Annotated in this window: 45 protein-coding genes (2 of these 45 only partly in view); 22 read left to right on the top strand and 23 right to left on the bottom strand. The window is 71.7% G+C overall.

The window, feature by feature from the left end; all coding sequences use genetic code 11:
• The 3 genes in view from ACF06X_RS28130 to ACF06X_RS28140 are tightly spaced (at most 2 nt apart) and all read right to left on the bottom strand, a layout consistent with a single transcriptional unit that may run on beyond the window.
• Window positions 1-781 carry the 5' portion of a carbohydrate ABC transporter permease gene (locus tag ACF06X_RS28130; RefSeq protein WP_392290083.1) on the bottom strand. The gene continues 167 nt to the left of window position 1, outside the view, so the window shows 781 of its 948 coding nt (coding positions 1-781); the start codon lies at window positions 779-781; its stop codon lies beyond the left edge, outside the window.
• Window positions 778-1,797 (bottom strand): ABC transporter permease, encoded by a 1,020-nt coding sequence (locus tag ACF06X_RS28135; protein WP_392290084.1) that lies wholly within the window; start codon window positions 1,795-1,797, stop codon window positions 778-780. The genes ACF06X_RS28130 and ACF06X_RS28135 overlap by 4 nt, the downstream gene beginning before the upstream one ends.
• Window positions 1,798-1,799: 2 nt before the next feature.
• A complete protein-coding gene (locus ACF06X_RS28140) occupies window positions 1,800-3,509 on the bottom strand; it encodes a Tat pathway signal sequence domain protein (RefSeq protein WP_392290085.1) in 1,710 nt (569 codons plus the stop codon).
• A 368-nt stretch (window positions 3,510-3,877) separates the two neighbouring features.
• On the opposite strand from ACF06X_RS28140, the gene ACF06X_RS28145 reads away from it, so the two are divergent.
• Window positions 3,878-6,811 (top strand): glycoside hydrolase family 3 C-terminal domain-containing protein, encoded by a 2,934-nt coding sequence (locus tag ACF06X_RS28145; RefSeq protein ID WP_392290086.1) that lies wholly within the window; start codon window positions 3,878-3,880, stop codon window positions 6,809-6,811.
• Here the strand turns inward: ACF06X_RS28145 and ACF06X_RS28150 are convergent.
• The 3 genes from ACF06X_RS28150 to xylB form a co-directional block, all read right to left on the bottom strand.
• Window positions 6,801-6,935, bottom strand: coding sequence for a hypothetical protein (locus ACF06X_RS28150; protein WP_392290087.1), 135 nt, complete (start codon window positions 6,933-6,935; stop codon window positions 6,801-6,803). The two genes, ACF06X_RS28145 and ACF06X_RS28150, sit on opposite strands and share 11 nt — an antisense overlap.
• Before the next feature lie 62 nt (window positions 6,936-6,997).
• Window positions 6,998-9,346, bottom strand: coding sequence for an alpha-xylosidase (gene yicI / locus ACF06X_RS28155; protein ID WP_392290088.1), 2,349 nt, complete (start codon window positions 9,344-9,346; stop codon window positions 6,998-7,000).
• A 47-nt stretch (window positions 9,347-9,393) separates the two neighbouring features.
• Entirely contained in the window at window positions 9,394-10,896 is a 1,503-nt protein-coding gene (gene xylB, locus ACF06X_RS28160; protein ID WP_392290089.1) for a xylulokinase, read from the bottom strand.
• A 216-nt stretch (window positions 10,897-11,112) separates the two neighbouring features.
• Here xylB and xylA point away from each other — a divergent pair, with 216 nt between their 5' ends.
• The 13 genes from xylA (at window position 11,113) to ACF06X_RS28225 (ending at window position 26,556) form a co-directional block, all read left to right on the top strand.
• Window positions 11,113-12,282, top strand: coding sequence for a xylose isomerase (xylA, locus tag ACF06X_RS28165; protein ID WP_392290090.1), 1,170 nt, complete (start codon window positions 11,113-11,115; stop codon window positions 12,280-12,282).
• 203 nt (window positions 12,283-12,485) lie between these two features.
• On the top strand, window positions 12,486-13,127 hold the full coding sequence (locus tag ACF06X_RS28170) for a GntR family transcriptional regulator (protein WP_392290091.1): 642 nt from the start codon (window positions 12,486-12,488) through the stop codon (window positions 13,125-13,127).
• 4 nt (window positions 13,128-13,131) lie between these two features.
• Window positions 13,132-14,040 carry a dihydrodipicolinate synthase family protein gene (locus tag ACF06X_RS28175; RefSeq protein WP_392290092.1) on the top strand — a complete coding sequence of 303 codons (909 nt, stop codon included), beginning with the start codon at window positions 13,132-13,134 and terminating at the stop codon, window positions 14,038-14,040.
• On the top strand, window positions 14,037-15,938 hold the full coding sequence (gene araD / locus ACF06X_RS28180) for an L-arabinonate dehydratase (protein WP_392290093.1): 1,902 nt from the start codon (window positions 14,037-14,039) through the stop codon (window positions 15,936-15,938). Before ACF06X_RS28175 ends, araD begins: the two co-directional genes overlap by 4 nt.
• 92 nt (window positions 15,939-16,030) lie before the next feature.
• A complete protein-coding gene (locus ACF06X_RS28185; RefSeq protein WP_392290094.1) occupies window positions 16,031-16,990 on the top strand; it encodes a carbohydrate ABC transporter permease in 960 nt (319 codons plus the stop codon).
• Window positions 16,987-17,913: a carbohydrate ABC transporter permease gene (locus ACF06X_RS28190; RefSeq protein WP_392290095.1), complete on the top strand. Its 927-nt coding sequence runs from the start codon at window positions 16,987-16,989 to the stop codon at window positions 17,911-17,913. Before ACF06X_RS28185 ends, ACF06X_RS28190 begins: the two co-directional genes overlap by 4 nt.
• Window positions 17,910-19,172 (top strand): Gfo/Idh/MocA family protein, encoded by a 1,263-nt coding sequence (locus tag ACF06X_RS28195; protein ID WP_392290096.1) that lies wholly within the window; start codon window positions 17,910-17,912, stop codon window positions 19,170-19,172. Before ACF06X_RS28190 ends, ACF06X_RS28195 begins: the two co-directional genes overlap by 4 nt.
• On the top strand, window positions 19,169-20,008 hold the full coding sequence (locus ACF06X_RS28200; protein WP_392290097.1) for a PmoA family protein: 840 nt from the start codon (window positions 19,169-19,171) through the stop codon (window positions 20,006-20,008). The genes ACF06X_RS28195 and ACF06X_RS28200 overlap by 4 nt, the downstream gene beginning before the upstream one ends.
• 206 nt (window positions 20,009-20,214) lie before the next feature.
• On the top strand, window positions 20,215-21,831 hold the full coding sequence (locus ACF06X_RS28205) for a family 43 glycosylhydrolase (protein WP_392290198.1): 1,617 nt from the start codon (window positions 20,215-20,217) through the stop codon (window positions 21,829-21,831).
• Window positions 21,828-23,168, top strand: a complete 1,341-nt coding sequence (locus ACF06X_RS28210) for an ABC transporter substrate-binding protein (protein WP_392290098.1) — start codon at window positions 21,828-21,830, stop codon at window positions 23,166-23,168. The genes ACF06X_RS28205 and ACF06X_RS28210 overlap by 4 nt, the downstream gene beginning before the upstream one ends.
• A 113-nt stretch (window positions 23,169-23,281) precedes the next feature.
• On the top strand, window positions 23,282-23,998 hold the full coding sequence (locus ACF06X_RS28215; protein WP_392290099.1) for a rhamnogalacturonan acetylesterase: 717 nt from the start codon (window positions 23,282-23,284) through the stop codon (window positions 23,996-23,998).
• Window positions 23,995-25,287, top strand: coding sequence for a polysaccharide lyase family 1 protein (locus tag ACF06X_RS28220; protein WP_392290100.1), 1,293 nt, complete (start codon window positions 23,995-23,997; stop codon window positions 25,285-25,287). The genes ACF06X_RS28215 and ACF06X_RS28220 overlap by 4 nt, the downstream gene beginning before the upstream one ends.
• A gap of 129 nt (window positions 25,288-25,416) precedes the next feature.
• Window positions 25,417-26,556, top strand: a complete 1,140-nt coding sequence (locus ACF06X_RS28225; RefSeq protein ID WP_392290101.1) for a pectinesterase family protein — start codon at window positions 25,417-25,419, stop codon at window positions 26,554-26,556.
• 28 nt (window positions 26,557-26,584) lie between these two features.
• Here the strand turns inward: ACF06X_RS28225 and ACF06X_RS28230 are convergent, their stop codons facing one another.
• The 5 genes from ACF06X_RS28230 to ACF06X_RS28250 form a co-directional block, all read right to left on the bottom strand.
• A complete protein-coding gene (locus tag ACF06X_RS28230; RefSeq protein WP_392290102.1) occupies window positions 26,585-27,247 on the bottom strand; it encodes a hypothetical protein in 663 nt (220 codons plus the stop codon).
• Entirely contained in the window at window positions 27,247-27,777 is a 531-nt protein-coding gene (locus ACF06X_RS28235) for a SigE family RNA polymerase sigma factor (protein ID WP_392290103.1), read from the bottom strand. The genes ACF06X_RS28230 and ACF06X_RS28235 overlap by 1 nt, the downstream gene beginning before the upstream one ends.
• Entirely contained in the window at window positions 27,761-28,831 is a 1,071-nt protein-coding gene (locus ACF06X_RS28240) for a LacI family DNA-binding transcriptional regulator (protein WP_392290104.1), read from the bottom strand. Before ACF06X_RS28240 ends, ACF06X_RS28235 begins: the two co-directional genes overlap by 17 nt.
• Window positions 28,832-29,003: 172 nt before the next feature.
• Entirely contained in the window at window positions 29,004-29,858 is an 855-nt protein-coding gene (locus ACF06X_RS28245) for an SMP-30/gluconolactonase/LRE family protein (protein ID WP_392290105.1), read from the bottom strand.
• Complete coding sequence (locus tag ACF06X_RS28250; RefSeq protein ID WP_392290106.1) at window positions 29,855-30,625, bottom strand: IclR family transcriptional regulator; 771 nt, start codon at window positions 30,623-30,625, stop codon at window positions 29,855-29,857. The genes ACF06X_RS28245 and ACF06X_RS28250 overlap by 4 nt, the downstream gene beginning before the upstream one ends.
• A gap of 238 nt (window positions 30,626-30,863) precedes the next feature.
• On the opposite strand from ACF06X_RS28250, the gene ACF06X_RS28255 reads away from it, so the two are divergent.
• The 6 genes from ACF06X_RS28255 to mmsB all read left to right on the top strand — a co-directional run bounded on the left by ACF06X_RS28255 (window position 30,864) and on the right by mmsB (window position 38,081).
• Window positions 30,864-32,018 carry a mandelate racemase/muconate lactonizing enzyme family protein gene (locus ACF06X_RS28255; RefSeq protein WP_392290107.1) on the top strand — a complete coding sequence of 385 codons (1,155 nt, stop codon included), beginning with the start codon at window positions 30,864-30,866 and terminating at the stop codon, window positions 32,016-32,018.
• Window positions 32,015-33,046 carry a zinc-binding dehydrogenase gene (locus ACF06X_RS28260; RefSeq protein ID WP_392290108.1) on the top strand — a complete coding sequence of 344 codons (1,032 nt, stop codon included), beginning with the start codon at window positions 32,015-32,017 and terminating at the stop codon, window positions 33,044-33,046. The genes ACF06X_RS28255 and ACF06X_RS28260 overlap by 4 nt, the downstream gene beginning before the upstream one ends.
• Before the next feature lie 113 nt (window positions 33,047-33,159).
• Window positions 33,160-34,134 carry a hypothetical protein gene (locus tag ACF06X_RS28265; RefSeq protein ID WP_392290199.1) on the top strand — a complete coding sequence of 325 codons (975 nt, stop codon included), beginning with the start codon at window positions 33,160-33,162 and terminating at the stop codon, window positions 34,132-34,134.
• Window position 34,135: 1 nt separating this feature from the next.
• Window positions 34,136-35,260, top strand: coding sequence for a multiple monosaccharide ABC transporter substrate-binding protein (gene chvE / locus ACF06X_RS28270; RefSeq protein WP_392290109.1), 1,125 nt, complete (start codon window positions 34,136-34,138; stop codon window positions 35,258-35,260).
• Window positions 35,257-36,843, top strand: a complete 1,587-nt coding sequence (gene mmsA / locus ACF06X_RS28275; protein WP_392290110.1) for a multiple monosaccharide ABC transporter ATP-binding protein — start codon at window positions 35,257-35,259, stop codon at window positions 36,841-36,843. The genes chvE and mmsA overlap by 4 nt, the downstream gene beginning before the upstream one ends.
• Window positions 36,844-36,851: 8 nt before the next feature.
• Window positions 36,852-38,081: a multiple monosaccharide ABC transporter permease gene (gene mmsB / locus ACF06X_RS28280; RefSeq protein ID WP_392290111.1), complete on the top strand. Its 1,230-nt coding sequence runs from the start codon at window positions 36,852-36,854 to the stop codon at window positions 38,079-38,081.
• A gap of 54 nt (window positions 38,082-38,135) precedes the next feature.
• On the opposite strand, the gene ACF06X_RS28285 is transcribed toward mmsB, so the two are convergent.
• The 8 genes from ACF06X_RS28285 to ACF06X_RS28320 all read right to left on the bottom strand — a co-directional run bounded on the left by ACF06X_RS28285 (window position 38,136) and on the right by ACF06X_RS28320 (window position 50,616).
• A complete protein-coding gene (locus ACF06X_RS28285; RefSeq protein ID WP_392290112.1) occupies window positions 38,136-39,185 on the bottom strand; it encodes a rhamnogalacturonan acetylesterase in 1,050 nt (349 codons plus the stop codon).
• Window positions 39,186-39,197: 12 nt separating this feature from the next.
• Window positions 39,198-41,930 carry a Tat pathway signal sequence domain protein gene (locus ACF06X_RS28290; RefSeq protein ID WP_392290113.1) on the bottom strand — a complete coding sequence of 911 codons (2,733 nt, stop codon included), beginning with the start codon at window positions 41,928-41,930 and terminating at the stop codon, window positions 39,198-39,200.
• Window positions 41,931-42,093: 163 nt separating this feature from the next.
• Window positions 42,094-42,675 (bottom strand): hypothetical protein, encoded by a 582-nt coding sequence (locus ACF06X_RS28295; protein ID WP_392290114.1) that lies wholly within the window; start codon window positions 42,673-42,675, stop codon window positions 42,094-42,096.
• Window positions 42,676-42,688: 13 nt separating this feature from the next.
• A complete protein-coding gene (locus ACF06X_RS28300; protein ID WP_392290115.1) occupies window positions 42,689-43,579 on the bottom strand; it encodes a carbohydrate ABC transporter permease in 891 nt (296 codons plus the stop codon).
• Complete coding sequence (locus tag ACF06X_RS28305) at window positions 43,576-44,580, bottom strand: carbohydrate ABC transporter permease (RefSeq protein ID WP_392290116.1); 1,005 nt, start codon at window positions 44,578-44,580, stop codon at window positions 43,576-43,578. The genes ACF06X_RS28300 and ACF06X_RS28305 overlap by 4 nt, the downstream gene beginning before the upstream one ends.
• The gene (locus tag ACF06X_RS28310) at window positions 44,580-45,830 is read right to left on the bottom strand and encodes an ABC transporter substrate-binding protein (protein ID WP_392290200.1); all 1,251 of its coding nucleotides are present in this window, start codon (window positions 45,828-45,830) and stop codon (window positions 44,580-44,582) included. Before ACF06X_RS28310 ends, ACF06X_RS28305 begins: the two co-directional genes overlap by 1 nt.
• Window positions 45,831-45,992: 162 nt before the next feature.
• A complete protein-coding gene (locus ACF06X_RS28315; protein ID WP_392290117.1) occupies window positions 45,993-47,501 on the bottom strand; it encodes an alpha-N-arabinofuranosidase in 1,509 nt (502 codons plus the stop codon).
• 205 nt (window positions 47,502-47,706) lie between these two features.
• Window positions 47,707-50,616: a glycoside hydrolase family 48 protein gene (locus tag ACF06X_RS28320; RefSeq protein WP_392290118.1), complete on the bottom strand. Its 2,910-nt coding sequence runs from the start codon at window positions 50,614-50,616 to the stop codon at window positions 47,707-47,709.
• Window positions 50,617-50,887: 271 nt separating this feature from the next.
• On the opposite strand from ACF06X_RS28320, the gene ACF06X_RS28325 reads away from it, so the two are divergent.
• Complete coding sequence (locus ACF06X_RS28325) at window positions 50,888-52,444, top strand: cellulase family glycosylhydrolase (RefSeq protein WP_392290119.1); 1,557 nt, start codon at window positions 50,888-50,890, stop codon at window positions 52,442-52,444.
• Between the two features lie 15 nt (window positions 52,445-52,459).
• The gene (locus ACF06X_RS28330) at window positions 52,460-54,259 is read left to right on the top strand and encodes a glycoside hydrolase family 6 protein (protein ID WP_392290120.1); all 1,800 of its coding nucleotides are present in this window, start codon (window positions 52,460-52,462) and stop codon (window positions 54,257-54,259) included.
• A gap of 62 nt (window positions 54,260-54,321) precedes the next feature.
• On the opposite strand, the gene ACF06X_RS28335 is transcribed toward ACF06X_RS28330, so the two are convergent.
• The 4 genes from ACF06X_RS28335 to ACF06X_RS28350 all read right to left on the bottom strand — a co-directional run.
• Entirely contained in the window at window positions 54,322-55,362 is a 1,041-nt protein-coding gene (locus ACF06X_RS28335) for a LacI family DNA-binding transcriptional regulator (RefSeq protein ID WP_392290121.1), read from the bottom strand.
• A 112-nt stretch (window positions 55,363-55,474) separates the two neighbouring features.
• On the bottom strand, window positions 55,475-55,741 hold the full coding sequence (locus tag ACF06X_RS28340; protein ID WP_158993015.1) for a hypothetical protein: 267 nt from the start codon (window positions 55,739-55,741) through the stop codon (window positions 55,475-55,477).
• A gap of 52 nt (window positions 55,742-55,793) precedes the next feature.
• Window positions 55,794-57,203, bottom strand: coding sequence for an FAD-binding oxidoreductase (locus ACF06X_RS28345; protein WP_392290122.1), 1,410 nt, complete (start codon window positions 57,201-57,203; stop codon window positions 55,794-55,796).
• Window positions 57,204-57,287: 84 nt separating this feature from the next.
• Window positions 57,288-57,671: the 3' portion of a DinB family protein gene (locus ACF06X_RS28350; protein WP_392290123.1), read on the bottom strand. 126 nt of this gene lie beyond the right edge of the window; only the last 384 of its 510 coding nucleotides appear in the window; its start codon lies beyond the right edge, outside the window; its stop codon occupies window positions 57,288-57,290.

The raw sequence follows: 57,671 nt of genomic DNA on the forward strand, positions 1-57,671 counted from the left end.
GCTTCTGCACGAGCTGGATGAGGACGTTCTGGAGCGGCATCATCTTCTGGTCGCTGAGGTAGATGGATGCGTTGAACCAGGCGCTCCAGTACCCGACCGCGTAGAAGAGGGTGATGACGGCGACCACCGCGCGGGAGAGCGGCATCACGATCTGCCAGAGGATGCGCAGGTCGCCGGCGCCGTCGATGCGGGCGCTGTCGATGAGTTCGGGCGACACGCCCATGAAGAAGCCGCGCAGGACCAGGATGTTGAAGACGCTCACGGCGCTCGGCAGGATCAGCGCGAGATAGGTGTCGGTCAGGCCGAGCGTCTGCACGAGCAGGTAGGTCGGGATCAGTCCGGCGCCGAAGAACATGGTGGCCATCAGCGTCAGCAGGATGGCGCGGTGCCCGAGGGAGCCCGGCCGGGAGAGACCGTAGGCGCACAGGATCGAGACGGTCATCGAGAAGAGGGTGCCGGTCACCGTCACTCCGACGCTGACGAGCGCCGCCCGGGTCACCTGACCGCCGCTGAGAAGCTCCTGGTAGGCGATGAAGGTGATGTCCTTCGGGACGACGACCAGTCCACCGGCCTCCGTGATCGTCCGCTTGGAGGAGAGGCTGGTGACGACCACGATCCAGAGCGGGACGAGGACGGCGAGGCAGGCCAGGGCCAGGACGGCGCCCTTGGCGGTGAGGCCGGCGCGGGTGGGGGGTTCCTCCCAGACGGGTCGGGCGGGGGCGGTCCAGCGGCCGCGCGCCGCCGTCCGCGACCGGTCCGGTCCGGTCGTCGTCGCGGTCATTTCCGGTACACCCCCTGCTCGCCCATGAGATGGGCCGCCTTGTTCGCCGAGAGCACGAGCACGAGGCCGACGACTCCCTTGATCAGTCCGGCGGCGGCCGCGTAGCTGAAGTCCTGGCTGCGCAGACCCGTCCACCAGACGAAGGTGTCGAGGACCTCCGCCGCGCCGGGACCGACGGCATCGCGCTGCAGCAGCAGCTGTTCGAAGCCGACGGTGAGCGCGTCCCCGACGCGCAGGACGAGGAGCAGCGCGATGATCGGGCGCAGCGCGGGCAGCGTGATGTGCCACATCCGGCGCCACCGGTCGGCGCCGTCCATCGCCGCGGCCTCGTACAGGTCCTGGTTGACGGCGGCGAGGGCCGCGAGGAAGACGATGATGCCCCAGCCCGCGTCCTTCCAGATGCCCTCGGCCGTGACCAGGTATTTGAAGATCTCCGGGTCGGTCATGAGGTCGAAGCCCTCGTGGCCGTGCTGCCGCAGGGTCTGCGCGATGATGCCGGCGCCGCCGAGGATCTGCTGGAAGACGGTGACGACCAGGACCCAGGAGAAGAAGTGCGGCAGGTAGAGCACGGCCTGGACGATCGCCCGCACCTTGGGCCGCAGCACGCTGTTGATGAGGAGCGCGAGGGCGATCGGCACGGGGAAGTAGAGGACGAGCTGGAGGAGGAAGAGGACGAAGGTGTTCTCCACGGCGTGCCAGAACGAGGGGTCGGAGAAGACCCGCTCGAACTGGGCGAGACCGACCCAGGGGCTCTCCAGCATGGCGGTGACGCCGTTGGTGGAGACATACGGGTCGTAGTCCTGGAAGGCGATCACATTGCCGAGGATCGGTATGTAGTTGAAGACCAGGACCAGCAGGAGCGCGGGGACCGTCATGAGGAGCAGGGTCCGGTCCCGCTTGAGCCGGCGGCGGAGCGGGACCTTCGCCGACGGCCGGGGCACGGGCGCGGCGGCGCCCGGCGCGGGGCGGCCCTGCCGCGGCCCCCGGGCCGGCCGGTGGGGGTTGAGCGTGGCCACGGTCAGCTCGCCGCAGGCCCGTTGGAGTCGAGCAGCTTCTTGTACCAGTCGCGCAGCTGGTCGCCGCCCTTGCTCTTCCACTCCGAGACGGCCTGCTGCATGTCGGAGACCTTCTTGCGGCCGCGGACGATGTCCTTCTCCAGCTGCTCGAAGTCGTTCATGAGGCCGGTCCACTGCGAGGGTTCGGTGACGGTCATCCCGTAGAAGGAGGACTTCGCGGTGAAGGCGCCCATGCGCTGCTGCCATTCGACCATGGCCCGGGTGACCTCGGGGGCGTCGGGGTGGGCGACGTAGGGGGCGGGGTTGCCGAGGAAGAGCCAGGAGCTGTTGACTTCGTTGTTGCCCTGGTCGGTCTTGATCGGGAGGCCGTTCTTGACGGTGTGGTCGACGCCCTCGACGCCGTAGTCGGTGAGCATCCGCTCCTTGGTGCCGTACGGCGCGGCGGTGAAGTCGGCGATGGCGAGGACGTCCTCGACGACCGCCCGGGGGCTGCCCTTCTTGACGAAGGCCCAGATGTTGGCGGGCTGGGTGGCCCAGAGCTTCGGGTCGCCGCCCGCGTGGCCGGGGATGTCCATGGCGGCGATGGCGAATTTCGGGTTCTGGGCGGCCTGTTCGACGGTCTTGGCGTACCAATGGGAGAGGTCGTTGTTGTAGACGAGGACCTGACCGGAGGTGAACCGGTTGCCGGCGTCGCCCTGGTTCTGTGCCCGGGCGTCGGGGTGGACGACGCCCGCGTCGAAGAGCTTGCGGGTCCATTCGAGCGCTTCCAGGTACTCCTGGGTCTCGATCCGGTTGATCAGCTTGCCGCCGGTCAGGTGCCAGCCGAGCGCCTTGTCGCTGCCGGAGAGGACGCCGAACATGTTGAACGCGGTCCACGTCATGTCGTCGCAGGCCCACACCTTGGCCTTGGCGCTGGTCATCTCCTTGGCCAGGGCGAGGAATTCGTCCGCGCTCGTGGGGAGCCGCCAGCCCTTCTGCTCGAAGACGTCCTTGCGGTAGAAGGGGGCGATGTTGGTGACGTACGAGGCGGGCATCGGGATGCCGCGCAGCCTGCCGCCGAAGATGGAGCGCTGCCAGGCGTCGGTGGGGATGGCGGCGAGGTTCGGGTACGCCTTGACCTTGTCGCCGGAGAGGTAGGGGCCGAGGTCCTCGAACTTGGCGCTGATGGCGCTCGGGATCTTGCCGCCGAGGTTCCAGCCGGGCACGACGACCAGTTCGGGGATGTCGCTGGAGGCGAGGACGGCGCCGAGTTTCTGGTCGTAGACGTTGCCGTCCTGGTTCTGCCAGAGAGTCTTGACGCCGATGGCCTCGTTCATGGCCGTGTAGTACGGGTTGTCGTTGGCCGGCGGGGTGCCCCAGAGCGGTGCCATGACGCGGATGGTGCTGCCCTTGCCGCGCTTGGCGGCCACGGAGGCGACCAGCTTGTCCTTGGCGATGGGCCGGTAGAAGCCGGCCGCGGAGCCGTTCTTGGGAGCGATGTCCGGGGCGACGACGTTACGCGCCACATAGGCGGGGAGGATCTTCCGCGCGTCCTTGCCGCTGGTGGTGCCGTCCTTCTTCGTGGCCTCCCCGCCGCCGCAGGCAGCGAGCAGCGGCATTCCGCCGGCCACGGCGACCGCGGCGACGGCGGTGGACCCCAGAAAGCCTCTCCGGCTCGGGGAGGAGCTCGCGGAGGAGCTCGGGGAACCCGTGGTGACGGCGTTCGGCGTCATTGCGTCAACCCTTCGTGGCGCGCCAGGACATCCGGCGGAAGCGGGCCGCCGGTCGGCTGCGATGTGTGAGGCGGAGCGGGCCGGAAGGCACGGCGGCCCGCGGCGCTGTCGACGCAATCCCTTGTCGAAGCGCTTCGATGTTGCTGCGAGGTTAAGTGAACGTCACCGGCCCGGCAAGAGTCGCCGCCAAGTTTCCTCGGCCAACACGACGCCTTGCGGGGGCCTTTGAATACGGGCGATGAGGCGAGGAGATCTCGCCGCACTCCTTGACACTCTCTCTGTCGAGGCAGAGCATCGAAGCGCTTCGAATAAGTGGTCCGGCCACACAAGGCACGACCATTCGCCCTCCTCTGCCTAGGGATTCGCACGTGACCGCAGAACGGCCACCCTTCCGTGACCCGGCGTTGCCCGTCGGCCGGCGCGTCGACGACCTGCTCGAGCGGCTGACGCCCGACGAGCGGATCGCGATGCTGCACCAGTTCGCCCCTGCGGTGCCCCGCCTCGGCCTCGCGGCCTTCCGCACGGGTCAGGAGGCGCTGCACGGCGTCGCGTGGATGGGCCCGGCCACCGTGTTCCCGCAAGCCGTCGGCTTCGGCGCCACCTGGAACCCGGACCTGGTGCGCCGGGTCGGCGAGGCCGTCTCCCGCGAGGCCCGCGCGATGCGCGCCAAGGACGACCGGGTCGGTCTCAACGTCTGGGCGCCGACGGTGAACCTGCTGCGCCACCCGCTGTGGGGCCGGGGCGAGGAGGGCTACTCGGAGGACCCGGGCCTGACCTCCGCCCTCGCCGTCGCGTACACCCGCGGGCTGCGCGGCGACCACCCGACGTACTGGCGGACGGCGCCCGTCCTCAAGCACTGGCTCGCCCACAACAACGAGACGGACCGGGACACCTCGTCCGCATCGGTCCGCCCGCGCGTCCTGCACGAGTACGACCTGCGGGCCTTCCGCGGCGCCGTCGAGGCCGGCGCGGTGGCCGGGGTGATGCCCGCCTACAACCTGGTCAACGGCCGCCCCAACCATCTCTCCCCGTATCTGCGTGAGCACCTGCGCGGCTGGACGGAGCAGGAGCTGCTGGTCTGCTCCGACGCGGGGGCGCCCTCCAACCTCGTCGACTCCGAGAAGTACTTCGACACCCACGAGGAGGCGACGGCCGCCGCGCTGCGCGCCGGCGTGGACTCGTTCACGGACCACGGCACCGACAGCACGGCGATCGTGGCGCGGCTGCGCGGCGCCCTGGAGCGCGGGCTGATCGGACAGGGCGACATCGACACCGCCGTCCGCCGCCAACTGGCGGTGCGCTTCGCCCTGGGCGAGTTCGATCCCGGCCTCGACCCGCACGCCGACGAACGGGACTTCGACACGCCCGCCCACCGGGCGCTGGCCCAAGACGTCGCGGAACAGGCCGTCGTCCTGCTCAAGAACGGTCCGGCCGAGGACGGGGAGCCGCCGCTGCTGCCGCTGCGCCCGGGCCGCCGCGTCGCGGTGGTCGGGCTGCTCGGCGACGCGTGCAAGCTCGACTGGTACAGCGGGAGCCTGCTCCACCGCTCGACCCCGCTGGACGGGCTGCGCGAACGGTTCGGCGCCGACCAGGTCGTCTTCGCGGAGGGCGTGGACCGGGTGCGGCTGAGGACCGCCTCCGGGGCCTGGCTGCGCGTGCCGGAGAACCACGCCCGGGACGAGAGGCCCGGCGACGAGACGGCCGGTCCCGAGACGCGCGGCGCCGAAGAGCTGGAAGGGCTGGAAGAGCCGGGCGGCGAGGGGTCGTTGGACCCGGCTCTCATCGCCGGGCGCACCGACCTTCCGCCGCTGACCGTGGACGCCGAGGGCTCGGAGTTCGCGCTGATCGACTGGGGCGGCGGTGTGCTGACGCTGCGCGCGCCGGACGGCCGGTATCTCTCGGTCGCCGACGACCTCCGCGTACGGGCCTCGGCCGACCAGCCGGGGGGCTGGGTCGTCCAGGAGGCCTTCCGGTTCGAGGCGCGGGAGACGGGCCATGACGCGGGGCACCTCCTCGTGCACATCGGGACCGGTGGGTACGTCTGTGTCGCCGCCGACGGCGTGAAGGTTGCCGCGGACCGCGAATCGGCCGAGATCTTCACGGTCGAGACCGTCGAGCGGGGCGAGAGCGCGGTCGCCCGGGCCGCCGCCGAGGCGGACGTGGTCGTGGTGGTGGCCGGCAACGACCCCCACCTGTGCGGGCGTGAGACCGAGGACCGGACGACGCTCGCGCTCCCCGCCCACCAGGAGCGGCTGTGGCGGGCGGCCCACGCCGCCAACCCCCGTACCGCTCTCGTGCTCGTCTCTGCCTACCCGTACGCCGTTCCCGAAGCCGCCGCCGCGCTGCCGGCCCTGCTCTGGACGACGCACGGCGGCCAGGCCGCGGGCACGGCGCTGGCCAGGGTCCTGGCCGGTGACGTCTCCCCCGCCGGTCGGCTGCCGCAGACCTGGTACGCCTCCGACGCCGACCTGCCGGACATCCTCGACTACGACATCGTCGGCAGCCGCCAGACGTATCTGTACTTCGACGGAACCCCGCTGTTCCCGTTCGGGCACGGCCTGTCCTACACCTCGTTCGGGTACGAGGACCTGCACGCCACGGTCGACGCGGAGACGATACGAGTGGCGTGCACCGTCACCAACACGGGCGCCGTCGCCTCGGACGAGGTGGCGCAGCTGTACGGGCGGGCGCTCGCTCCGTCCGTCCCGCGCCCGCACCGGGAGCTGCTCGCCCACCGGCGGCTGCACCTGGCGGCGGGTGCCTCCGAGACGCTGGCGTTCGAGGTCCCGCGCGCGGCGCTCGGCTTCTGGGACGTGGCGCACGGGCGGTGGACGGTGGAGCCGGGGGCATACGAGATCCAGGTCGGGGCGTCCAGCGCGGACCTGCGGCGGTCGGTCACGGTCGAGCTCGACGGCGTACGGCCCGGGCCGCGCGCCGTCCTGGAGGACGGTCTCGCCGCCGTCGACTACGACGAGCAGACAGGCACGGAGATCGTCGACCGGACGAAGGTGTCGGGCGACTCGGTGACGCCCGCCGGGGCGGGAACCGAGGGTCAACTCGTATTCAGGCGGTGCGACTTCGTGGACGGAGCGACCGAAGTGGCGGTGGAGGTCGCGGGAGCTGGCCGTGTCGAGCTGTCGCTCGACGGGCGCACCGTGCTCGCCGGGATCGACGTCCCGCCGACCGGCGGCCGGTACGACTACACCACGCTCGGTGCCGGGATCCTGGCGCGGGGCGTCGGGGATCTGCACATCAGGCTGCGCGGGCGGGTTCGCCTCGCGCGGGTCGACTTCACCGGCTGAGGGTCCGGCCGAAGTCGACCAGCGGGGCCCGGCACCGACGCCTTCCGGTGCCGGGCCCCGTCATGTCTTCGAACACTTCCTCGGCCAGTTCCCCGGCCAGTTCCTCGTCCAGCTCCTCATCCATCTCCTCGGACGGCACGAAGACCCTGCCGCCCCCAGGGCGGGCAGGGTCGTGGCCGGCCGGTGTCAGGCGGTGGGCCGGGGCGTGCCGCCGCCCAGGACGCGGAGTTCGAAGGGGCGGGTGGTGTCGGCCGTGGTGGCCCGGACGGTGTCGTCCGGGGAGCGGGTGACGCGGTAGGTGGCTGCCGGGGCGCCGTGGTGGTCCGGGATCGTGACCCGGCGGTCGTCCGCGCCGCCCGGGGCCACGAGCAGGGTGAGGCCGTCGAGCCAGTCCCCGTCGGGGCGTCGGTCGTCCGAGCCCAACGGGAGGACGGCGCCGGGGCGGACGTACAGGGGCAGACTGTCGAAGCCGTGGACCTCGCGGCGCCAGGCCGGGCCGTGGACGGTCTCGCCGGTGAGCAGGTGCGTCCACTCCCCCGCCGGGAGGTACACCTCCACCTCGCCGTCGGCGGTGAAGACGGGGGCGACGAGCAGGTCGGGGCCGAGCATGTACTGCCGGTCGAGGGTCCGGCAGGCCGGGTCGCCGGGGAACTCCAGCAGCATGGGGCGCATGGCGGGAACGCCCGTACGGTGGGCCTCGACGGCGACGCCGTACAGGTAGGGCATCAGCCGGTTCTTGAGCTCGGTGAAGCGTCGCGCCACGTCGACCGCCTCAGCGCCGAACTCCCACGGGACGCGATAGGACTCGTTGCCGTGCAGCCGGCTGTGCGAGGAGAGCAGGCCGAAGGCCAGCCAGCGCTTGAAGACGGCCGGGTCGGGGGTGCCCTCGAAGCCTCCGATGTCGTGGCTCCAGAAGCCGAAGCCGCTCAAGGACAGCGAGAGCCCGCCGCGCAGCGACTCCGCCATGGCCTCGAACGAGGCCCAGCAGTCGCCGCCCCAGTGCACCGGGAACTGCTGTCCGCCCGCCGTCGCCGAGCGGGCGAAGAGGACGGCCTCTCCCGTGCCCCGCTCCTTCTCCAGGAGCTCGAAGACGGTCTGGTTGTAGAGGTGGGTGTAGTAGTTGTGCATCCGCTCCGGGTCGGAGCCGTCGTGCCAGACCACGTCGGTGGGGACCCGCTCGCCGAAGTCCGTCTTGAAGCAGTCGACGCCCTGCGCGAGCAGCGGCTGGAGGCGTTCCTGGTACCAGGTGCGGGCCGCCGGATTGGTGAAGTCGACGAGCGCCATGCCGGGCTGCCACAGGTCCCACTGCCAGACGTCGCCGTTCGGCCGCTTCACCAGGTAGCCGCTCGCCATGCCCTCGGCGAAGAGGGTGGACTTCTGGGCGATGTACGGGTTGATCCACATGCTGACCCGCAGGCCGCGCTCCTTGAGGCGGGCGATCATGCCGGCCGGGTCCGGGAAGGTCTCCGGGTCCCACTGGAAGTCGGACCACTGGTATTCGCGCATCCAGAAGCAGTCGAAGTGGAAGACGGAGAGCGGGATGTTCCGCTCGGCCATGCCGTCGACGAAGGAGGTGACGGTGGCCTCGTCGTAGGGCGTGGTGAAGGAGGTGGTCAGCCACAGTCCGAACGACCAGGCCGGGGGCAGCGCCGGGCGGCCGGTGAGGGCCGTGTAGCGGGAGAGCACGTCCTTGGGCGTCGGCCCGGCGACGACGTAGTACTCCAGCGACTGGTCCTCGACGCTGAACTGGACCTGGCCGACGGACTCGGAGCCGATCTCGAAGGAGACCTTGCCGGGGTGGTTGACGAAGACACCGTAGCCGCGCGAGGAGAGATAGAACGGGACGTTCTTGTAGGCCTGTTCGCTGCTGGTGCCGCCGTCGGCCTGCCACATGTCCACGACCTGACCGTTCTTGACGAACGGGGTGAAACGTTCGCCGAGCCCGTAGATGTTCTCGCCGACGCCGAGGGCGAGTTGGGCCAGCATGTGGTGGGCGCCGTCGCCGGTGGTGACGAAGGCGGTGCCCTTGCGTCCGGCTGTGGTCAGGGAGCGGCCGTCGGCGTCGAGGAACTCCAGCGCCCAGGGCGCGGCGCGGTCCAGACGCAGGGTGAGTGGACCGCTGGACAGCTCGGTGAGGGTGCCCTCCCGTCGTACCGCCGCGGTCGCGGGCGCGGGCGCGGACCCGTTGCCGGGACCGGAGCCGGACCCGTTGCCGTGACCGGGGCCGTGACCGGGACCGGAGCCGGGGCCGGGACCCGGACCGGTCCCCGAGCCGTCCCCGGGCAGTACGAAGTCCGGGCCCCGATGGGCCTTTCCGGCGTGGTGCGTGAGGCGGACGCCGATCACGCCCTCGGCCGGGGAGAAGCACTCCACCGTGATCAGCGCGGAGTTGAGAGTGTCGCCGCGCGTCTCGACCCGTTTCACAGAGGCGTACGCGGTGAAGTGGTCCGCGCTCAGGTGCAGATCGCGTACTTCGGTGGCGTACGAGGCGTGAACGCCGTCGCGCATCAGCCAGAAGCCGTCGGTGAACTTCATCGTGTCCTCGGGGTGGGGAAGGTGAAGGGGCCGGGTGCGGAGGCGGGTCAGGAGAGGAGGGAGGTGGGGGCGGCGGCGTCCAGGACGTCGGAGATGCGCTCCCAGGTCTCTTCGTCGCGTGCGACGGGCGGCAGGGTCTCGCCGTGGCCCGTCCCCCAGGCGGTGGCGAGCGCGACGGGGTCCTCGCCGGTGGCGGCGGCCGCGGCGAGTGCCGCCGCGCCGAGGGCGACGAGTTCGGTCGCGGCGGGTACGACCAGGGGCCGTCCGGAGAGCCGGCGGACGGTGTGCGTCCAGGCGCGGCCCCGGGCGCCGCCGCCGATCAGGCGCAGCGGCCGCTCCCGTACCCGGGGATCGGCCGGGTCGAGGCCGCAGGCGGTGAGGAGTTCGTCGAGGGCGCGCAGGACGGTGAAGGCGGCACCCTCGTAGGCGGCGCCCAGGATCGCGCGCGGGGTGGTGGTGTGGCGCAGGCCGGTGAGGAGGCCGGTGGCGTGGGGCAGGTCGGGGGTGCGTTCGCCGTCGAGGTAGGGCAGGACGACCACGCCGTCGCCAGGAGCGGCGTCCTCGCGGTCGAGTCCGAGGAGGTCGGCGAACCGGTCGACGGCGAGGGTGCAGTTGAGGGTGCAGCCGAGCGGGAGGTACGTGCCGTCGGCGGCGGCGAAGCCGGCGAGGCCCGGAGCGGCGGGGCGGGTCCGGGTGGCGGCGAACACGGTGCCGGAGGTGCCGAGGCTCACGACGGGGTGGTCGAGGAGTCCCGCGCCGCCGAGGCCGAGGCCGACGGCGGCGGCCATGTTGTCCCCGGTGCCTGCGGCGACGGCGACGGTGCCGGGGAGGCCCAGCGCCCGGGCGGCGGCCGCGGTGAGCGTGCCGACGCGGGTGGCACCGCTCGGGGCGACGGCGGGGAGCACCGCCGGGTCCAGGCCGAGGAGGTCGAGGAGTTCGGGGTCGTAGGCGGACTTCTCCGTGCTGTACCAGCAGGTGCCGGAGGCGTCCCCGGGGTCGGTGACGGCGACGCCGGAGAGGCGCTCCGTGAGGAAGTCGTGGGGCAGCCGGACGGCCGCCGCGGCGTCGGCCACGGCGGGTTCGTGGGCGCGCAGCCACTGCCATTTGGCCGCGGTCATGGAGGCGACCGGGACGGAGCCGGTCCGGGCGAGCCAGGGGCCGGGGCCGCCGAGCGCGGCGGTGAGTCCGGCGGCCTGCGGCGCGGAGCGGGTGTCGTTCCAGAGCAGGGCGGGCCGCAGCGGGCGGCCGGCGTCGTCGAGGACGACCAGGCCGTGCTGCTGGCCGGCGACGGCGATGCCGGTGACGGCGGAGGCGGGCACCCGCGCTTCGGCCAGGGCGGCGGCGATCGCCTCGCGCAGCGCGCTCCACCAGGCCTCGGGGGCGCTCTCCCGGGCTCCGTCGGAGCCGGTGACGGTGTGCGGGGCGCGGCCGACGGCGAGCAGGGCGCCGGTGGCCGCGTCCACGAGGGCCGCCTTGGTGGACTGCGTGGAGCTGTCCACGCCGATCACGACCGGGGCCGCCGGACGGGTCGCCGTACGGGTCGCCGTCATCGACCTCACCTTCCTCGGACTCTTCGGGACTCGGACTCTTCGGCACTCGCGTGTACCGACACTCGGGTGCTTCGGGTGCTTCGGGCGCTTCGGGTCTGGCGCCCTGTCGCCCCGTACCGTATTAGTTATCGCAGAAAACAAATCAGGCGGCCAGACCTCGCCGTCCGCCGTTTCGCGCGCACATCCTCCCGCGATCAGTCGAAAGAGGGACAGATCATGTCAGAACGCTTCGCCCCCGCCCCCGAAGACCGGTTCACCTTCGGCCTCTGGACCGTCGGATGGCAGGGCCGCGACCCCTTCGGCGACGCCACACGGCCGGCGCTCGACCCGGTCGAGTCGGTCGAGCGGCTCGCCGCGCTCGGCGCGTACGGCGTGACCTTCCACGACGACGACCTCATCCCCTTCGGGGCGCCGGACAGCGAGCGCGAAGCCGTCGTCAAGCGCTTCCGCGACGCGCTGGAGCGCACCGGCCTGAAGGTTCCGATGGCCACCACCAACCTCTTCACCCACCCCGTCTTCAAGGACGGCGGCTTCACCGCCAACGACCGCGACGTGCGCCGCTACGCGCTGCGCAAGACGATCCGCAACATCGACCTCGCCGTCGAACTCGGCGCCACCACCTATGTGGCCTGGGGCGGCCGCGAAGGCGCCGAGTCGGGGGCGGCCAAGGACGTCCGCGTCGCGCTCGACCGGATGAAGGAGGCCTTCGACCTCCTCGGACAGTACGTCACCGAGCAGGGCTACGACCTGCGGTTCGCGATCGAGCCCAAGCCGAACGAGCCCCGCGGCGACATCCTGCTGCCGACGATCGGTCACGCCCTCGCGTTCATCGAGCGCCTGGAGCGCCCCGAGCTGGTGGGCGTGAACCCGGAGACGGGGCACGAGCAGATGGCCGGCCTGAACTTCCCGCACGGCATCGCCCAGGCGCTGTGGGCGGGCAAGCTGTTCCACATCGACCTCAACGGCCAGTCCGGCATCAAGTACGACCAGGACTTCCGCTTCGGGGCGGGGGACCTGCGCCAGGCGTTCTGGCTGGTGGACCTCCTGGAGACGGCCGGGTACGAGGGGCCGCGCCACTTCGACTTCAAGCCGGTGCGCACGGACGGCTTCGACGGCGTGTGGGAGTCCGCGAAGAACTGCATGCGCAACTACCTGATCCTCAAGGAGCGCGCCGCCGCCTTCCGCGCGGACCCCGAGGTCCAGGAGGCCCTGACCGCCTCCCGCCTCCCCGAGCTCGCGACCCCCACCGCCTCGGACGGTCTCGCCGGCCTGCTCGCGGACCGCGCCGCGTTCGAGGAGTTCGACGTGGCCTCGGCGGCCGAGCGGTCCATGGCCTTCGAGCGCCTGGACCAGCTGGCCCTCGAACACCTGCTGGCGGTCCGCTGACCACGCCTTCCTCACCGCGATCGACGGGCGCCCGGTCAATGGACCGGGTGCCCGTCGTCGTGTGCCATGCCCCCTCGACAGCAAGCGCTTTCCAACAATCCTGCGCGAAGCATTGACGAAACATGAACGCCCCCCTAGCTTCATCGGCGTTGCACTTCGTACGTCATATATGAGACGCGATACATGAGATCTGAGAGTGCGTCATGGCCTTCGCCCCCAGCCCCATCCCGTCCCGCACCCAGTACGTCCTGGAGGCGATCAAACACGACATCCTCACCGGCGGACTGAGTCCCGGCCAGGCCCTGGTGGAGACCGAGCTCGCCGCCCGCTTCGGGGTGTCGAAGACTCCGGTGCGCGAGGCCCTGAAGACGCTGGCCGGCAGCGGCCTCGTGGTGATGAGCCAGTACAAGGGCGCGACCGTGCGGATGGTGGACGCCGACATGGCCCGGTCGGTCTACGACGTACGGCTCCTCCTGGAGCCGGAGGCGGTGCGCCGCACGGTCGCCGCCGGTGCGGCGCTCGACGAGGCGCGGGACGCGCTGAGCCGGGCGGCGACGGCGGAGGATCCGGCCGAACGCTCCCTGGCCAACCGGGACTTCCACCGCGCGCTCTATCTTCCCTGCGGAAACCCGCTGCTCGGCCGGATGCTGGACGAGGTCCGCGACCAGGCCGCGCTGGTGTCCACCGTGGCCTGGGCCGCGACGCCCTCCTGGGAGCGTGAGGCAGCCGAGCACGAGGAGATCCTGCGGCTCGCCGCGGCCGGCGACTCCGCCGGCGCCGGCCTCGCCGTGCACGACCACATCGCCTCGTTCGTCGAGCGCGCCTTCCCCGAAGACGGTGAGTGACCGAGTGACCCGGAATTTCGAGACCGAGAAGGCCGCGCTCGCCGATGTCGTGGCGATCCCCGTGACGCCGTTCGCCGAGGACGGCTCGCTGGACACGGCCGCCCACCGCGCGCTGCTGCGCCGGCTGCTCGACGGCGGTGTCCGCACGCTGACGCCGAACGGCAACACCGGCGAGTTCTACGCCCTCACCCCCGAGGAGCGCCGCCTGGTCACCGAGGTGACCGTCGAGGAGGCCGGCGACCGCGCCGTCGTCCTGGTCGGCGTCGGCCACGACGTGCCGACCGCGGTGGCGGCCGCCCGGCACGCCCGGGACGCCGGGGTGGGCATGCTGATGGTCCATCAGCCGGTGCACCCGTACGTCTCGGAGGGCGGCTGGGTCGACTACCACCGGGCCATCGCGGAAGCCGTTCCGGAGCTCGGCATCGTGCCGTACATCCGTAATCCGCTGCTCGGCGGCGAGCGGCTCGCGGAGCTCGGCGCGGCCTGCCCCAACGTCATCGGGGTGAAGTACGCCGTCCCGGACGCGTCGCGCTTCGCCGCCTTCGCCCGCGACGCCGGACTCGACCGCTTCGTCTGGGTCGCCGGACTCGCCGAACCGTACGCGCCCTCGTACTTCGCGAGCGGCGCCACCGGCTTCACCTCGGGTCTGGTCAATGTCGCCCCCTCGGTGTCCCTGGAGATGCTCACCGCCCTGCGGGCCGGCGACTATCCGGCCGCCATGAAGGTGTGGGAGCAGATCCGCCGCTTCGAGGAGCTGCGCGCCGCCAACGGCAGCGCCGACAACGTCACCGTCGTCAAGGAGGCGCTGGCCGCGCTCGGCCTGTGCCGCCGCGACATCCGCCCCCCGAGCCGTGAACTGCCCGAGGGCAGCCGGGCCGAGGTCGCCGCGATAGCCGCCGGGTGGCAGGCATGAGCGCGCACGAGGCGGCGGGCCGGGACACGAAGACCCCCGAGGCGGCGGGCCGGGGCGCGAAGAACCCCGAGGTGTCGGGACAGGGCCGGAGGAACCCCGAGGCGGCGGGCCGGAGCGCGAGGAACCCCGACGCGACGGCCCAGGGCCAGAGGAGGCCCGAGGCGGCGGCGGGCCGCGGCCCGAGGAGGCCCGAGGAGCTGCGCAGTCACCGCTGGTACGGGACGGACGGGCTGCGTTCGTTCAGCCACCGGGCGCGCACCAGGCAGCTCGGCTACCTGCCCGAGGAGCACCTCGGCAAGCCGGTGATCGCCATTCTCAACACCTGGTCCGACATCAACCCCTGCCACGTCCATCTGCGCGAACGGGCGCAGGCGGTGAAGCGGGGTGTGTGGCAGGCCGGCGGCTTCCCGCTGGAGTTCCCCGTCTCCACGCTCTCGGAGACCTTCCAGAAGCCGACCCCGATGCTCTACCGCAACCTCCTGGCGATGGAGACGGAGGAGCTGCTGCGCTCCTACCCGGTCGACGGGGCGGTGCTGATGGGCGGCTGCGACAAGTCGACCCCGGCGCTTCTGATGGGCGCGGCGACGGTGGACCTGCCGACGGTGTTCGTGCCCGCGGGCCCGATGCTGCCGGGGCACTGGCGGGGGGAGACCCTCGGCTCCGGCACCGACATGTGGAAGTACTGGGACGACCGGCGGGCCGGTCTGATCGGCGACGCCGAGATGGCCGAGCTGGAGAACGGGCTCGCCCGCTCCCCCGGCCACTGCATGACGATGGGAACGGCCTCCACCCTCACCGCCGCGGCGGAGACGCTCGGGGTGACGATGCCGGGCGCCTCCTCGATCCCCGCGGTGGACTCCGGTCACGACCGGATGGCGGCCGCGTCGGGGCTGCGGATCGTCGAACTGGTCCGGCAGGACCTGCGGCTCTCCCGGATCCTCACCCGTGAGGCGTACGAGGACGCGGTCGCCGCCGTCCTGGCGCTCGGCGGGTCGACGAACGCCGTCATCCATCTGATCGCCATGGCCGGGCGGTCCGGGGTGAAGCTGACCCTGGACGACTTCGACCGGATCGCGCGGACGGTGCCGGTGCTCGCCAATCTCCGTCCCGGCGGGCAGTACCTGATGGAGGACTTCCATTTCGCCGGTGGCATGCCGGGCTTCCTCTCCCGGCTGACGGACCTGCTCCATCTCGACCGGCCGACGGTCGCCCACGCGACGCTGCGGGAGCAGCTCGACGGTGCGCTCGTCCACGACGACGAGGTGATCCGGGAGCGTACGCGTCCGCTCGCGGACGAGGGCGGGGTCGCGGTGCTGCGCGGCAACCTGTGCCCGGACGGCGCGGTGATCAAGCACATCGCCGCCGAGCCGCGGCTCCTCAAGCACACCGGTCCCGCCGTGGTCTTCGACGACTACCGCACCATGCAGCGGACCATCGACGACCCGGAGCTCGGGATCACCGCCGACCACGTCCTGGTGCTGCGCAACGCCGGACCCAAGGGCGGTCCCGGGATGCCGGAGTACGGCATGCTGCCGATCCCCCGGCACCTGCTGGAGCAGGGGGTGCGGGACATGGTCCGGATCTCCGACGCGCGGATGAGCGGGACCAGTTACGGCGCCTGTGTGCTGCACGTGGCACCGGAGTCGTACGTCGGCGGGCCGCTCGCCCTGGTCCGTACCGGCGATCTCATCACCCTGGACGTCGAGGCGCGCACGCTCCACGTGGACGTCGACGACGCGGAGTGGGAGCGCCGGCGGGCCGCGTGGACGCCGCCGCCGAAGCGTTACGAGCGCGGCTACGGCGCGCTGTACTCCGAGCAGATCTCCCAGGCCGACACCGGTTGCGACTTCGAGTTCCTGGCCAGGCCGGGAACGACCCCGGATCCGTACGCGGGCTGACGCCCGGGCCGGTCCACCCCCCAGTTCCATCTGTTCGACATGTCGAACACCGTCTGCGAAGCGCTTCGCGCCCCGAGAACGGAGCCGCCGTCATGGCCACAGCCGTGACCCCACCGCCCAAGGCACCCGCGACATCCGAGCCGCCCCAGGCCCCCGCGCGCGCACGCCGCACGGGAGTGGCACCACGCCGACTGCCGTATCTGCTGATCGCCCCGGCCGCGCTGCTGATGCTGGGCTTCATCGCCTACCCCGTGCTCAGCGTCTTCTACTACAGCCTGCAGCACTACAACCCGACGAAGCCCTGGCGGAACGGCTTCGCCGGCTTCGACAACTTCACCCGGATCTTCACCGACGACCCGCACTTCTGGGGGACGCTGACCTTCAGCCTGAAGTGGGTCGCCGTCGAGGTGACGCTGCAGCTCCTCTTCGGACTCGCGCTCGCCCTGATCGTCAACCAGACCTTCGTCGGCCGGGCGGTCGGCCGGGCGCTGGTCTTCTCCCCCTGGGCCGTGTCCGGGGTGCTCACCTCGGCGATCTGGGTCCTGCTCTACAACTCCCAGACGGGCATCACCCGGTACCTCGCGGACATGGGCCTCGGCGAGTACGGCACCTCCTGGCTCTCCGACACGTCCACGGTCTTCTCCGCGGTGGTCGTCGCCGATCTGTGGCGCGGGGTGCCCTTCTTCGCGATCCTCATCCTCGCCGACCTCCAGTCCGTGCCGAAGGACCTGTACGAGGCCGCCGAGGTCGACGGGGCGAGCCGGATACGGCAGTTCGTCCACATCACGCTGCCGCACCTGAGGGACGCGATCATCCTCTCCACCCTGCTGCGCGCGGTGTGGGAGTTCAACAACGTGGACCTGCTCTACACCCTGACGGGCGGCGGCCCCGCGGGCGAGACCACGACCCTCCCGCTCTACATCGCCAACACCAGCGTCGACGCCCACAACTTCGGTTACGCCTCCGCCCTGACGACGGTGGCGTTCGTGATCCTTCTCTTCTGCTCGATGGTCTATCTGCGCCTGAGCAAGTTCGGAGGCGAGAGCAAGTGATAGCCCAGGACGACACCACGACGGCACCGCCGGCGCCGGCCACCGCGGCCGGAGTGGCCGCCGCACCCCCGACCCGTACCCCTCCAGTCCCGCTCCGCAAGCGGCGGCGCGCCTGGGACGAGGCTCCGCGCTGGCAGATCTACCTTCCGCTCGGCATCTATCTGCTCTTCACCCTGATCCCCTTCTACTGGATCGTGCTCTTCGCGGTCCGTCCGGCGGGCTCCACCTCGCTGCTGCCGTGGCCGATGACGACCGCGCACTTCGAGAAGGTGTGGACCGAGCGTGCCTTCGCCACCTTCTTCCAGAACAGCCTGCTCATCGGTCTGGCGACGCTGGTGACGACCACCGTGGTCGCGCTCGCCGGCGGCTACGCCCTTGCCCGGTTCGACTTCCGGATCAAGAAGGGCTTCATGCTGGCCCTGCTCTGCTCCCAGTTCGTGCCCGGCGCGCTGCTCCTCGTCCCGCTCTTCCAGATCTTCGCCAACCTGAGCATGATCAACTCGCTGGGCAGCGTCATCATCGCGGAGACGGTGTTCCAGCTGCCGCTCTCGATGATCCTGATCAGCGGCTTCATCAAGAACGTGCCGTACTCCCTCGAAGAGGCGGCCTGGGTCGACGGCTGCAGCCGGTTCACGGCCTTCCGGATCGTCGTGCTGCCGCTGCTGCGGCCCGGCCTGGTGGCCGTCGGCTCCTTCGCCTTCGTCCACTCCTGGAACCACTTCCTCTTCGCGCTGATGTTCCTCAGCAGCCAGGAGAAGCAGACCATCCCGGTCGGCCTCAACACCCTCATGGGCGCGGACAGTGTCGACCTGGGCGCGCTGGCCGCGGGCGGTGTGATCGCGGCCCTGCCCGTGGTGATCGTGTTCGCCTTCATCCAGAAGTGGCTGGTCACCGGGTTCAGCGCGGGGGCGGTGAAGGGATGAGCACCACACGTGACACCGCACCGGACGCCGTAGCGGACACCGTAGCGGAGACGGCACCGGACACCGCGACGCAGACGGCACGTCGCGCGGCTTCCGGCGCAGCGCGGGAACCCTTTCCCGTCGTGCTCGCGGGCGCCCGCGGCCACGGCCGCTCCCATCTGGTCAACATCCGCCGGCTCGAACGCCTCGGCCTGGTACGGCTCGCGGGGATCTGCGAGCTGCGACCGCTGGACGCCGAGGAGCTGGACGGCTTCGGCGACCCCGAGCAGTCCGACGACTTCGGCGCGCTGCTCGCCTCGACCGGCGCCCGGATCGCGGTCGTCTGCACCCCGATCCAGACCCACACCGACCTCGCCCTCATCGCCGCCCGCCACGGCGCGCATCTGCTCCTGGAGAAGCCTCCGGCGCCGTCGTACGCCGAGTTCCGGCGGATGGCCGACGGGGTCGCCGCGGCCGGGGTGGCCTGCCAGATCGGCTTCCAGTCCCTCGGCTCGCACGCCGTTCCCGCGATCCGGCGGCTGATCGAGGAGGGCGCCATCGGCGAGCTCCTCGGTGTCGGCGGGGCCGGGGCCTGGGTCCGCGACGAGGCGTACTTCCGGCGCGCCCCGTGGGCGGGCCGGCGGCGGATCGGCACGGTCGACGTGGTCGACGGCGCCCTGACCAATCCGCTCGCGCACGCCGTGGCCACCGCGCTCGCCCTGGCCGGCGCCACCCGCGCCGAGGACGTCGAGTTCATCGAGACGGAGCTGCTGCGGGCCAACGCCATCGAGTCCGACGACACCTCCTGCGTACGGATCCTGACCACCCGGGGAACGCAGGTCAGTGTGGCCGCCACGCTCTGCGCGGAGACCTCCTCGGACCCGTACGTGGTCGTGCACGGCAGCCGGGGCCGGATCACCTACTGGTACAAGCAGGACCGGATGCTGCTCCAGCGCGCCGGGCACGGCCCGGAGGAGTCCACGCACGGCCTGACGGACCTTCTGGAGAACCTGGTCGCCCATCTCACCGACGGCACGGAACTGCTCGTACCGCCCGAGGCGACCGGCGCGTTCATGCGGGTCGTCGAGGCGGTCAGGACCGCTCCCGACCCGGTGGAACTCCCGGCGGACGCCTGGCACTCCGTGCCCGGCGAGAGCGCGCCGCGCCGGGTGGTGCACGGCATCGGCGGCCTGGTCGCCGCGAGCGCCGACACCCTCAGCCTCTACTCCGAGCTCGACGCCCCTTGGGCGCCACTGACCGCGAAGGCGGTGTCCCGATGAACACCCCGACGGTGCTGCGCTGCGCCGGCCGGGCGGTCGCCCGCTACGTCCTGCGGCCGGAGCTCGCGCCCGACCACTCCCCGCGCCCCTACCTCCATCCCGTCTCCACCCTCGGCGGCGTCCCGGTCACCGAGGAGCTGCCCGAGGACCATCCGCACCACCTGGGCGCCGGGGTCGCCGTCCCCGACGTCGCGGGGTTCAACTTCTGGGGCGGGCGCACCTTCGTCCGCGGCCGTGGGCCGACCGCGCTCGACAACCACGGCACGCAGCGGCACGAGGGCTTCAAGCTGCGCGACCCCGACGGGTTCGTGGAGGAGCTGAGCTGGGTGGTCGGGGAGCGGGTCCTGCTCCGCGAGCACCGGACGGTCTCGGCGACCCCGCTCGACGGCTCGGCCTGGGCGCTGGACCTCACCTTCTCGCTGACCAACACCTCGGGCGATGAGCTGTCCTTCGGCAGCCCGGCCACCAACGGCCGGCCGGGCGCCGCGTACGGCGGGTTCTTCTGGCGCGCGCCGCTGGAGAGCGCCCCGCCGGACGTCTTCGCCGCGGACGCGGAGGGCGAGCGGGCCGTGCACGGAGCCCGCGCCGACTGGGTCGCCCTCGCGGGCCGGAACTGGACCCTGGTCTTCGCCGGGGCCACCGAGGAGACCCGGCGCGACCCCTGGTTCGTGCGCGCCGCCGAGTACCCGGGCGTGGGCTCCTCGCTGGCCTTCGACGAGCGGCCGGTCGTCGTGGCGGGCGGCTCGCTGGTACGCCGGGTGGTCACCGTCGTCGCCGACGGCCGCCTCGACCGCGACACGGCCGCCACGCTCGCCCGCAAGGCGGTGACGGCGTGACGGCCACGACGAGCGGCGCCAACGGGGCGAACCGCGCGACCGGCGCGACCGGCCGCGTGACCGGTGACGACACGAGCGGTGACCACGTGACCGGCACGACGAGCGGTGACGGCGCCGTCGACCGCACGAGCGGTGGCGGCGCGGCCGGCCGGGCCCGCGCCTGGCCCTCCGGGGACCTCGGGGACGGGACGTACCGCAATCCCGTCCTGGCGGCGGACTGGTCCGACCCGGACGTCGTGCGGGTCGGTGAGGACTTCTACCTCACCGCGTCCAGCTTCGGCCGGGCGCCCGGACTGCCGATCCTGCACTCCCGCGACCTGGTCAACTGGACGCTCGTCGGCCACGCCCTGGAGCGGCTCCTGCCGGAGACCTCCTTCGCCACGCCCCAGCACGACCGGGGGGTGTGGGCGCCCTCGCTGCGCCACCACGACGGCCGGTTCTGGATCTTCTGGGGCGACCCGGACCACGGGATCTGGCAGATCAACTCCCCTTCCGTACGCGGCCGGTGGAGCACCCCGCATCTGGTGAAGGCGGGCCGGGGCCTGATCGACGCCTGTCCGCTGTGGGACGAGGAGACGGGCGAGGCGTACCTCGTCCACGGCTGGGCCAAGTCCCGCTCGGGCGTCAACAACCGGCTCACCGGGCACCGGATGAGCGCCGACGGCACCGAACTCCTCGACGAGGGCAGGACGATCGTCGACGCCGACCTCCTCCCGGGCTGGTTCACCCTCGAAGGGCCCAAGCTGTACCGGCACGACGGCTGGTTCTGGATCTTCGCGCCCGCCGGAGGCGTCGCCACCGGCTGGCAGGGCGCCTTCCGTTCGCGGTCCTTCTTCGGCCCGTACGAGGAGCGGGTCGTCCTGGAGCAGGGCGGTACGGACGTCAACGGGCCGCACCAGGGCGGCTGGGTCCGCACCGGGCGGGGCGAGGACTGGTTCCTGCACTTCCAGGAGCGCGGGGCGTACGGCAGGGTCGTCCATCTCCAGCCGCTGCGCTGGGGCGCCGACGGCTGGCCGGTCCTCGGCGACGAGGGAACTCCGGTCCTCGTCCACCCCAAGCCGTCGCTGCCGCCGCAGCCGCCGTCCGTCCCCGCCACCGACGACGACTTCCCCGGCGGCCGGTTCGGGAGGCAGTGGCAGTGGACGGCCAATCCGCGGGAGGGCTGGACGACCCAGCACTCCGCCGACGGTCTGCGCCTCGGCTGCGGCCGTACGCGGGAGACCGAGGACCTGCGCCGGCTGCCGCACGTCCTCACCCAGCGGCTGCCCGCCCACCCCTGCGTCGTCGAGGTCGACCTGCGCCTCGACAGCCGCGAGCCCGGCGCCCGCGCCGGGATGGCGGTGCTCGGCGACGCGTACAGCTGGATCGGGCTGCGGCGCGAGGCGGACGGCACGAGCCGTCTGGTGCACCGCTTCGCGCCGGTCTCGGCCGACCGGGAGCGGGACGCGGCCTTCGGCCGCCCCGCGCCCGAGGACCGGGCCCGGCTCAGGATCGAGATCGGCGCGGGGGCCCGCTGCCGGTTCTCGTACGACACCGGTGAGGGGTTCGTCCCTTCCGGTCAGGTCTTCGCCGCCACCCCCTGGCGCTGGGTGGGCGCGCTGATCGGCCTGTTCGCCGCCGCTCCGACGGGCACGGGCCCCGCCGGAACGGCCGACTTCACCGCGTTCCGCATCACCCCGAGCGCCCTCCCACCCGGCGCCGCCGACCCGGGCCCCACCCCCACGAGCGCCACCCCTACGAGCGCCACCCCCACGAGCGCCACCCCCACGAGCGCCATCCCCACGAATGCCCCGCAGGACCCGAGAGAAGAGAGCCGACGATGACCATCTTCCGCAGCGGGCGGCGCAGAGCCGCCACCGCCCTCGCCCTGACCACCGTCCTCGCCCTGACCGTCACCGCCTGCGGCGACGACGGCAGCGGCGCGGCGGGCGACAAGGGCATCGAGGGGTCGGGCAAGGGAGAGATCACCTTCTGGGACAACAACGGCGGTGTCCGCACCGACGTCTGGAAGGAGATCATCAAGGACTTCGAGACGGCGAACCCCGACATCAAGGTGACGTACGTCGGGATCGCGTCGACCGAGGTGCAGTCCAAGTACGACACCGCCATCCAGGGCGGCGGGCTGCCGGACGTCGGCGGCGTCGGGGCCGCGATGCTCGCCGGCATCGCCGCGCAGAACGCCCTGGAGCCGCTCGACGCGCGCCTCGAGTCCAGCGCGCTGAAGGGCAAGCTGAACGCGGGCATGGTCGACAGCGTGAAGGCGGCCGGCGGACAGGGGAAGCTGTTCACCGTCCCCACCTCGGCGAGCAACGGCGTCCTCTACTACCGCACCGACCTGTTCAAGGCGGCCGGTCTCGAGGAGCCCACCACCTGGTCGAAGTTCTACACGGCGGCCGACAGGCTGACGGACAAGGACAAGAACCGGTTCGGCTACACCATTCGCGGCGGCTCCGGCTCCATCGCGCAGGCCCTGGACGCCATGTACGGCCAGAGCGGCATCACCAGCTTCTGGAACGGTGACAAAACCACGGTCAACGACCCGAAGAACGTGGCGGCCCTGGAGAAGTACGTCGGTCTCTTCAAGAAGAACACCCCGGCGGCCGACGTCAACAACGACTTCACCAAGATGGTCGCCCAGTGGGACAGCGGCGAGATCGGCATGCTCAACCACAACCTGGGCTCCTACAAGGACCATGTGAAGGCCCTGGGCACCGACAAGTTCCGCGGCATCCCCAACCCGACGACGGACGACGGCACCCGGGTCCAGGTCTCCAACCCCGTCGACGGCCTCGGCCTCTTCTCCTCCAGCAAGAACAAGGCGGCCGCCTGGAAGTTCATCGAGTTCGCCGCCTCGCACCGGTCCAACAGCAAGTGGAACGAGTCGGCCGGCGCCATCCCGGCCAACACCGAAGCGGCGAAGGACGCCTGGATCCAGAAGGCCGAGCCCACCAAGCTCGCCGCCGAGGTGCTGTTCAGCGGCGAGGCGAAGATCGTGCAGCTGCCCTACTACCTGCCCGACTGGAACACCATCTCCAAGGCCGACAACGAGCCCGCCTTCCAGAAGGTGCTGCTGGGCAAGTCCAGCGCCAAGGAGTTCCTGGACAGCCTGGCCGAGCAGCTCAACACGGCGCAGGCCGAGTGGAAGTCGCAGAACAAGTGACGCCCTCACCCACCCGTCGTCAGGTGGTCGCGGCCGGGGCGGGCCTCGCGCTCGCCCTGGCCGCGGCCCCCGCCGCGGCGGCACTCCCGCACCCCTCCCGAGGACACCACCGCATGCGCACGCTGTACATCGCCGGCGACTCCACCGCCGCCCAGAAGTACGCCGACGCCGCGCCCGAGACCGGCTGGGGCATGGCGCTCCCCTTCTTCCTCCACCAGGACATCACCGTCGCCAACCATGCCGTCAACGGGCGCAGCACGAAGAGCTTCCTCGACGAGGGCCGCCTCGACACCGTCCTGGCGGCGATCCGTCCCGGTGACGTGCTGCTGATCCAGTTCGGCCACAACGACCAGAAGATCACCGACCCGACCCGCTACACCGAGCCGTGGACGTCCTACCAGGACAATCTGCGCCGGTACGTCGCCGGGGCCCGGGACCGCGGGGCGCTGCCCGTCCTCGCCACCTCCGTCGAGCGGCGGAAGTTCGACGCGGGCGGCACCGCGCTGCGCACCCTCGGGGAGTACCCCGCCGCGATGCGTGAGGTGGCCCGGGAGGAGGGTGTCGATCTGCTCGACGTCCAGGAGCTGTCCCTGGCGCTGTGGCAGAAGCTCGGCCCTGAGACGACCAAGACGTACTTCAACTGGACGCCGGCCGAGCAGGACAACACCCACTTCAACCCGCCGGGCGCGATCGCCGTGGCCCGGCTGGTCGCGGCCGGGCTGCTGCACACCGGGGTGCTCGCGCCGCGCGACACCCGCCGTCTCGACGACGAGATCCCCACCGGCTGGATCACCTGGCCCGACGCCGACCACGAGGAGAGCAGACCATGAGCGCACGCGGCAAGCTGTGTCTGACGGGGGCCACCGCGCTCGTCCTTAGCCTGACGGGCGGCCTGATGGGGCCGGCCACCGCCCAGGCCGCGCCCGACCCCGCCCGCCGGACCCTGCCCGCCGGCGACGGCTGGGGCTCGGCGGGCACGGGGACGACCGGCGGCGCGGCGGCGGTCGCCTCCCGGGTCTTCACCGTCACCACCTGGGAGGAGTTCCGGGCCGCCCTCGCGGTCCCGGGCACCGAGCCCAGGATCGTCAAGGTCGAGGGGACGCTGAACGCGACCGCCGCGGGCTGCTCGGCGTTCGAGGCCCCCGGCTACGACTTCGCCCGGTACCTCGCCGACTACGACCCGGCCGTGTGGGGCCGGGACACCGAGGTGAGCGGCCCGCAGGAGGATCTGCGGGCGGCCTCGGCGAAGGCCCAGGGCAAGGCGATCAAGGCGTACGTCCCCGCCAACACGACGATCGTCGGCGTCGGCCGGGACGCCGGAATCGTCGGCGGCAGCCTGCAGATCCAGGGTGTCGACAACGTCGTGATCCGCAATCTGACCGTCGAGAGCCCGCTCGACTGCTTCCCGCAGTGGGACCCGACCGACGGGGCGACCGGGGCGTGGAACTCCGAGTACGACAGCATGGTCGTGTACGGCTCCACGCATGTCTGGATCGACCACAACACCTTCACCGACGGCGCCCACCCGGACAGTTCGCTGCCGACCTACTACGGCGAGCTCTACCAGCAGCACGACGGCGAGCTGGACATCGTGCGCGGCGCGGACCTGGTCACCGCGTCCTGGAACGTCTTCGCCGACCACGACAAGACGCTGATGATCGGCAACAGCGACAGCGCGGGCGCCACGGACCGCGGCAAGCTGCGGGTGACGCTGCACCACAACCTCTTCAGGAACGTGATCGAGCGGGCGCCGCGGGTCCGCTTCGGCCAGGTCGACGCGTACAACAACCACTTCGTGGTGCCCGCCACGGGATACGCGTACAGCCTAGGCATCGGGCAGGAGTCGCAGCTCGTCGCCGAGAAGAACGCGTTCACCCTGCCGGCGGGCGTCTCCGCGGGCAGGATCCTGAAGAAGTGGAAGGACGCCCCGGTCACGACGGCGGGCAACCTCGTCAACGGCCGGCCCGTCGACCTCCTCGCCGTGCACAACGCGGAGTTCCCCGGCGAGATCCTGCGCGACGGCGCCGGCTGGACGCCGACGCTGCGCGGCCGTGTCGACGTCCCGCAGGCCGTTCCGGGCCTGGTCGGCCACCGCGCGGGCGCGGGCAAGGACTGCTGACCGGGGCGGGGGCGGCGCGCGCCGGGCCAGCGGTCCGCCCGCGCCGCCCCTGCCCTCTCCTCCACTTCACCCCGAACGCGAACTCACTCCCTGACTCACCCGCGAACTCACCCGCGAAGGAGCTTTGTCATGCCTCCGCTCAGTCGCCGTGGCCTGCTCACGGCGGGCGCCGGTGCGGCGCTCTCGCTCAGCCTGACCGCCGCCCCGGCGACCGCCGGATCCCACGGCCCGTCCGGTCCGCTCGGCCCGTCCGAGCCGTTCGGCCGGTTCGGTTCGCCGGCCGCCCGGCTCACCGCGCGCACCCTGTACGTTCACCCCGGCGGCCTCGGGGACCACACGAGCGTCCAGGGGGCGGTGAGCGCCGCGAGCGGCTCCGGCTGGACGCTCGTCCTCGCCCCCGGCACGTACCGCGAGACCGTCGCCATCAGTGCGGCCCGGACCGGGATGACCTGGATCGGGGCGAGCGAGAACGCCCGTGACGTCGTCGTCGTGTACGACAACGCGGCCGGCACGACCCGCCCCGACGGCACCACCTACGGCACCAGCGGTTCGGCGACGACCACCGTGCAGGCGGACGGCTTCACCGCGCGGTGGATCACCTTCGCCAACGACTTCCTGCGCACCGACCTCCCGGGCAACTCCGGCACCCAGGCGGTCGCGCTGAAGGTGCAGGGCGACCGGTCCGCCTTCTTCCACTGCCGGTTCCTCGGCCATCAGGACACGCTCTACGCCGACTCGATGGCGGTGACCGCCATGGCCCGGCAGTATTTCGCGCACTGCTATGTCGAGGGCGACGTCGACTTCGTCTTCGGCCGGGCCCGCGCGGTCTTCGAGCACTGCCACTTCCGTACGCTGCTCCGCACCGATCTCTCCTCGGCCCCGCACGGCTTCGTCTTCGCCCCGTCCACCGTCCGCACGAATCCCTACGGCTTCCTCGCCTCCCGCTGCCGGGTGACCAGCGAGGCGCCCGACGGCTTTTACAAGCTGGCCCGCCCCTGGGTGCCCAGTTCGGACCCGACGGCCTGGCCGTCCCTCGTCGTCCGCGACAGTGTGCTCGGTGCCGGGATCGACGCCGTGGCACCGTACGCGAACATGCGGGACGCGTATCCCTGGCAGGCCCAGCGCTTCGCCGAGTACCGCAACACGGGACCGGGCGCCGCCGTCCCGGTCCCCGAGAACCGTCCGCAACTGGGCCCCGCGGAGGCCGCGTCGGCGACGAGGGTGACGTACTTCGGCGACTGGCTCCCCGGATCCCGTGGGGACCGGTAGCCCGTCGCCGGGTCGCCGGTCGCGCCGGCTACCGCGCCGGTGCGTTGAAGTCGCCGTGGAGCGACTCCTGTCGGTGGAAGATGTCCGTCGTGGTGAGGGTGTACGAGTCGGCGGCGACGTCGCGGGCACCCTCGGCGTGGTTGTACTGACCGGCGAAGACGTGCCGCCCCGGCGGGACCGTGCGGCCCTCCTTGAGCGTCCAGCGGTAGACGAGCGCGGCGCCCTCCTCGCGTACGGAGACGGTGAAGTCCTGCTCGGGCAGGGTGCGCCAGTGCCCGGTGTCGATGACGCCGCCGGTGCGGGCGATCCGGAGCTCGACGGTGAGCGCGCTCAGGGGCGTCGACGCGGTCAGGGTGATGTTGCTCTGGGCCCACCAGCGGTTGCTGCCGGGGTCTATCGAGCCGACCGCCCGGAGCGGGGGGTGCGGCGCGGGCATCGTGGCGACCGGGGCGGGGGCGCGGTGCGCGGTGGTCGCGACGACTCCGCCGAGGGTGAGGACCCCGACGACGGCCGCCGCCACCGCGAGGGTCCGCGTCCAGGGACCCGCCGGGCGCGGGCGGCGCCGCCGGAGCCGGGCGGGCTCCGGCGGCGCCGCCATGCCGCGTTCGACGCGGGCGAGGATGCGGGCGCGGTCGGGGCGGTGGGCGTCGGCCGCCTCGCGCAGCTGCCGGCGCAGTGTGGGCTCGTCCATCAGTTCCTCCCTCCGACCAGTTCGGTGGCGGCCCGGGGGCCGAGCAGCCGCTGCAGTTCCGCCATGCCCTTCGAGGTCTGGCTCTTGACCGTACCGACCGATATCCCGAGGGCCCGCGCGGTGTCCCGCTCCGACAGGTCGAAGGCGTGGCGCAGCACGACACAGGCGCGTTTACGGAACGGCAGCGCCCGCAGGGCGGTCTGCACGTCGACGACGACGGGTATGTCGGGGCCGTCCATGTGCTCGGAGCGCCGGTCCCAGAAGAGCGCGATCCGGCGGCGTTCGCGTACCGCGCCCCGGATGCGGCTGCGGACGAGGTTGGCCACCACGCCCCGGGCGTAGGCGACCGGGTGATCCGCCGCGCGCACCCGGTCCCAGCGGTGCCAGAGCGCGACCATCGCGTCCGCCGCGAGATCGTCCGCCGCGTCCGGATCGCCGGTCAACAGGTGGGCGAGGCGGGCGAGTTCGGCGTAGTGGCGCTCGAAGAAGGCGTGGAACTCCGTCGTGGGGTCGTCATCCGCCGTGTCCACGGCCCGCTCTCTCGGTGCGTCCGGACAGCGGTGCCGGACCGGGGGCCGGGACGGGGGCCGGGCCCGAGCTGCCGCGTACGGTCAGGTCCGGGGCGATGAGAACGGTGCCGGTGTCCTCGTGCCCGTCGAGGTGCGCGACGAGGCGTTCCACGGCGTGTCGTCCCATCTCCTGGGCCGGCACGCCGACGGAGGTGAGGGGTACGGAGGCGTGGGCGGCGACCTGGGCGGCGCAGACGGCGACCACGGAGACGTCCTCGGGCACCGCGAGGCCCTGGCGGCGCAGCAGGGCGAGGAGGGGTTCGACGGCGGCCTCGTTCTGCACGACGAGCGCGGTGGTCGAGGGGCGTTCCTCGAAGACGCGGCCCACGGTGGCCGCCACGGCGGCGTAGGTCCCCTCGCAGGGGCGGTGGAGAAGACCGACCTGCCGCGCGGCGGCGGCCGCACGCAGCCCCGCGAGGGTGCGCTCGGCGAAGCCGGTGCCCCGGGCGTAGACGGCGGGCGGCTCGCCGAGCACGGCGATCTGCCGGTGGCCGAGGTCGGCGAGATGGTCGACGCAGCGCGCGCCCGCCGCCTCGAAGTCCAGGTCGACGCAGGTGAATCCGGCCGGGTCGGCGGGGAGGCCGACGAGGACGGCGGGCCGTTCGGCCTGGCGCAGGAACGGCAGGCGCGGGTCGTCGAGTTCCACGTCCATGACGATCATGCCGTCGGCGAGGGCGCTGCCCTCGACCCGGCGGACGGCCTCGGGGCCCTCCTCGCCGGTGAGGAGCAGGACGTCGTAACCGTGCGCGCGGGCGGTGGTGGTGACGGCCATGGCGATCTCCATCATCACCGGCACGTACAGGTCGGTGCGCAGCGGCATCATCAGGGCCAGGATGTGGGTCCGGCTGCTGGCCAGGGCCCGGGCGCCGACGTGCGGACGGTAGCCGAGCTCGTCGATGCTGCGCCGGATGCGCTCGCGGGTGGACGCGGAGATGGACCGTTTGCCGCTGAGCACGTAGCTGACCGTGCTGGCCGACACTCCGGCGTGGCGGGCGACATCGGCGAGGGTGACCATGGACTTCTCTGTCTTCTCCGCTGCGGTTTCCGGGCGGGCCGGCGGGGCGTCCCCGACGCCCCGGCCCCCGACCCTAAGCGGCAGCTCAGCGGCGTGTCCAGAAGGGCGCCGTGCGGTCTCGGGAAGGGCGCCGTGCGGTCTCGGGAAGGGCGCCGTGCGGGAGGCGGCGTACTCAGCCCGCGAAGGGCGTGCCCGGCAGTCCCTGTCCCGCGTCCGGCAGGACGAGGAGCGAACCGGCGGGCGGGGACGGGTCGGTGAGCCCGGTGCGTGCCGTCGTGACGTAGAGGTCGCGCAGCGCGGGCCCGCCGAAGGCGCACGCGGTCGGGCGGGACACCGGCAGGTCGACGATCCGGTCGAGCGCGCCGCGCGGGGTGTAGCGGCGCAGCTGTCCGCCGTCCCAGAGGGCGACCCAGACGCAGCCTTCCGCGTCGACGGTGAGGCCGTCGGGGTATCCGGCGCCCGGCTCGACGCTCGCGAACGGGGTCCGCTCCGCGATCCGTCCGTCGCGCAGCCGCAGTGTGTCGACGCGCCGGGTGGGGGTGTCGACGTAGTACGCGAGGGAGGCGTCCGGGCTCCAGCCGATGCCGTTGCTGATGGTGACCTCGTCGAGCAGCGGGGTGGCGCTGCCGTCGGCGGCGTACCGCACGAGGTTGCCGCCGCCGGGTCCTTCGTCGTAGCGCATGGTGCCGGCCCACAGGCTGCCGTCGGGGGCGACGGCCGCGTCGTTCCCGCGCCGGCCCGGTACGGGGTCGTGCCGCAGCCACGTGAACGCACCGCCCGCGTCGTACAGTCCGACGCCGTCCCGGAGGTTGGCGACCAGGCCGCCGCCCGCGCGGGGTTTGGCCGCTCCGATGTGCTGCGCCACGGCGACGACGGAGCGTCGGCCGCTGCCGGGTTCGAAGGTGTGGACGCGGCGGCCGAGGATGTCGACCCAGACGAGCCGGGCCTGCGCGGGGTCCCAGGTGGGGCCTTCGCCGAGCAGGGCGTACTCGCGCACCGCGACCTCGATGGTCGTCGGGCGGTTCATCGGGCGTTCCCGTGGCCGAGCCGGAGGGAGAGGCCGACCGCGCCCTCGGCGGCGAGCGCGGTCAGCTCGTGTTCGCGTTCCTCGCTCCAGCGGTTGACGGGGACGGAGATCGACAGGGCGGCGACGACCCGGCCCGTGCGGTCCCGTACAGGCGCGGCGACGCAGCTGACCTCGGGGTTGGACTCCCGGTGCTCGACGGCGACGCCCCGGGCGCGGGCTTCGGCGAGGGCGGCCCGCAGGGCGGCCGGTGCGGTGATGCTGTGGGGGGTCATGGCGGCCAGTTCGCGGTCTCCGACACGGGCGTCGAGCTCCGCCTCGGGGAGGGAGGCGAGCAGCATCTTGCCGACGGCGGTGCAGTGGGCGGGCAGTCGGCGCCCGGCCGCCGAGACCATGCGGACGGCGTGGGTGGAGTCCGCCTTGGCGATGTAGATGACGTCGGTGTCCTCCAGGACGGCGACATGGACGGTCTCGCCGCAGGTGTCGGCGACCTCGCGGGCGGTCCGGCGGCCCTCGGCGGCGAGGTCGAGCTGTTCGGCGTAGCGGCTGCCGAGCTGGTAGCTGCGGACGCCGAGCCGGTAGCGGCCGGGCTGACCGGGGACGGGCGCCAGGTAGGAGCGGGCGGCGAGGGTGGTGAGCAGTTCCTGGGTGCTGGTGCGCGGCAGGTCGAGCCGGCGGATCACTTCGGGCGCGGAGAGGGTCTCCGGTCCGACAAGGAAGAGTTCGAGGATGTCGAACGCCCTGGTCACCGCTGGAACGAGTCGGCCCATGACCGCCCACCCCCTCTTCCCTGTTCGATATTTCGATCGTCGACCGGAATGACGAACACAGGTTAGCCATCGAGGGGTTCGCGGGCAATGGCCCTCGACGGACCCCGACGACTGACCCGACGTGGGGCATTGACACCCCCAGGGAGCGCGCATACGGTCTCGCCATCATTTCGAACGTGTGACGAAATATCGAACAACACGATACGAACGGCACGACCGGAACCGAGGGGCAACCACCGTGCGCATCACGGGAATCACCACACATGTCGTCGGCACCCCCTGGCGGAATCTCACCTACGTCCAGGTGCACACCGACGAGGGGCTGACGGGCGTCGGCGAGACACGGATGCTCGGCCACACCGACGCGCTGGTCGGCTATCTCCGCGAGGCGGAGGCCAACCACATCGCGGGCTCCGACCCGTTCGCGGTCGAAGACCTCGTACGGCGGATGAAGTACGGCGACTACGGGAGGGCCGGCGAGATCGTGATGTCGGGCATCGCCGTCGTCGAGATGGCCTGCTGGGACATCAAGGGCAAGGCGCTCGGCGTGCCGGTCTGGCAGCTGCTCGGCGGCCGGGTGACCGACCGGGTCAAGGCGTACGCGAACGGCTGGTACACCACCGAGCGGACCCCGGACGCCTACCACAAGGCGGCCCAGGAGGTCGTGGCGCGCGGCTACCGCGCCCTGAAGATCGACCCGTTCGGCACCGGCCACCTCGAACTCGACGCGGAACAGACCCGGTACGCGGTCTCCCTGATCGAGGCGGTCCGGGACGCGATCGGACCGGACACCGAACTGATGCTGGAGATGCACGGGCGGTTCTCGCCGGCCACGGCGGTGCGCCTCGCACGCGACCTGGCCCCCTTCCACCCGGCCTGGCTGGAGGAACCGGTGCCGCCGGAGAACCTCAAGGCGTTGGAGAAGGTGGCCGCCAAGGTCGACATGCCGATCGCGACCGGTGAGCGCATCCACGACCGCATCGAGTTCCGGGAGCTCTTCGAGTCGCAGGCCGCCGACATCATCCAGCCGGACCTCGGCCACATCGGCGGCATCCTGGAGACCCGCAAGCTCGCGGCCACCGCGGAGACCCACTACATGCTGGTCGCCCCGCACAACGTGGGCGGTTCGGTGCTCACCGCCGCCTCGCTCCAACTCGCGGCCTGCACACCGAACTTCAAGATCCTCGAACACTTCAACGACTTCGCGGACGCGGAGATCAAGAAGGTCGTCCGGGGGGCGCCCCAGGTCGATCCGGAGACCGGATGCTTCGAGGTGTCCGAGGCGCCGGGGCTCGGGGTCGAGCTGGACGTGGACGCGGCGGCCGAGTTCCCGCAGCAGCGGGCCCGCTTCGACCTGTGGGCCGAGGGCTGGGAGCGGAGGCAGCCGAAGTGAGCGGCGGCGGGGGGACGAGCCGCGCGGTCGTCGTCGAGAAGCCCGGCGCGCACCGGCTCGTCGAGCGGGAGGTGCCCGAGCCCGGTCCCGGCGAGGTACGGGTGCGGGTCGCCGCCGCCGGTGTCTGCATGAGCGACCGCGAGGTGTACGACGGACACCGCGATCCCGCCTATGTGCGCTACCCCCTCGTCCCCGGGCACGAGTGGTCCGGCACCGTCGAGGCCGTGGGGCCCGGGGTCGACGCCTCGCTGGTGGGGCGCCGTTGCGTCGCGGAGGGCTTCCGCGCCTGCGGCACCTGTGAGCGGTGCCGGTGCGGCGAGACCAGCCTCTGCACGGCGGGTTACGCGGAGACCGGCTTCACCGAGCCCGGCGCCTTCGCCGACCATGTGGTCGTCCCCGCCCGCCTGCTGCACCTGCTGCACGACGAGGCCGACCCGCGCGCGGCCGCGCTCCTGGAACCGGCCGCCGTGGTCGCCGCCGCCGTGCGGGCCGGGTGCCCGCGCCCCGGCGAGCGCGTCGCCGTCGTCGGCGCCGGCACGCTCGGTCTGCTGGCCGTCCAGCTGCTCTCCGCCTCCTCCCCCGCCGAACTGGCCGTCGTCGACCCCCGGGTGGCGCGCGGCGCGCAGGCCCTGCGGTTCGGCGCGAGCGAGGCACTCGCCCCCGAGGAGGCGGCGGCCGGGTCGTACGGCCGCTTCGACCTGGTCGTGGAGACGGCCGGGGCGCCCTCCACCGCCGCCTCCTCCTGTCTGCTGGCCCGCAGGGGCGGCCGGGTGGTGCTGACCGGGATGTTCGCGCCCGGAGCCGTCGGGATCGACCCCGCGCATCTGTCGGTGAGCCAGCTGGAGGTGCGCAGCGTCTTCGGCGCGCCCTCGGCGGCCTGGGCCGACGCGGTGCGCGCCTTCGGGCTCGGGCTGCTCGACCCGGCCCCGCTGATCACCCACGAGTTCCCGCTGGAGCGGTTCGCGGAGGCCGTCGCGCTGGTCGGCGGCGGCGATCCCCTGACCGGCAAGGTGCTGCTGCGCCCCTGACCGGGCACCCCGGCGCGGGGGCGCGGCGGGTGGTCCCGTACCACCGCCCGTACCCCCGCCCGGACCCCCGCGCGCCCTCCGTCCCGAACAGCGTCCGATATACCGAACAGAGGATTCCTGTGACCGCTTCCGCCGTCCCCCGCCGTCCCGGCGCCGCCGCGCTCGCGCGGATCGACCATCCGGTGCCCGCCGTCGATCCCGCCGACGCCTCCCCGCACTCCTTCCCGGACGGCGGCACCTGGCGCACCGAGATCCCCTCGGTCGAGGGACCCGAGGCGCTCGCCGTGGTCCTGAAGGAGAGCGCCCGGCTCGACGTGCCGGTGCACCGGATCAGCCAGGGCAGCGGCGTCTGGATGCTCACCGACGACGAGATCACCGAGATGGTCGAGGGCTGCGCCGAACGCTCCGTCGAGCTCTGCCTGTTCACCGGGCCGCGCGGCACCTGGGACATCGGCGCCGCCACCCGTACCGACTCCGGCGGCGCCGGTCTGCGGGCGCGCGGCCATGACGGACTCGCCGGCTGCGTCGAGGACGCCCTGCGCGCCACGGCGTTGGGGGTGCGCTGTCTGCTCGTCGCCGACGAGGGCGTGCTGTGGACGCTGCACCGGCTGCGCGCGGCCGGTGAACTCCCCGCCGACACCACGTTCAAGGCCTCCGCGCTGATCGGCCCCGTCAATCCGGCCTCGTACGCCGTCTACGAGCACCTGGGCGCGGACTCCCTCAACGTCCCCTCCGACCTGACCCTCACCCACCTCACCGAGATCCGCCGGGTCAGCCGCGCGCCGATGGACCTCTACGTGGAGGCGCCGGACGACCTCGGCGGCTACGTCCGGATGTACGAGGCCGCCGAACTGATCCGGCGGGGCGCGCCGTTGTACCTGAAGTTCGGGCTGAGCAGGTCGGCCGGCCTCTATCCGTACGGCGCCCATCTGCGGGACCACGCGCTGGCCACCGCCCGTGAGCGCGTACGGCGCGGCCGGCTGGTCCTCGATCTGCTCGCCCGGCACGGCGCGGACGGCGGGATGTCCCCGCTCGGCTCGCGGCTGCCCGGCGCCCTCCGCCGTTTCCCCGCCCCCGAAGGGAACTGACATGCGCACCCGCACCCGCACCCGCCACCCGGCGGCCCTCGCCGCCCTGTCCCTGCTGCTCGTCACGGCCCTCGCCGGCTGCGGCCAGGAGGCCCGCGGCGGCAGCCGGTACAAGGCCGACGCCGAGAAGGGCGGCACCATCGGCCTGGCGTTGCCGACCAAGGCCTCGGAGCGGTGGATAGCCGACGGCGAGAACATGGCGAAGCAGTTCCGGCAGGCGGGCTACGAGACCGACCTGCAGTACGGCGACGACAAGGTCGAGAACCAGATCGCCCAGATCGAGAACATGATCACCAAGGGTCGGCGGCTCCTGGTGATCGCCGCGATCGACGGTGCCGCGCTCACCGAGGTACTCCAGCGCGCCCACGACGCCGGCATCCCCGTCATCTCGTACGACCGGCTCATCATGGGCACCGAGCACGTCGACTACTACGCCTCCTTCGACAACGAGCGGGTCGGCGAGCTGGAGGCGCGGTACATCGTCGAGCGGCTGAAGCTGGGCGCGCCCACGAAGAACGCCGGCAAGACGTACGACATCGAGCTCTTCGCCGGATCGCCGGACGACAACAACACCCGGTACTTCTGGAACGGCGCCATGAAGGTGCTCCAGCCGTACTTCGACAGCGGCCGGCTCCGCGTCCGCAGCGGGCAGACGAGGATGAACCAGGCGACCACCCTGCGCTGGGACGGCGGCACCGCGCAGAAGCGGATGGACGACCTGATCAGCAAGAACTACGGCGAGGAGAGCGTCGACGCGGTCCTCTCGCCGTACGACGGCATCTCGATCGGCATCATCTCCGCGCTCAAGAGCGCCGGTTACGGCACCGCCGGCCGGCCGCTGCCCGTCGTCACCGGGCAGGATGCCGAGCTGGCCTCGGTCAAGTCGATCATCCGTGGCGAGCAGACCCAGACCGTCTTCAAGGACACCCGCAAGCTGGCCGCCCGGGCGGTGGCGATGGGCGACGCCGTACTGGACGGCAGGAAGCCGGAGGTCAACAACGTGAAGGACTACCACAACGGGAAGAAGACCGTGCCGTCGTATCTGCTCGACCCGGTCAGCATCGACAGGTCGAACACCGATCTCCTCGTCCGCGAGGGGTACTTCACCGCGGAACAGCTGTCATGACCGGCCCAGTCCCCGGCCCCGATCCCGTCCTCGAGCCCGTGCTCGAGATGCGTTCCATCACCAAGACCTTCCCCGGCGTCACCGCGCTCAGCGAGGTGAACCTCACCGTCGGCCGCGCCGAGATCCACGCCCTCTGCGGCGAGAACGGCGCCGGCAAGTCGACGCTGATGAAGGTGGTCAGCGGCGTCCACCCGCACGGCACCTACGAGGGCGAGATCCGTTTCGAGGGCGAACCGGTCGCCTTCAAGGACATCCGGGCGAGCGAACGCCGCGGCATCGTGATCATCCATCAGGAGCTGGCGCTCGTCCCGCACCTGTCGATCGCGGAGAACATCTTCCTCGGCAACGAACGGGCCCACCGGGGAGTCGTCGACTGGAACGACACCCTGCGCAGCGCCCAGCGCCTGCTCGCCCGGGTCGGTCTGCGCGAGAACCCGCTCACGCCGGTCGCCGACCTCGGCGTGGGCCGACAGCAGCTGGTCGAGATCGCCAAGGCGCTGTCCAAGGAGGTGAAGCTGCTCGTCCTCGACGAGCCGACGGCGGCGCTCAACGACGAGGACAGTGCGGCGCTCCTGCAGCTGATCCTGGAGCTGCGCGAGGAGGGCATCGCCTCCGTCGTCATCTCCCACAAGCTGGGCGAGATCCGGCGGATCGCCGACCGGGTGACGGTGCTCCGCGACGGCCGGACCATCGAGACGCTGCCGGTCCGCCCGGCCCCGGACGCCGCCCCGGAGCTGTCCGAGGAGCGGATCATCCGCGGCATGGTGGGCCGCGACCTCGACCACCGCTTCCCGCCGCGCACCGCCTACCAGGGCGCGGACGCCGGCCGGGTCGCGCTCGCGGTCCGGGGGTGGACCGTGCGCCACCCGGTGGACCAGCGGCGCACGGTCGTCGACGACGTCTCGCTGACCGTCCGCCGGGGCGAGATCGTCGGCATCGCGGGCCTCATGGGCGCCGGTCGCACCGAGCTGGCGATGTCGGTCTTCGGCCGCTCCTACGGGCGGTACGCGGGCGGCACCGTGGAGATCGACGGCCGGCCGGCGGCGACGGGCACCGTGCCCGACGCGATCGCGGCCGGTCTGGCCTACGTCACCGAGGACCGCAAACGCTACGGGCTCCATCTGGACGACACCGTCCACCGCAATGTCTCGCTCGCCTCCCTGCCCGGGATGCGGCGGCGCGGAGTGGTCGACGAGCACGAGGAGCGGAAGGTCGCCGAGCGCTACCGCGCCACGATGAACATCAAGACGCCGACGGTCTTCGAGCAGGTCGGCCGGCTCTCCGGCGGCAACCAGCAGAAGGTCGTCCTCAGCAAGTGGATCCACGCCGACCCGAAGGTGCTGATCCTCGACGAGCCGACGCGGGGCATCGACGTCGGCGCCAAGTACGAGATCTACACCGTGATCGACCGGCTCGCGGCGCAGGGCAGAGCGGTGCTGTTCATCTCCTCCGAACTGCCCGAACTCCTCGGGATGTGCGACCGGATCTACACGATGGCCGAGGGGCGGCTGACCGGTGAGGTCGCCCGCGGCGATGCCACCCAGGAAACCCTGATGCGCCACATGACCACGAGCAGGAGCTGAGGTCCGCCATGACCACCACGACCCCTTCCGCGCCCGACACGGTGGCGACCCATCCGATACGTCCGTCGGCCGGCGCGCTGCTCGTGCACGCGCTGCGGGCGAACATGCGCCGGTACGGCATGCTCGTCGCGCTCGCCTTCCTCGTCGTCCTGTTCCAGATCTGGACGGACGGCACGCTGCTGCTGCCGAACAACGTCTCCAACCTGGTCCAGCAGAACAGCTACATCCTCATCCTCGCCATGGGGATGATGATCGTCATCATCGCGGGTCACATCGACCTGTCCGTGGGGTCGCTCGCCGCGTTCGTCGGCGCCCTGTCGGCGGTGATGATGGTCCGTCACGACCTGCCGTGGGTCCTCGCGCTCGTGCTCGCCCTGCTCGTCGGTGCGGTGGCCGGGGCCTGGCAGGGGTACTTCATCGCCTACCTCGGGATCCCGTCCTTCATCGTGACGCTCGCCGGGATGCTCCTCTTCCGCGGTCTCACCCAGATCTTCCTGGAGGGCCGCTCGCTGGCGCCGTTCCCCGAAGGCTTCCAGAACATCGCCAAGGGCTTCATCCCCGAGATGGGGCCGTACACGCAGTACCACAACCCGACCCTGTTCATCGGTCTCGTCACGGTCGTCTTCCTGCTGCTGCGCGAGTGGCGCGACCGCAAGCGGCAGGTGGCGTACGAGCTGGAGGTCCTGCCGACCGGGCTGTGGGCGCTGAAGTGCGTGGCGATGACCGCCGCGATCGGGGCCTTCACCCTCACCCTGGCCAGCTTCCACGGTGTGCCGGTCGTCATGCTCGTCATGTGCGCGCTGCTCATCGGTCTCGGTTACGTGATGCGCAACGCGGTCGTCGGCCGCCATGTGTACGCGCTCGGCGGCAACAAGGCGGCCGCGAAGCTCTCGGGGGTCAAGGACAAGCGGGTCACGTTCCTGGTCTTCGTCAACATGGGCGTCCTCGCGGCCCTCGCCGGCTGCGTGTACGCGGCGCGGCTCAACGCGGGCACGCCGCAGGCCGGTCTCAACTTCGAGCTGGAGGCGATCGCGGCCGCGTTCATCGGCGGGGCGTCGATGAGCGGCGGCGTGGGCACGGTGATGGGGGCGGTGATCGGCGGCCTGGTCCTGGGCGTCCTGAACAACGGGATGTCGCTGGTGGGCATCGGCACGGACTACCAGCAGGTCATCAAGGGTCTGGTGCTCCTCGCCGCGGTCGGCTTCGACGTCTGGAACAAGCGGCGCGCGGGCCGGTAGCGGAGGGGGGACCGGTCCGGGTGGCCGTCACGGCCACCCGGACCGCGCGTCCCCTCATCGGAAGAGGCGCTCCGGGAGGATCCGCTGGGCGCGCAGTTCGCCGGCGACGAGGGCGGCGTACTCCGTGGCGCCGCGCACCGAGGTGTGGGTGTTGTCCCGCTTCTCGGCCGTCAGGTAGAGGGCCTTGGACGCCTCGGGGCCCAGCTCCTCGACCCGCGCCCTGGTGAGGGCGGTCAGGTCGATCAGCGGGGTTCCGAGGCCGGCCGCGAGGCGCCTGACCTCGGCGGGGTGGTCGACGCCGAGGCCGTTGACGAGGAGGGCGGTGCCGTTGTTCAGGGTGCCGTCGGTGTTGAACCAGCGGCGCACGACGGGCGTCACGAGCACGGGCCGGCCGCCCCGTTCCCGTACCCCCTCGACGAGGGTGGTGAGGTTGGCCCGATAGGTCGCGGCGTCGGTCTGCTTGTCGTTGTGGGCGAGCTGGATCAGGACGGGGTCGCCGGGCCGGATGAGCGGCTGGACGGTGGGGAAGAGGGCGGGGTTGGCCAGATAGCTGACGGTGCTCTCCCCGGAGTCGGCGTGGTTGGCGACCGCGACCCCGCGCGTGAGGAACCGGGGCAGCTGCTGGCCCCAGCCGCTGTACGGCTCCCCCGGCTGGTCGCAGACGGTGGAGTCGCCGACGAGGAAGAGGCGCGGCGCGGCGGGGGCCGGGGTGACCCGGACGCCGGAGAGCCGTGGCGCCGCGCCGCCGAAGGTCAGGTCGAGGCCGGGGCTTCCGGCGGGTCCGGTCGGCTCGCCCTCGGGGTCACGGACGTCGACGGTGAAGGAGCGCCGGGCCCGCTCCCCCGCGCCGGTGCCGGTCGCGGCGAGCAGGGCGCGCCGGGTCTCGCCCGTGACGGAGGTGGAGCCGGCGGTGTCCCCGCCGAGGGTGACGGTGACGTCGTACGTGCCGGGCGGCACGTCGAAGTGGCAGACGACCGCGTCCGTGGTGGCGGACGGGGCACAGTGGTCGAGGCCCTGGCCGTAGGGGCCTTCGGCGTGGGCGGGGGCGGCGGTGAGCGCGGCGGCGGCGGTCGCGGCGACGGTGAGCAGGGCGGTGCGTCGCATCGGTGCTTCTCCTTACGCGGGGAGGCTGTCGCCGACGAGGGCGAGGTTCTGGATGGCGGCGAGTCCGTAGAGGGCGGTGGTGTTGGTGCTGATCCCCAGGTGTTCGTAGCCGGGTTCGAGCGCGGCGGGCCCCTGGACGGGGGTCTTGTCCCAGACCATCGCCGAGGTGTAGCCGTCGCTCGCGTGGAACTTGGCCCAGGCGCGCTTGGCGAGCGCGGGGTCGTTCAACTGGGCGGCGGCGTAGGCGTCCTGGCGCGAGTGGCCCTGGAAGAGCAGCAGATTGCCGAAGTTCTTGCCGTAGCGGGCCGCCTGTTCGGTCTTGGAGGCGTTGAAGTAGCGGCAGTAGTCGAGCCAGGCGTTCTTGAACGCGGGCATGTCGACGAGGTCGATGAGTTCGGCGCACATCTCGACCAGGCCGAACATCGCGGAGAGGTGGGAGACGCCGACGACGGGCTCGGTGGCGACGGCGAACCGGCCGGTGTCGAGGTCGTAGAGGCCGGTGCCCTGGACGAATCCGTTGGGCTGGGCGGCGATGGTCTCCATGGTGGAGCGCAGCCGCGCCTCGGCCTTGGCGGCCTTGGGGCCGCCGCGTTCCCACTCGGTGAGCCAGGCGGCGGCGAGGCCGCTCCAGTCCGTGCCGAAGCCGATGGACAGGGCGTGGCGGTCCGGGGTGTAGGGCTCGGTGCGGATCTTGCGGATCGGGTCGAGGACGAGGAAGGTCTCGTCGGAGTCGACCAGGGCGTGCATCAGGTCGCCGACGCGTTCGTCGGCGGTGAGGTAGTAGTAGGGGCGGCGGTAGACGGCGGTGGAGATGCGCTGCTGCTTGGCGCTGCACGCGAAGTGCTGGACGCCGTGCCGGGTGCCGAGTCCGGCCCAGGTGCCGAGGTGGTAGACGTCGACCTCGCCGGTGTGGCGGGTCATCGCCTCGGCGAACCGGAAGATGTCGGAGCGGCCTGAGCGCAGGTAGGCGTACCAGAGCCACAGGTCGGGAGAGAGCTCGGAGTTGTCCCAGGCGTAGCCGCCGACGTCGTACCGCCACTGGTGCCGGTCCTCGTCGTAGGTGTGCATGATGTCGCCGTAGTCCCAGAAGCCGTACCAACGGCGCTGCTCGGCCTGGTCCTTGTAGTAGGTGAAGAGGTAGTCGAGGTGGTCCTCGATCCGCGCCTTGGCGGGGGTGGAGCGGTCGACGGGTGCGAAGAGTCCGCCGAACACCCGGGCGCGGCTGAGGTCTTCGGGGCTCGCGACGAGTTGCGGCGGGGTGGTGACGGCGGCGGCCTGGGCGACGAGCGTCTCGGCGGTCGGCGTGGCGGCGTTGGCCCAGAACATCAGCTCGCTGGTGCGGGCGATGCCGTAGGGCGTGCCGAAGCCGGGTTCGTAGTCCTCGTAGGTGATGTTGAGGCCTTCGAGCTGTTCGGGGAAGGTGTCCTGGCCCATGCCGTCGTGGTAGAAGCGCAGGTCCATGGGCTGGGCCTCGGGTGACCAGAGCCAGAGGGTGACCTCCGCGGCGTCGCCGGCGGCGCCGCGGATGTCGAGCTGCGCGGGGTGCTTCTGCCAGAAGTCCCGCAGCCCGAAGGAGAATCCGCCGCTCGGTCCGCCGACGTATCCGAAGCCGTTCGCCCGGCGGCCGCCGCCGGCCGGGATCCAGCCGTGGCCGGCCTTGGTGCGCTTGCGCAGGGTGAAGCCGTCGGCGGAGAGCTGGGAGAGGGTGTAGTCGCCCCAGGTCGGGATGTACTGGAGGCGGGAGGTGACGCGCTGGTCCCAGGTGACCGGGTCGGGCAGCTTCTCGCCCTTGACCTGAGCCTTGCGGACGGCGGCGCCGGGGTCGCGGCGCAGGCCGGTGATGCCCTTGACGGCCTCGGTGAGGAAGCCCTGGCCCTCGCCCGCGATACGGATGTGGCGGTCGTACGCGGCGTCGCGCATGGGGACGGTGAAGCGGACGCCGAGGCCGCGGACGAAGTCCTTGTTCTGATCCCCGTCGTAGGTGATGGTGTGCACCATGCGGAAGGACTCGGCGCCGGCGTAGAAGTAGAGACGGACCGAGAACGGAAGCCAACTGCGGCTGCCCTTGCGGTGCTTGCCGTCGATGCGGACGACCGCGCGGACGGGGCCGCGCTGTTCGACGGTGGCGCCGGAGATCTCGCCGTCGAACCGCTCCCACTTGGCGTTGCCCTGGTCGCCGTCGTCGAGGTCGCTCTGGCGCAGCAGGACGAGCCGCCCGTCGGTGGCGATCTTCACTCCGTCGCGTGTCACGGACTCGACGAGCTTCGCGCCGTCGCGGGAGACGACCGCGGTGACCGTGCCGGTGTCGACGGTGATACGGCGGTCGGTCTCCGTGACGGTGATCCGGCGGGTGGCGGTGGCCGGGGTGCCGGGAGCGAGGGTGAACCTCCGCGCTCCGGCGGCCTCGGGGCCGACGGCGTGCGCGGTCCACTTGAGCGAGCCGTCGGGCCAGCGGGCGGTGGTCCAGGTCTGTACGGGGACCTCCGCGCCGTCGGCCGTGGTGAGCGCGAAGGTCCGGTCGGCGGGGTGGGCGCCCCTGGGCCACGGCACCCCGAAGGTGGACCCGGGCGCCGCGCCCAGTCCGCCGTCCTCCAGCCAGGTGACGGTCGCCGGCCGCTCGTCGGCGGGTGTCCTGGCGCCTGCGGCGGCCCGCGCGTCGCCCCGTCCGAGGGCCCAGCTGAACTGGGCGGCGGCACCGGCGACGGCGGCGGCCTTGAGCAGAGACCTGCGAGGGATCGAGGACATGCGATTCCTTTCCATGAGCATGACATTCGGCGGCTCGGCGGCGGTTGCCACGAGCCATGGGAACGGCCGGCCCGGCACGGCGGCCGGACCGGCACGAGGCCGGGCCGGGGTGGGTCGGCGACCGTGCCGGACGGCGACGGCGACGGCGCTGCGGCCACCCCGCTCAGCGGGCCGCCGCGTGCCTCTCCGCCGTGCGCCTCTCGACCGCGAGGGTCGCCGCCATCGCGACGCCGAGCGCCGGGGCCGCCAGGGGAACGGCGAACCAGGCCGAGGCCGCGATCACGGCGAAGCCGCAGACGACGAGGAGTGAGCCGGCCGGGTCGCGCACGGTGCGGCGGGCCGCCGCGGCGAGCAGCGAGCGCCAGGAGGAGCCGGGGCGCCAGGCCGCGCAGGCGCGCAGGACGGTGACGACGAGACCGATCGCCGCCAGGACCCCGAGCGCGCCGACCGTGCGGCCGCCCGGCAGCCCCGCCCGTACGATCGCGAGGTCGAGCCACACCAGCGCGAGCGCGGCCCAGACCGCCACCCCCACGAGCCAGCCCCGGCGCGCGGCGGACCGCAGGTCCGCCGTGAAGGCGCGCAGGCCGCCCTCCTCGTCCCCGGTCCAGCGGCGCAGATGCGCCGCCCCCGCGGCCAGCGCCGCGGGGAGCGTCACCAGCGGCAGTGACGCGAGGGTGATCCAGATCCCGACGAGGAGACACTCGGCGAACACGCCGAAGCGTTCCAGTGTCTGCGGCTTGAGCATGGACGCGGCCTCCTCAGCCCTTCAGTCCGGACGTGGCCATGCCGTCGATGAGATAGCGCTGGAAGGCCAGGAAGAAGAGGAGCACCGGCAGGAGCGCCACGAGCGACATGGCGATCATCCCGCCGTAGTTGGCGAGACCGTCCTGGTCGACGAACATCTTCAGGCCGAGCGAGACGGTGTACTTCTCGGGTTCGTTGAGGTAGATCAACGGCCCCATGAAGTCGTTCCACGCGTTGATGAAGGTGAAGATCGCGCTGGTGATCAGGGCGGGACGGCACAGCGGCAGCACGATCGACCAGTAGATCCGCAGATGCCCGCAGCCGTCCAGGCGCGCCGCCTCGTCCAGCTCCTTGGGCAGGTTGCGCATGAACTGCATCATCAGGAAGACGAAGAACGCGTCCGTCGCCAGGTACTTGCCGAGCAGCAGCGGTGTGTAGGTGTTGACGAGTTCCAGCTTCTGGAAGAGGACGTACTGCGGGATGAGCAGCACGTGGTACGGCAGAAGGAGCGTGCCGATCATCACCGAGAAGAGGATCCCGCGTCCGGCGAAGCCGATCCTGGCGAAGGCGTAGGCCGCCAGCGAGCAGGACAGGACGACGCCGACCACCGAACCGAGGGACAGCAGGAGCGAGTTGGTGAAGAAGGTGGAGATGGGGATGTCCGCGATGCCGTCGGCGAGCCGGCGGTAGTTGTCCAGTATCGGATCGGTGGGGAGCAGCCGCAGGCTGCCGACGATCTCGTCGTTCGGCTTCAGCGAGCCGCCGATCACCCAGACCACGGGGTAGAGGACGACCGCGAGGACGGCGAGCGCCCCCAGGTGCCAGGCGATCGATCCCGTACGGACCCGCCTCGAACCGGCGCCCGACCCCGTATCCCTACGCCTCGATGTGCTCGTCAGGGTCATCGGGACGCCTCCTCGTAGTGCACCCAGCGCCGCTGGGACCAGAACAGCACCGCGGTCACCAGGCCGACGGCGAGCAGCAGCATCCAGGCCATCGCCGAGGCGAAGCCCATCCGGCTGTTCTCGAAGCCCTGGATGTAGAGGTAACAGGTGTAGACGAGCGTGGCGTCGGCCGGTCCGCAGGAGTTGCCCTGGCCGCCGAGGATGTAGGCCGAGCCGAAGACCTGGAAGGAGTGGATCGTCTCCAGGAGCACGTTGAAGAAGAGCACCGGGGAAATCATCGGCAGGGTGATGTTCCAGAACCGGCGCCATGTCCCCGCGCCGTCCATCTCGGCCGCCTCGTACAGCTCGCGCGGGACCTGCTTGAGCCCCGCCAGGAAGATGACCATCGGGGCGCCGAACTGCCAGACGGTCAGGGCGACCAGGCTGTAGACGATCCGGTCCGGGTCGCCGATCCAGCCGCCCGCGTCCAGGCCGAAGACCTGCTGGGTGCGGTCGACGACGGCGCCGTCCGAGAAGATCGCGCGCCAGACGATGGCGATGGAGACGCTCGCGCCGATGAGCGAGGGCGCGTAGAACGCCGCCCGGTAGAAGCCCTGGCCCGCGCGCTTCTGGTTGAGGAGCAGCGCCACGCCGAGTGCGGCGGCCAGCTTGAGCGGCGTACCGACGATCACGTACCAACTCGTCACCTCCACCGAGGTGCGCCAGCGCGGGTCGGCGAACATCTCGGTGAAGTTCCGCAGACCGATCCACTTCGGGGCGTCGAAGAGGTTGTAGTCCGTGAAGGCGAAGTAGAGCGAGGCGATCATCGGTCCCGCGGTGAGCAGGACGAAGCCGGCGATCCACGGGGACATGAAGAGATAGCCGGCGAGGTTCTCGCGGCGGGCACGGCCGCGGCCGGCGCCCCCCGAGGAGGTCGTGGGGCCGCCCCCGGCCACGGAGCCCGGCGCCGCGGGCTCCACGGCCGGCGGCGTCGGCGGTACGTGTGTCACGGCGGTTCCCATCAGGAGCCGAGGGCCGTCTTGGCCTCGGTGAAGTACTGCTTCACCGCGTCCGGCACCGACCGCTTGCCGAGCGCCATCTCCTCCGCGAGGCGCAGGAAGGCCGCCTCGCAGACGTCGGCGCCCGCCGGGTGGGGCGTGATCGTCTCCAGGACGCCGGAGTCCACCAGCTGCTGTTCGTACGCGGCGATCTGCCGGGCGACCGGGTCGGTGGGCTTGAAGGCCTCGTACTGGGCCGTGGTGGCCGGGACACCGCGGTCGAAGCCCATGACCGTGGCGACCTGCGGGTCGTGGACCATGAAGTCGATGAACCGGGCCACTTCCCCGGGGTGCTTGGTGCGCTTCGATCCGCTGAGCATCAGCGAACCGAGGTACTGCCCGGTCCTCCTGCCGTCGGTGGTCGGGATGGGGGCCAGCCCGTACTCGCTCTTGCCCTCCGCGGTGTAGCGGATGGCGAAGTTGTCCCAGGTGAACTCGGCGGCGGCGAGTTCGGCGGTGACGGCCGACTTCGGCCTGGCCTGGGCGGCCTTCCCGGGGGGTGCGTGGAGGCCCGAGCGGACCCCGGCGTACGCCTTCGTCCACCAGTCGGTGAGATCGGCCTCGGTGAAGCCGAGCCCGTCCTTGGTGAAGAACGCCTTGCCGTGCTGGCGCAGGTAGAGGTCGTAGAGGTACATCACGCCGTACATGCCGCTGTCGCCGGCCCGGCCCTGGGTGTCGCGGATCTTGGCGAGGGCGGCCTGGAACTCGCCCCAGGTCCAGCCGGGCCTGGGGGCGATCCCCGCCTTGGCGAAGAGGGTCCGGTCGATGACCAGGGCCATCGAGTTGCTGCCGACCGGGACGCCGAGGAGCTTGCCGTCGATCTCGCCGAACTTCTCGAGTCCGGCCCGGAAGCCGTCGAGGCGGAGGTTTCCGGCCTTGACCTGCTCGCGCAGGTCGAGCAGGACGTTCTTCTCGTCGTACTTGCGCAGGAACCCGATCGCGTTCTGGAAGACGTCCGGCGGATTGCCGCCGGACGCCTGGGTGTTGAACTTCTTCCAGAAGTCGGCGTAGGGCTGGAAGTCCGTCTTGACCTTGATCTTCGGGTACTTCTTCTCGAAGAGCGCGATCGACTGGTTGATCCGCTTGGCGCGGTCGTCGGACCCCCACCAGGCGTACCGGATGGTCACGGTTCCGTCGCCGGAGCCGCCTCCGCTGCCACACCCCGCCGCGGTCAGGCCGAGAGCGGCCAGTGAACCGCCGGTGAGCTTGAGCATGCCCCGCCGGTCAACAGTGCTGGTGGTACGCACAGTTCGTCCTCCCGCGCGTGAAGATTGAAACGTTTTAGGAAAGCGCTTGCTGGGACAACGTAGAGAGGGCCGCCCCGTACGTCAACGGTTCGGACGCATCCGTTCGAAGCGCTTCGGGGGAAGGGCCGATCAGGCCAGTCTGATGACGTTCCACGACAGGGGCGCCAGGACGGTCCTGAGGACGCCGCCGTCGAGCGTGCCGCCGTCCACGAGGCGCGGGGCGACCCGCCCGGGGTCGGCCGCCGTGTTGCACGCCTCGGGATCCGGGTCCGCGAGCACGCTGTGCTCGACGATCCGGGTCGGCTGGAGCCCGCGCAGGGCGACCTCCAGGGGGAGCTCCCGGCCCTGGGCACGGTTGACCGCGAACACGGTCACGCCGCCGTCCTCGTTCCGCACCGCGGTGGCGTGCAGCAGCGGGACCTCGCCGTAGCGCCGGGTGGCGTGCGTCGGCGCGTCGACGCGCACGTCGAGGACGGTGCCGCGACCGTGGCGCGAGGCCTGGGCGAAGGGGAAGAAGGTGGTCTGGCGCCAGGCCGGACCGCCGGGCTCGGTCATGACCGGGGCGATGACATTGACGAGTTGGGCGAGACACGCGACGGCGACCCGGTCCGCGTGGCGCAGCAGGGCGATCAGGAGCGAGCCGACGACGACCGCGTCGGTGACGGTGTAGACGTCCTCCAGGAGGCGCGGGGCCTCCTGCCAGTCTTCGACGGGGTGCGGGTCGGGCCGTCGCTGGTACCAGACGTTCCACTCGTCGAAGGAGAGCGTGATCCGCTTCTCCGACTTCAGCCGGGCGCCGACGTGGTCACAGGTGGCCACGACCCGCTCGATAGAGGACTCCATGTCGACGGCGGAGGCGAGGAAGGAGTCACGGTCGCCGTCGGTCTCCTCGTAGTACGCGTGCAGCGAGACGTGGTCCACGAGCTCGTACGTCTCGGCGAGGACGGTGGCCTCCCACGCGGCGAAGGTGGGCATGGTCCGGTGGGAGCTGCCGCAGGCGACGAGTTCGAGGCCGGGGTCGATCTGGCGCATGGCGCGGGCGGTCTCGGCGGCGAGCCTGCCGTACTCGGCGGCCGTCTTGTGGCCGGTCTGCCAGGGGCCGTCCATCTCGTTGCCCAGGCACCACAGCCGGATGCCGAACGGGTCCTTGTTCCCGTGCGCGATCCGGCGCTCGGAGAGCGCGGTGCCGGCCGGGTGGTTGGCGTATTCGAGCAGCTCCAGCGCTTCGGTGACGCCTCGGGTGCCGAGGTTGAGCGCCATCATCGGCTCGGCGTGCGGCCCCAGCTTCCGCAGGAAGGCGAGGAACTCGGCGAGGCCGAAGCGGTTGGTCTCGGTGGAGCGCCAGGCGAGGTCGAGGCGGCGCGGCCGCTCCTCGACCGGGCCGACGCCGTCCTCCCAGCGGTGGCCGGACACGAAGTTGCCGCCCGGGTAACGGACGACGGTGACGCCGAGTTCACGGACGAGCTCCAGGACGTCGGCGCGCAGACCGTCCTCGTCGGCGGCGGGGTGGCCGGGTTCGAAGACGCCGGTGTAGACGCAGCGGCCGAGGTGTTCGACGAACGAGCCGAAGAGACGGGGGTCGACGCGGCCGACGGAGAAGTCGGGGTCGAGGACGAAGCGGGCGGTGTCGCGGGACATACGGCTCCAGATGTTCGAAATATCGAATGGCGATCGCAACTTCGAACAGGACCGTAGGTTCGGGCACCGCGCCGGGTCAATGGGGGCGGCGCGCCGGGTCAAATGGGGGCGGCAGGCCGCCCGGGTACGCGAAGGGCCGGCCGTCCCCGCTCCGCGCGGGTCCGGCCGGCCGTGTCGTACGCGGAACTGCCCCCGCGGGGCGCTGCTATTCGAGCAGCTCCGCGTACGAGCCCATGGCCAGGGCGATGTCCGCCTGGGCCCAGAACCGGTGGTACGTGAAGACGGGCGCGGCGCCGCCCGCCAGATAGGCCTCGATCTTCGGCCAGGCCGGGTCGTCCTGGTAGAAGGAGCGGATCGAGGCGAAGGTGGACGAGGAGTTCACCGGGTCGCCGCCCGGCATGGTGCCGGTCCAGCCGCTCGGCACGTACACCGGGTCGTCGAAGCGGTTGTAGTCGGCGCGGGTCTCCGGGACGGCGATGCCGAGCGGGTCCTGGTGGTGGGTCCACATGCCGTCCAGGAGCGCCTTGGCGACCCGCTTGGCCTCGGCGTGCCCGGACTTCGCCGCGTAGTACGTCAGGGTCTTGGCGTAGGCGGCGGCCACGCCGACGTCGTCGGTGTAGTCGGTGACGGTGACGTGGAGTCCCGCGTTGGCGCCGGGGTTGGCGGCGTTCCAGGTGTCGGGCGCCCCGGACCACCGGAGGGTGGAGGGGATGCGGTAGGTGCCGTCGGGGTTGATCGTGGTCTTCGACAGCGCCCAGCCGACCCACTTGTCGAGCACGGTCTTGGCGGCCGCGTCACCGGTCTGCCGGTAGTACTCCGCCACGCGCTCCATGGACCAGGCCTGGAAGCCGAACCACTGGTTGGACGCGGGGTCGTGGTAGACCGGCTTCTCGTCGTAGAAGAGGCCGTGGAAGGTGGGGGTCCCGGCCGACGGCTGCGCGTAGCGGCCCTGCCAGCTGTTGGTGGCTCCGCCCGCGATGGCGCCCTCGTCGGACTGGAGCCAGCGGTAGAACTCCAGCTGCCGGTCCAGGCTGGTCGCCCAGTCCGCCGCGCCCGTCGCCGACTTGGGCTTCAGCGGGGCGTACTCGCTCAGCGCGTAGGCGGCGAGCGGGTTCTGGTAGCCGCCGTGGGCGTGGCTGGAACCGATACGCCAGGACCAGCCGGCCGAGGTGTCGGTGGCGCCGCCCCAGGCGTAGTACCAGGACATCAGGTAGTGGGCGCTGTTCTTGCCGGTGCCGGCGGGGCAGACGGTGGGCCCGACGCAGTTCCCGGCCCTCTTGAAGTACTTGTCGAACATGGCGTAGCGCAGGTAGTCGCCCATCTTGGCCGCCTTGGAGACGGTCGTGGTGACCTGGGCGCCCTTGCCCTGCTCCTTGGCCCAGATGTCGGCCCAGTAGGCGGCCTGGACCGCGCGGGCGTCGGCGTCGGGGGCGTTGGTGAACTTCCACTGCTTGGCGTAGGAGGCGTCGCCCGTGAAGAGGTCGAGGTAGCCGTTCTTCCCGCCGTAGGCGAAGTTGTCGCAGGTGGGATGGGTGACGGTCTCCCAGACCGACTCCTGCGGGCCGCGCTGGAAGGTGTTGATGTACGACGGACCGGTCGCCGTGGGTCCGGCGTTGCACTTCCCGGGTTCGTTGCCGAAGCCGTAGACGTTGTCGACGTCCTGGATCCAGTGCATGCCGTAGAGGTCGTCGGTGCCGTACGCGCTCTTCAGCTCACCGGCGATCGGGTCGGCGCCGGAGGTGACGCCGGAGTCGAGCCTGGCCGGGTACTGCGACGGCAGGTCGTGCTCGGGCGCGTAGGTGGCCGGCTTGGAGGCGTTGTAGCTGCCGGTCGTGGGCTGGTCGGCGTGGGTGGGGATCATGTACTTCTCCATGATGTCCCACGCGCCGTTGAACTTGGTCCAGTCGCCGGTGATCTTGCCGTACATCGCCTGGAGCCAGATCAGATAGCTGTACGCCTCCGAGGTCGTCTCGTGCCCGTGGTCCGGGGCCTCGACGATCAGGGTCTCGACCGAGTGGTACGGGATGCCCTCGGGCGAGAAGTAGCCGTTGGCCGGGTTCGTGATCTTCCCGTGGAGGTCGAGGAAGCGGGCGTCGTACGTGGAGTCGGCCGCCAGCTGGGCGACGGTCACCTCGGCCTTGGTGTGGCCGGGGGCGGTCGCGGTGAAGACGGCCGAACCGGTGCCGGTCGGCGCGGCGGTGACGGTCACCTTCTGGGCGGTGTTCCAGTTCGCCGGGGTGAAGGTCAGGGACGCCGGGGTGGCGCTGAGGTTGGTGTTGCCCGAGGTGCGGGCGACGCTCACCGCCACGTTCGCGGAGGGCCGGGTGGAGAGCTTCAGATCGAAGGTGCCGGTGGCGCCCTGACGTACGCCGAACTGGGCCGGGGTGGCGACGAGGGCGGCGCCGGCGGCGACGGTGATGCCGACCGGGGCGGATTCGGCGGAGGCGCCCAGGCTGTCGTAGGCCTTGGCGTAGAGCGAGTGGGAGCCGGCGGCGAGGCCGGTGGCGCTCAGCGCGTAGGGGGCGATGGTGTCCGTGCCGAGCAGGGTGGTGTCGCTGTAGAACTCCACCTTGCTCACCGTCGCCTGGTCGGCGGCGGCCGCCGTGGCGGCCAGCGGAACGGGGTCGCCCGCGGTGAAGACCGCGCCCGCGGCGGGGCTGGTGAGCACGGCGATCGGCGGCTGGTGGGCGCCGGTGCAGGGGGTGCCGTTGACGGCGAAGGCGGTCGGGGCGGTGTTGGTCCCGCTGTAGGTGAACTGGGCGCCCGTGGTGACGGCGGCTCCGGCGGCGACGGTCTTGTTCCAGGCCGCGTTCGCGACCGTGACGGTCTTCCCGGACTGGGACCACGTGCCGTTCCAGCCGTTGGTCAGCTGCTGGTTGCCGGCGTGGGAGTAGGTCAGGGTCCAGCCGTCGAGCGGGGTGGCGGCGCGGTTGGTGAGGGTCAGCTCGGCGGTGAAGCCGGACCCCCAGTCGTTGGTCCTGTAGTCGACGCTGCACTGGACCGTCGCGGCGTGGGCGGTGGTGCCGCCCACGGCGGTCAGGCCCAGGGGGAGGGACAGGGTCGCGGCAAGGGCGGTGAGCAGGGTGGCTCGTCTTCGGGGTCGGCTCGGGGGCATGGGGGTGGTTCTCCTCGCGGCTCGAGGGTGGGGGTGTGGAGGGAACGGGAAGCCATGGACACAAGCTCTGAACCAGTGGGAGCGCTCCCACTGTGCCCACGGGGCGGAACCGCGTCAAGGTGCGCGAAGAGTCGAAGACTTTCGACAGGGAAAGTTGACAACTCCTCTTTTGCTTGGGGCGAGTTGGCGCTACGGTCTGGGCCCACCAGTGGGAGCGATTCCGTCAGTCGGCGCGTCGTCAGGTACGCGCCCTCGCTGCAAGGAGTCGCTCATGCGACATCCCCCGCGTTTGTCCGCGCTGCTCGCGGGAGCGGCGCTCACGATGGCGAGCACCGCTCTCGCCGTCGTCGGTACGGCCTCAGGAGCAGTGGCCGCGCCTCTGTGCACGGTGGAGTACTCGGTCGTCGGCCAGTGGGCAGGCGGCTTCCAGGGGTCCGTCACCGTCACCAACAACCGCGCCGCGCTGAGCGGTTGGAGCCTCGGCTTCGACTTCCCGGCCGGTCAGCGGGTCAGTCAGGGCTGGGGCGGCACGTGGTCCCAGACCGGGGCGCGGGCCACGGCCGTCAACGAGAGCTGGAACGGCTCGCTCGGCACGGGTGCGCGCGTCACCGCCGGCTTCCTCGCGTCCTGGTCGGGCGCCAACACCGCGCCGACCGCCTTCACCCTCAACGGCACGGCCTGCGACGTCGCCCCGGGGCCGACCCCGACACCCACCCCGACACCCACCCCGACCCCTACTCCGACGCCCACCCCGACCCCCACGCCCACGCCCACGCCCACGCCGACGAATCCCACCGATCCGCCCGGGCCCGTCACCGGCGCGCCCGAGCTGAGCGTCAGCGGAAACCGGCTCACCGACCAGAACGGCGCGACCCGCCGGCTTCTCGGCGTCAACCGCTCCGGCGGTGAGTTCATGTGCGTCCAGGGCTACGGCTTCTTCGACGGCCCGGTCGACGACGCGTCGGTCCGCGCCATCGCGGACTGGAAGGCCAACACCGTCCGTATCCCGCTCAACGAGGAGTGCTGGCTGGGCCTGGACAACATCAAACCCGAGTACCGGGGCGCGAACTACGTCAACGCCGTCAAGGGCCTGGTCGACAAGGTGCTCGCGCACGGCATGACGCCGATCGTCGAACTGCACTGGACGTACGGCCAGTACACCGGCAACTCGTCCGGCTGCGCGGACATCCACGCCTCCTGCCAGAAGCCGATGCCGAACGCCCGGTACACCCCGGCGTTCTGGACCTCGGTCGCCGACACCTTCAAGAGCGACCGCCGTGTCGTCTTCGACCTGTTCAACGAGCCCTATCCCGACCGGGCCACCTCCACCGCGGCCCAGGCCTGGACGTGCTGGCGCGACGGCGGCAGCTGCCCCGGCATCGGCTACGAGGTGGCCGGCATGCAGGACCTCGTGGACGCCGTCCGTGCGACGGGCGCCCGCAACCTCGTCCTCGTCCCGGGCATCGCCTACTCCAACGACCTGAGCCAGTGGCTCGGCCACGCCCCCACCGACCCGGCGGGCAATCTCGCCGCCGCCTGGCACGTCTACAACTTCAACACCTGCTCCACCGAGGGCTGCTGGGACAGCACCCTCGCCCCGGTTGCCGCCCGGGTCCCTCTCGTCGCCGGCGAGATCGGCGAGAACACCTGCGGTCACGCCTTCATCGACCGCGTCATGAAGTGGTTCGACGAACGCTCCCTGTCGTACCTCGGCTGGACCTGGAACACGTGGAACTGCTCCTCGGGACCGGCCCTGATCACCTCGTACGACGGCACCCCCACCAGTTTCGGCATCGGGCTGCGCGACCACCTGCGCGCCCTGAACTGAAAGGCACCCCTCGACATGAGCCGCACGACCACCCGCACCACGAGCCGTACCACCGGCCGCACCGCCCTGCTGGCGGCCATCGGACTGATCACGGCGACCGGCGCCACCGCCACCGTCATGACGACCACCGCGGGCGCCGCCGCCGCGGGCTGCAAGGTCGAGTACCAGATCACCAACCAGTGGAACTCCGGCTTCGGAGCCAATGTCGTCGTCACCAACACCGGTGACCCGCTGAGCGCCTGGACCCTGCAGTGGTCCTACGCGGGCGACCAGAAGGTCACCCAGGGCTGGAACGCCACGATCACCCAGTCGGGCGCCGCCGTGACCGCGAAGAACCTCTCGTACAACGGAAGCCTGGCCACGGGCGGTTCGACCTCCTTCGGCTTCAACGGCTCCTACAGCGGCACGAACGCCGTCCCGGCGACCTTCACCCTCAACGGCGTCACCTGCAACGGCGCCACCCAGCCGCCCACCACTCCCCCGACGACCCCGCCCACCACACCTCCCACCACACCTCCCACCACGCCTCCCACGACGCCGCCGACCACCCCGCCGCCGGCCGGCACCAAGGCCGACAACCCGTACGCCGGCGCCAGGGTGTACGTGAACCCGGAGTGGTCCGCCAAGGCCGCGGCCGAGCCGGGCGGGACCAAGGTCTCGAACCAGCCCACCGGCGTCTGGCTGGACCGCACGGCCGCCATCGCCGGCGTGAACGGCGGCATGGGCCTGCGCGACCACCTCGACCGGGCTCTGGTCCAGAAGGGCACCGGCGAGCTCGTCGTCCAGCTGGTGATCTACAACCTGCCGGGCCGCGACTGCGCCGCGCTCGCCTCCAACGGCGAACTGGGCCCGACCGAGATCGACCGCTACAAGACCCAGTACATCGACCCCATCGCCGCGATCCTCGCCGACCCCAAGTACGCGGGCCTGCGGATCGTGACGACCGTCGAGATCGACTCCCTGCCGAACCTGGTCACCAATGTCTCCGGGCGCCCGACGGCCACCGCCAACTGCGATGTGATGAAGGCCAACGGCAACTACGTCAAGGGCGTCGGCTACGCGCTCAACAAGCTGGGCTCGATCGCCAACGTCTACAACTACGTGGACGCGGGCCACCACGGCTGGCTCGGCTGGGACGACAACTTCGGCCCCTCGGCCGAACTCTTCAAGCAGGCCGCGACCGCCGAGGGCTCCACGGTCTCCAAGGTCCACGGCTTCATCGTCAACACCGCCAACTACAGCGCCCTGAAGGAGGACCACTTCAAGATCGAGGACTCGGTCAACGGCGTCTCGGTGCGCCAGTCGAAGTGGGTCGACTGGAACCGGTACACCGACGAGCTGTCGTACGCCCAGGCCATGCGCGCCAAGCTGGTCTCGATCGGCTTCGACGCCAACCTCGGCATGCTGATCGACACCTCCCGCAACGGCTGGGGCGGCACGGCCCGGCCGAGCGGTCCCGGCGCGCTGACGAACGTCGACACGTACGTCAACGGCGGCCGCTACGACCGGCGCATCCACCTCGGCAACTGGTGCAACCAGTCGGGCGCGGGGCTCGGCGAACGGCCGCAGGCCGCCCCGGCCGCGGGCATCGACGCGTACGTGTGGATGAAGCCCCCGGGCGAGTCGGACGGCGCCAGCAAGGAGATCCCGAACGACGAGGGCAAGGGCTTCGACCGGATGTGCGACCCGACGTACACGGGCAACGCGCGCAACGGGAACAGCATGTCGGGCGCGCTGCCCGACGCGCCGCTCTCGGGCAAGTGGTTCTCGGCCCAGTTCCAGGAGCTGCTGAAGAACGCCCACCCGGCGCTGTGACGCACCGCGTCACGTGACGGACCCGGCCGGCCGGGACCCCGGTTCCGGCCGGCCGGCCGTGCTCAGCGGCGGACCTGGCTCGATCCCCGTACCACCAACTCGGGACGCAGGACGACCTGTTGGTGCCGGTGGGCGGCTCCCTGCTCACCGGCCTCGTCGAGCAGCAGCTCGGTCGCCATGGCTCCCAGCGTGGCGGCCGGCTGCCGTACGGAGGTGAGGGGGACGGCGGCCGCGGCGGCGAACTCGATGTCGTCGTAGCCCACGATGGCGATGTCCTCGGGAACCCGTACGCCCGCCGCGTACATCGCCTGGAGCACGCCGAGCGCGAGCAGGTCGTTGGCGCAGAAGACGGCGGTGGGGCGCTCGGCCATGCCGAGCAGGCGCGCTCCCGCGTCCCGGCCGGAGTTCACGTCGAGCCGGTCGGCGTCGATCTCCCGCAGCGCCTCCGGGGGCAGGCCCGCCTCGGCGAGCGCGTCCAGCGCGCCGGCGCGCCGGTCGCGCACCTGGAGGAGATGGCCCTGACCACTGACGTAGGCGATCGAGCGGTGGCCGAGGGAGAGCAGATGGCGGACGGCCATCGCACCGCCCGCGACGTCGTCCACGGAGACCGAGCAGCCGCCGGACCCGCCGGCCACCCGGTCGACGAGGACGAAGGGGATGCCGTGCCGCCGGAACTCCTGGAGGTTGGCGCCGCTGGGGTCGGCCGGGGTGACCAGCACGCCGTGCACACGCTGCTCGGCGAAGAGGGAGAGGTACTCCGCCTCGGCGGCGGGGCTCTGGTCGCTGTTGCAGACCATCACCCTCAGCCCGGCGGCGCGCGCGGTGCGCTCGGCGCCCCGCGCCAGGTCGACGAAGAACGGGTTCCCCATGTCGAGGACGAGGAGGGAGAGGAGGCGGCTGCGTCCCGCGCGCAGCTGGCGTGCCGACTCGCTGCGCACATAGCCGAGGCGGTCGATGACCTCGCGCACGTGACGGCGGGTGCGCTCGGAGACGAGGTCCGGCCGGTTGATCACGTTCGAGACCGTCCCGACGGAGACGCCCGCCTCCCGCGCCACGTCCTTGATCCCGGCGCCCGCGCCCGCCGCTCCTGCCGTACGACTCACCTGTCGTGTCCCGCCTCTTCACCGGTCCAACCGTCCGACTCGTCGACGGGATCGTACCAACGAGCGACTGAATCGATTCACCCCGCAGGGGGCATCGGCGGGCCTGACGGCCCTAACGGGTGTCGCCCTCCCAGTCCCAGTGGTACGGGTCCCCCTCGCGCGGGCCGTACCGGGCGCTGCCGCCCGGGCCGTAGGTACCTATCTCGGTGGCGAGGGCGGCGCCCTCCTGGAGCTGCTCCGTCGTCCAGCCGGTGACGTCGAGAAGCAGCCCGTCCAGGGGTCCGGCCACCAGCTCGCGGTAGACGTGCCCCGGCCTCGGCCCGGGATGGGGGTCGTCGTGGTCCGCGCCGTACACGCGGCCTCGCATCAGCTCGTCCATACCCGGCAGCATCGCACCCGCCACTGACACTCGCCCGGTCACGGGCCTCCGGTCACTCCGCCGGAGCGATGTTCTGGTTGGAGCGGAAGACATTGGCGGGATCGAACTGCCGTTTGAGCGCGCGCAGCCGCCGGAGCTTCTCCGGGCCGTACGCCTGCTCGACGCGGTCGGCGCCCTCGTCCATGAGGAAGTTGACGTAGACGCCGGCGTGGTGGGGCCGGAGCGCGGACCACCAGTCGCGTGCCCAGGCCCGCTCCTCCTCGAAGCCCTCGGCGGTGGTGCGGTTGCCGTTGATGTTGAAGGTGTGGCCGACACCGCGCCCGCTGTACGCGGTCTCGTCCTCCCCCACCCGGGCGACGGCTCCGCCGAGGTGGAAGACGCCGCCGGTCGAGAGGGGAGAGGCGACCCGCAGGGCGTGCTCCGCGCAGATGTCGACGACGTCGTCCGTGAGCCGGTCGACGTCACAGGCCTTGACGTAGTACCACCAGCCATGGGGGAAGGACGGATCGAACATGGCCTGGTGCTGCGTGTACGGCTTGGGGACGCACAGGTCGAGCAGCGGTGTCCCGAACGCCTTCAGGGGCCGCAGCACCTCCTGCCCCTTCTCGATGTCCCCGGCGTAGCAGCTGACGACGGCGATGACGGGCCGGCCGTGCAGGTCCGGTGGGATGGCCGGGAGCGGCGGGGCCTTGCGGTGGACCACGATGGTCGTCAGCTCGTCGGGGACGTCGGTGATCCAGTCCCGGTAGAAGCGCAGCACCTGCGGTGCCTCTTCGAGCGGCCAGAGGATCGGTCCGGCGAGCACGGTGGGGCCCACCGGGTTGAGCCGGAACTCGAACTCCGTGACGACGCCGAAGTTGCCTCCCGCGCCCCGCAGCCCCCAGAAGAGCTCGGGCTCGCTCTCGCCGCTCACCTGGAGGAAGGTTCCGTCCGCGGTGACCAGGTCGGCGGAGAGCAGCTGGTCGATCGTGAGTCCGTACTTCCGCATGAGCCAGCCGATTCCGCCGCCGAGCGTCAGTCCGGCGAGACCGGTGTGCGTGACGATGCCCGAGGGCACGGCGAGGCCGAAGTGCTGGGTCTCCCGGTCGAGCGCGCCGAGCAGCACACCGGCCTGGGCCCGGACCGTGCGGCGCGCCGGGTCCACGCGGATGCCGTTCATGGCCGAGAGGTCGATGACGATCCCGCCCTCGCACAGCGACTGGCCGGGGAAGCTGTGGCCGCCGCTGCGGACGGCGACCGGCAGTCCGCCGCGTCGTGCGCACTCCAGCGCGGCGACGACGTCGGCGACTCCGGTGCAGTAGGCGACGAGGGCCGGGAACTTGCTGATCGACCCGTTCCAGATCCGCCGGGCCTCGTCGTAGGCGGGCTCGTGGGGGCGGACGAGCCTGCCGGCGAAGGTCCGCTCCAGCTCCTGGACGGCGGCCCGGTCCGCGCGGGCGGCTTCCGCATGGGCTGTGCCCATGATCGCTCCTCGACCGATCGGCCTCTCCTGCCAGCCTCCCACCGGCGCCCACCGCCCGCACCCTCTTACCGCGCGTGCGGCCCTTCAGGCGCCCACGGTGCCGTCGAGGCCCTCGCGCAGGAAGTCCGCGTGGCCGTTGTGGCGCCCGTACTCGAGCAGGACGTGCACCATCACCATCCGCAGCGAGACGTCCTCGCCCCAGCGCGGCTGATGCCCGACGAGGTCCAGCGACTCGGCCTCCCGCTCGATCCGGCGGGAGGTCTCGACCTCCGCCTCCCACGCCGCGAAGGCCTCGGCGCGCGTCGACCGGCTCGCGTCGTAGGCCGCCTGGAAGTCGACCTCGTCGGACCAGACCATGGGGGCCTCGCCGTCCTCGAACACCCGCCGGAACCAGGCGCGTTCCACCTCGGCCATGTGCCGCACGAGGCCGAGCAGCGACAGCGTGGAGGGCGGCATCGAACGCTCCCG

The sequence above is a fragment of the Streptomyces sp. NPDC015346 genome, assembly GCF_043078785.1.
GTDB lineage: Bacteria > Actinomycetota > Actinomycetes > Streptomycetales > Streptomycetaceae > Streptomyces.

Excerpts from the sequence above, each read along its gene's own strand:
- ACF06X_RS28250 (WP_392290106.1), bottom strand. The coding sequence starts at position 30,625 with ATGGGCCGACTCGTTCCAGCGGTGACCAGGGCGTTCGACATCCTCGAA.
- ACF06X_RS28285 (WP_392290112.1), bottom strand. The coding sequence starts at position 39,185 with ATGCGACGCACCGCCCTGCTCACCGTCGCCGCGACCGCCGCCGCCGCG.
- ACF06X_RS28300 (WP_392290115.1), bottom strand. The coding sequence starts at position 43,579 with ATGACCCTGACGAGCACATCGAGGCGTAGGGATACGGGGTCGGGCGCC.
- yicI (WP_392290088.1), bottom strand. The coding sequence starts at position 9,346 with ATGAAGTTCACCGACGGCTTCTGGCTGATGCGCGACGGCGTTCACGCC.
- ACF06X_RS28220 (WP_392290100.1), top strand. The coding sequence starts at position 23,995 with ATGAGCGCACGCGGCAAGCTGTGTCTGACGGGGGCCACCGCGCTCGTC.
- ACF06X_RS28325 (WP_392290119.1), top strand. The coding sequence starts at position 50,888 with ATGCGACATCCCCCGCGTTTGTCCGCGCTGCTCGCGGGAGCGGCGCTC.
- ACF06X_RS28340 (WP_158993015.1), bottom strand. The coding sequence starts at position 55,741 with ATGGACGAGCTGATGCGAGGCCGCGTGTACGGCGCGGACCACGACGAC.
- mmsB (WP_392290111.1), top strand. The coding sequence starts at position 36,852 with ATGACCACCACGACCCCTTCCGCGCCCGACACGGTGGCGACCCATCCG.
- araD (WP_392290093.1), top strand. The coding sequence starts at position 14,037 with ATGAGCGCGCACGAGGCGGCGGGCCGGGACACGAAGACCCCCGAGGCG.
- ACF06X_RS28195 (WP_392290096.1), top strand. The coding sequence starts at position 17,910 with ATGAGCACCACACGTGACACCGCACCGGACGCCGTAGCGGACACCGTA.
- mmsA (WP_392290110.1), top strand. The coding sequence starts at position 35,257 with ATGACCGGCCCAGTCCCCGGCCCCGATCCCGTCCTCGAGCCCGTGCTC.
- ACF06X_RS28290 (WP_392290113.1), bottom strand. The coding sequence starts at position 41,930 with ATGTCCTCGATCCCTCGCAGGTCTCTGCTCAAGGCCGCCGCCGTCGCC.
- xylA (WP_392290090.1), top strand. The coding sequence starts at position 11,113 with ATGTCAGAACGCTTCGCCCCCGCCCCCGAAGACCGGTTCACCTTCGGC.
- ACF06X_RS28215 (WP_392290099.1), top strand. The coding sequence starts at position 23,282 with ATGCGCACGCTGTACATCGCCGGCGACTCCACCGCCGCCCAGAAGTAC.
- ACF06X_RS28225 (WP_392290101.1), top strand. The coding sequence starts at position 25,417 with ATGCCTCCGCTCAGTCGCCGTGGCCTGCTCACGGCGGGCGCCGGTGCG.
- ACF06X_RS28320 (WP_392290118.1), bottom strand. The coding sequence starts at position 50,616 with ATGCCCCCGAGCCGACCCCGAAGACGAGCCACCCTGCTCACCGCCCTT.
- ACF06X_RS28305 (WP_392290116.1), bottom strand. The coding sequence starts at position 44,580 with ATGGGAACCGCCGTGACACACGTACCGCCGACGCCGCCGGCCGTGGAG.
- ACF06X_RS28210 (WP_392290098.1), top strand. The coding sequence starts at position 21,828 with ATGACCATCTTCCGCAGCGGGCGGCGCAGAGCCGCCACCGCCCTCGCC.
- ACF06X_RS28345 (WP_392290122.1), bottom strand. The coding sequence starts at position 57,203 with ATGGGCACAGCCCATGCGGAAGCCGCCCGCGCGGACCGGGCCGCCGTC.
- ACF06X_RS28200 (WP_392290097.1), top strand. The coding sequence starts at position 19,169 with ATGAACACCCCGACGGTGCTGCGCTGCGCCGGCCGGGCGGTCGCCCGC.
- ACF06X_RS28185 (WP_392290094.1), top strand. The coding sequence starts at position 16,031 with ATGGCCACAGCCGTGACCCCACCGCCCAAGGCACCCGCGACATCCGAG.
- xylB (WP_392290089.1), bottom strand. The coding sequence starts at position 10,896 with ATGACGGCGACCCGTACGGCGACCCGTCCGGCGGCCCCGGTCGTGATC.
- ACF06X_RS28170 (WP_392290091.1), top strand. The coding sequence starts at position 12,486 with ATGGCCTTCGCCCCCAGCCCCATCCCGTCCCGCACCCAGTACGTCCTG.
- ACF06X_RS28295 (WP_392290114.1), bottom strand. The coding sequence starts at position 42,675 with ATGCTCAAGCCGCAGACACTGGAACGCTTCGGCGTGTTCGCCGAGTGT.
- ACF06X_RS28315 (WP_392290117.1), bottom strand. The coding sequence starts at position 47,501 with ATGTCCCGCGACACCGCCCGCTTCGTCCTCGACCCCGACTTCTCCGTC.
- ACF06X_RS28230 (WP_392290102.1), bottom strand. The coding sequence starts at position 27,247 with ATGGACGAGCCCACACTGCGCCGGCAGCTGCGCGAGGCGGCCGACGCC.
- ACF06X_RS28330 (WP_392290120.1), top strand. The coding sequence starts at position 52,460 with ATGAGCCGCACGACCACCCGCACCACGAGCCGTACCACCGGCCGCACC.
- chvE (WP_392290109.1), top strand. The coding sequence starts at position 34,136 with ATGCGCACCCGCACCCGCACCCGCCACCCGGCGGCCCTCGCCGCCCTG.
- ACF06X_RS28150 (WP_392290087.1), bottom strand. The coding sequence starts at position 6,935 with ATGGATGAGGAGCTGGACGAGGAACTGGCCGGGGAACTGGCCGAGGAA.
- ACF06X_RS28245 (WP_392290105.1), bottom strand. The coding sequence starts at position 29,858 with ATGAACCGCCCGACGACCATCGAGGTCGCGGTGCGCGAGTACGCCCTG.
- ACF06X_RS28140 (WP_392290085.1), bottom strand. The coding sequence starts at position 3,509 with ATGACGCCGAACGCCGTCACCACGGGTTCCCCGAGCTCCTCCGCGAGC.
- ACF06X_RS28240 (WP_392290104.1), bottom strand. The coding sequence starts at position 28,831 with ATGGTCACCCTCGCCGATGTCGCCCGCCACGCCGGAGTGTCGGCCAGC.
- ACF06X_RS28310 (WP_392290200.1), bottom strand. The coding sequence starts at position 45,830 with ATGCTCAAGCTCACCGGCGGTTCACTGGCCGCTCTCGGCCTGACCGCG.